Source organism: Pseudomonas marginalis, assembly GCF_008692035.1.
Lineage (GTDB): Bacteria > Pseudomonadota > Gammaproteobacteria > Pseudomonadales > Pseudomonadaceae > Aquipseudomonas > Aquipseudomonas marginalis.
In genome coordinates, this window is the sequence record NZ_VTFG01000004.1 from 56,676 (window position 1) to 97,468 (window position 40,793).

Below are 40,793 nucleotides of genomic sequence, written 5' to 3' on the forward strand. Positions count from 1 at the left end.
ACTCCTTGCACAGAAGCCTCCCATGACGCAACGCGCCCTCTCCCCGTGGTTCTGGCTGATACTGCTGACCGTGCTGATCGGCCTGCCACGTATCACCCTGGACATGCACCTGCCTGCCCTGCCCGCCATGGCCGACTACTTCCAGACCAGCGACAGCCAGTTGCAACTGACCCTCACGCTGTACACCTTCGGTTCGGCAATCTCCCTGCTGATCAGCGGCCCGTTGACCGACCGTTTCGGCCGCCGTCCAGTATTGCTGGCGGGGCTGTTTCTGTACGTGCTGGCTACCGTGGCCTGCGCCCTCGCCGACAGCATCACCGTGCTGATCATCGCGCGCCTGTTCCAGGCCCTGGGCGGATGCTGCACCACGGTGATCGGCCGGGTGATCGTGCGCGATTATTTCGACCGCGATGAACAGGCACGCCTGCTCGGCCTGATTTCCATGGCCATGGCCGTGCCCCCGATGGCCGCGCCGGTGCTGGGCAGCCTGATGTTGCCCTTCATCGACTGGCGCGGCCTGTTTGTACTGCTCGGCGTGATCGGTGCAGTGCTCTACCTGGTGGTGTACCGCCGCCTGCCCGAAACCCGCCCGGCCGATGTCGCTGCCGCGCCGCCGGGCAACCTGCTGCGCCTCTACGGCCAGTTACTGCGCGACCGCTATTTCCTGCGCTATTCCCTGGCGATCGGCTGTGTGTACAGCACCTATTTCCCGTTTATCAGTGAGTCGTCGGCGCTGCTGCAGCGGGGTTTTCACCTGTCGGCCACGGCCTATGCACTGGTGTTCGCGGCCACCATCAGCGGCTACATGCTCGGCGCAAACCTGTTCCGCAGGCTGGTGCGGCGTTTCGAGCCGGACCGTTTGATCCATGCCGCTATCGGCTTGAACGTGCTGGGCAGTGTGATACTTGCGGCGGCCACCACCGCCATGCCGGGGCAATGGCTGGCGATCGTGCTGCCGATGGTGGTGATCATGGTGTCGGTGGGGATGGTGATTCCGGCGTGCCAACTGTCGGTGTTGCAGCCGTACGGTGCGATTGCGGGAACCGCATCGGGGTTGTTCTTCTTTACCCAGATGTTCCTCACTGCCGTGAGCAGTTGGGCCACCGGGCTGCTGTCCGACGGTACGTCGCAGCCGCTGGTGATCATGACCGCCGTTGCCAGCGCACTGTTGGCAGCAACCTGGCTGACACTCCACAAACCCAAATGTGGGAAGGAACTTGTCCCCTCCCACATCAGGCCGAGCTGAGCTCGGGATCAGTGCATGAAAATTGCGATCAGGATGATCACCGGGATCGGCACGCCGAGGAACCACAGAAGTAATGAGCGCATGGTGTTCTCCTTGAATTAACGAACGTAGGTTTCGGTTTCGACGTACACCACGGCATCGCGGCGACGGCCACCAAAGGTTGCAGCGAAACTGGCAAAGAAAGCGCCGATCAACAGGGCGACAAAGGTCCACAGCGAGGTATAGGCGGCGACTTTCGCGGCCGTTTCTGCAGCTTGCTTGGCCTTGAGCTTGGCGTCTTCCACCGCTTTACGCGCATCGCCGTAGACTTTGTCGATACGCGCTTCGGCATCGGCCTGGCTGAGGTTGGTGCGCTGGCTGATCAACTGGGCCAGGTAGGCACGGTCTTCAGCGGCGAGTTGGCCGTCATTGCTCAGGGTGCGGGTGAAAATGCGCGCAACCACGCCATGGGCAGCGTCATCACTGACGGCAACCGGGCGATCATCACGAAACAGGCTGTCGACGTAGTAGTCAAAATCGCCACCGTTGGCGCCTTTGGCTGCGCCGCCTGCGGCCTGGGTGATACCGCTGGCCGCACCGGCTGCCACGCTGGCACCGGCTTTCACGCCGCCGGTGACGACACTGCTGACCGAACCGACCACCAGCACGGCAGTGATCAGCGTGGCGACGGCCCAGGCCAGGAAACCATGGGCGGTGTCGCGAAAGTACACCTCATCGCCATGCATATTGGCCCACTTCACCCGCAACCGGCCGGCGATATAACCACCCAATCCGGACGCGACGATCTGGGTAAAGGCCAGCCAGACAATCGTGGAAATGCCAAGCCCCTTGGCGCTGATGCCGCTGTCGGCCCACGGCGACACCGCCGAGAAACCCAGGCCGAAGCCCAGCAATACCAGAATCAGGGATAACGCAGCCGCCGCAGCGGCCCCGGCAAAGATAGCCCCCCAGGAAACCCCGGAGCGCGCGCTCGACTCTTGCAGCGTGGATGACGATGTGATCATTGTTATGGTGCTCCCGGCAGGAAAAATAGTGTTACAAGTCTCAAAAGGGACAGTGCAGGCAGCATGCCAGTCGCGCTAAAAATTAAATCCTTTGAATTTCAACAGGTTAAGTAAATTGAACTTGCCTGAACCATGCAACTTGCAAGAAATGGCTGGTGCAGGCGGGCGTAATGCATTCCCTGGGGGAGGAGATTGCTCCCCGGCCGGTACTCGCCATGAAAGTTGTGTCAGTTTTGCCAACATGAAGTTTTATTTAGGAAGCGTTCAGCCATTTCTTGGCAAAATGCCCTCACTTCTAGTGTGAATCGCTCACCAGGTAATCCTATGACCCGCATTTTGACCATCGAGGATGACGCCGTAACGGCCCGCGAGATCGTCGCCGAGCTGAGTAGCCATGGACTGGACGTAGATTGGGTGGACAACGGCCGCGAAGGCCTGGTCCGTGCCGTGAGTGGTGATTACGATCTGATCACCCTCGACCGCATGCTGCCGGAACTCGATGGCCTGGCCATCGTCACCACCCTGCGCACCATCGGCGTATCGACGCCGATCCTGATGATCAGTGCCCTCTCCGACGTCGACGAGCGCGTGCGTGGCCTGCGCGCCGGCGGTGATGACTACCTGACCAAGCCTTTCGCCTCGGACGAAATGGCCGCTCGTGTCGAAGTGCTGCTGCGCCGCAAAAGCACGGTCAAGGAGTTCGAAACCGCCCTGCGCGTGGCCGACCTGGAACTGAACCTGATCAGCCGCGAAGCCAGCCGCGCCGACCAGCCCCTGAGCCTGCTGCCCACCGAATACAAACTGCTGGAATTCCTGATGCGCAACACCGGCCAGATCCTGTCGCGGATGATGATCTTCGAGGAAGTCTGGGGTTATCACTTCGACCCGGGCACCAACCTGATCGACGTGCACATCGGCCGCCTGCGCAAGAAAATCGATCCACCGGGCCTCCCGCCGCTGATCCGCACGGTACGAGGTTCCGGTTATGTCATTGCTGAACCCCTCTAAGGGCTGGCGTTCATCCAGCAGCCGCTTGCTGGCGCTCTACAGTTCGTTGTTCGTGGCCTGGAGCTGCATCCTCATGGGGGTGCTGTATTACGAGGTCTCGGGTTACCTGAGTGACCTGTCGCGCCATTCGCTGATGCAACGCCAGCACCTGTTCCAGCGCTTCGACGGCGAAGAACTGGTGGAAGCGTTGACCACCAGCATGACCTTCGACATGAAAGGCGTGGACGCCTACGGCCTGTTCGATGAGCAGTTCCGCCCCTTGAGCGGGCCGATCCGCGCGATTCCCTCCGACCTGCCGCTGGACGGCAAGATCCACACCCTGGCCAATTGCGTCGACTCCGACGACCCCAAACTGCCCAAGGACAGCTGCGACGCCGTCGCCAGCCATACCGACGACGGCCGCTGGCTGGTACTGGTGCGCGCCAATGGCTCGCTGTTCGGTGTGACACGGATCATCTGGCATGCCCTGCTGTGGGCGCTGTCCCTGACCATTATCCCCGGCGCCGCCGGCTGGCATCTGTTGCGCCGCCGCCCGCTGCGCCGGATCCGCGGGATCCAGGCCAGCGCCGAAGCCATCGTCGCCGGCGACCTCACCCACCGCTTGCCGCTGTCCAACCGGCGTGACGAACTGGACATGCTCGCGGCCATCGTCAACGCCATGCTCGACCGCATCGAGAAACTGATGAACGAGGTCAAGGGCGTGTGCGACAACATCGCCCACGACCTGCGCACCCCATTGACCCGCCTGCGCGCGCAGCTCTACCGCATCCGCCAGGAGGCCGAGCAGGACTCCGGCTACGCGGTGAAACTGGACGATGCCATCGCCGAGACCGACACCCTGATGGCGCGCTTTCGCGGGCTGCTGCGTATCTCTGAGCTGGAAGACCACCAGCGCCGTTCCGGTTTCCTGGTGATGGACCCGCTGCCGCTGCTGCGCGAGTTGCATGACTTCTACCTGCCCCTGGCCGAGGAAGGCGAATTGCAGTTGCGACTCGAAGTCCCCGAGTCCCTGCCATGGATCACCGGCGACCGCGCCCTGTTGTTTGAAGCCCTGGCCAACCTGCTGAGCAACTCCATCAAGTTCTCTCCAGCGGGCGGCGCAGTGATCCTGCGGGGACTCAACGATGCCGGCAGCACGCGCATCGAAGTACACGACTCCGGGCCCGGCATACCGGCGGCGGAACGCGATGCGGTGTTCCAGCGGTTTTATCGGGTGGATGAAGGCGACCAGCAAGGCGGGTTTGGGTTGGGCCTGTCGATCGTGGCGGCGATCATCAACCTGCATGGGTTCAAGCTGGAAGTGGGCACCAGCGAGCAAGGCGGCGCGCGCCTGGTGCTGGAGTGTCGCCAGCAACTGATGCCCGAAGCCTGAGTTCACCTCGGTCAATCTGGGAGGGGCTTGCCCCCTCCCACATGAGTCTTGCATTGCCGGGTAGATCGTCTCAGAAGTTGGCGCGCAACGCCTCGACCCCGCCTTTGTAAACCCCGGCAAACAGCTCTTCCACCGCCGCCTCCGTGGTACCCGCCGCCGGGGTAAACACACCGGACCACGTCACCTTCGCCGACGACTCCGTCAGCGCCTCAACCTGCAACGTCGCCAGGTAAGCACTCACCGGAAACGGCGACTCTTCAATGGTGTAGCTGTAAGTACGCCCGACGTTATCGAAGGTCTGCAAACGCTCGACGATCACACCGCCGTCGGCGGTCGTCAGATGGCGCACGCGGCCACCTTCACCAGGCTCGCTCTTGGCGATAAACGGAAGCCAGTCCGGCAGGCTGTTGAAGCCACCCACCAAGTGCCAGACCGTCTCGGCCGATACCGGGATTTCAATCACTGCAGATGCTGTTGGCACGCTAAATCTCCAAAAGTCGTAGGAAAACGTCGTGCACAGCCTGCCACGCCCCGGACTTCAATGCATCAATTCCCGCAAGCGATGCCACGCCATTCCCAACGCCAGCAGCGGCGAGCGCAACGCCTTGCCGCCGGGAAAGGTCATGTGCGGCACCTGGCTGAACACATCCAGGCCCTGGCTGTGGCCCGCGTGTATGCCTTCGGCCAGCAGCCGCGCGCACCAGTGGGTCACGTTGAGCCCATGCCCGGAATAGCCCTGGGCGTAGAACACATTCGGGTATTGCTTGAGCCGCCCGACCTGGGGGAAGCGATTGGCGGTGATGCCGATCCTGCCGCCCCACTGGAACGCGATGGCGGTGTCGGCCAATTGCGGGAACACCTTGAGCATCTTGGGCTGCATATAGGCCGCGATGTCTTTGGGATCGCGCCCCGAGTAATGGCAGGCGCCGCCGAACAACAGGCGACAGTCAGCGGACAACCGGTAGTAATCCAGGCCGACTTTCTGGTCGCACAGCGCCAGGTTCTGCGGGATCAACTGATTGGCCTGTGCAACCGACAGCGGCTCGGTGGCGATGATGTAGCTGCCAGCCGGCAGCACCTTGCCGCTCAGGCGCGGTTCCAGTTCTTCCAGATGGGCATTGCAGGCCAGTACCAGGCTGGCGGCCCGTACCGTGCCGCCAGCGCAACGCACCTGCACCGTGTCGCCGTGGATCAGTTCCAGCACTTCGGTGTGCTCAAAGATCCGCACCCCAAGGGACTCGGCCACCTGCGCCTCGCCGAGCACCAGGTTCAGCGGGTGCAGGTGCCCGGAGCCCATGTCCACCAAGGCGCCGGCATACTGCGTCGAATCCACCACGTCGCGGATGTCCTGCGGGCCCACCAGGCGGGTTTCATGCACATAACCCAGGCGCGCCAGGCTGTCCTGCTCGCCCTTGAACGCAGCGAACTGTGCAGGGGTGTTGGCCAGCTCGGCAAACCCCCAGCGCAAGTCGCAGTCGATCCCGTGCTCGCGAATGCGCTCGCCCACCAGGGCCACCGACTCGATCCCGGCCCGTTCCAGGTAACGCACGCCCTCCTCGCCCACGTACTTGGCGAACCCCGACACATCGTGGCCGATCCCGCGAATCAACTGCCCGCCGTTGCGCCCGCTGGCGCCCCAGCCGATACGCCGGGCCTCCAGCAGGATCACCGAGAGCCCGCGTTGGGCCAGTTCGATAGCGGTGTTGACCCCGGTAAAACCAGCGCCGATCACACACACATCGGCGCTCAGGTCGGCGCCCAGTGCCGGGCGCTCCGGCATGGCATTCGCCGAGGCAAGGTAGTAGGAACGGGCGTGGTCGCTGGATGGGGTCATTTGTTGGTCTTCACTTTGCTCCAGGCGCGCGTCATCAGGCGCATGGTCGCCGGGGTCGGCGTGGTGGAAATATAGAGTTTGTCGAGCACGGCCTGGGACGGGTACACCTCGGGGTTGTTCACCAGTTCAGGGGCCATGAACGCCTTCGCCGCCGGGTTGGCATTGGCGTAGCCGACCGAGGCGCTGACCTTGGCGATCACTTCAGGGTCGAGCAGGTAGTTAATGAAGGCATGGGCCTCTTTCGGGTGACTCGCATCGGCCGGGATGGCCAGCAGGTCGAACCACAGGTTGGAGCCTTCCTTGGGAATCGAGTAGGCGATATTCACGCCGTTCCTGGCTTCCTTGGCGCGGTTGGCCGCCTGGAATACATCGCCGGAATAGCCGAACGCCACGCAGATATCGCCGTTGGCCAGGTCCGAAATGTACTTGGAGGAATGGAAGTAGGTGATGTACGGCCGCAGCGTCAACAGCTTGGCCTCGGCCTGCTGGTAGTCCTCGGGGTTCTCGCTGCGCGGGTCCTTGCCCATGTAGTTGAGGATCGCCGGGAACAGCTCATCCGCCGAGTCGAGGAAGGCCACGCCGCACTGGTTGAGCTTCTTGAGATTTTCCGGCTCGAACAGCACCGCCCATGAATCGATATGGTCGATGCCCAACACCTGCTTGACCTTGTCGACGTTGTAGCCGATGCCGTTGGTACCCCACAGGTACGGCACCGAGTGCGCATTGCCCGGGTCGTTTTTCTCCAGCAGCTTGAGCAGCTTGGGGTCGAGGTTCTTGAAGTTGGGTAACTGCGAACGGTCGAGCTTGAGGAACGCGCCGGCCTTTACCTGGCGCGCCAGGAAGTGGTTGGACGGCACCACCACGTCATAGCCGGTGCGACCGGCGAGCAACTTGCCCTCCAGGGTTTCGTTGGAATCGAACACGTCGTAGATCACCTTGATGCCGGTTTTGGCCTGGAAATCCGCCAGGGTGGTCTCGCCGATGTAGTCGGTCCAGTTGTAGACGCTCACCGTCGGCGCGGCTTGGCCGGCACCGCTGAACGCGGCCACCAGGGCCAGCGGAAGAAGCTTGTTCACAAGACGCATATCGACACCCCTTTTGTGTTTTTTAGACGCTCAACAGCAGGAACTCGCGCTCCCAGGAACTGATCACCCGCTTGAAATTCTCGTGCTCGGCGCGCTTGACCGCGACGTAGCCGCGCACGAACTTGTCGCCCAGGTACTGCTTGACCGTGTCGCAGTCCTCCATCCGCGCCAGGGCGTCTTCGAGGGTGAACGGCAGGCGCAGGTTGCGGCGCTCATAGGCGCGGCCTTCTACCGGGGCGCTGGGTTCGATCTGTTCGATCATCCCCAGGTAGCCACACAGCAGGCTGGCGGCAATGGCCAGGTAGGGATTGGCATCGGCGCCCGGCAGGCGGTTTTCCACGCGCATCGCATCCGGGCTCGAGGTGGGCACGCGCAGGCCAACCGTGCGGTTTTCTTCGCCCCACTCCACATTGACCGGCGCCGAGGTATCCGGCAGGAAGCGGCGGAACGAATTCACGTTGGGCGCGAACATCGGCAACAGCTTGGGGATGTACTTCTGCAGGCCGCCGATATGGTGCAGGAACAGCGGGCTCATGTTGCCGTCGGCGTCGACGAACACCGGCTTGCCTGTGGCGATCTCCACCACGCTCTGGTGCAGGTGCATGGCGCTGCCTGGCTCGTCGGCCACCGGCTTGGCCATGAAGGTGGCGGCCACATTGTGCTTGAGCGCGGCTTCGCGCAGGGTGCGCTTGAACACGGTGATCTGGTCGGCCAGGTCGAGGGCATCGCCGTGGCGGAAGTTGATTTCCATCTGCGCCGGGCCGTCTTCATGGATCAGCGTATCGAGGTCCAGGCCCTGGGCTTCGCACCAGTCGTAGACGTCTTCGAACAGCGGGTCGAACTCGTTGGCCGCATCGATGGAGAACGACTGGCGCCCGGTTTCCGCACGGCCGGAGCGGCCAATCGGGGTTTTCAGCGGCAGGTCCGGGTCTTCGCAGCGCTGGGTCAGGTAGAACTCCATTTCCGGCGCGACAATCGGCTGCCAGCCACGGTCGGTGTAAAGCTGCAGGACTTTTTTCAGCACGTTGCGCGGCGACAGTTCGATGGGGTTGCCATGCTTGTCGAAGGTGTCGTGGATCACAATCGCGGTAGGCTCGATGGCCCACGGCACCACGTAGGTCGCGTTGGCCACCGGGCGGCAGACCATATCGATATCGGCCGGGTCCAGCAGGTCGTAGTAGATCTCGTCGTCGACAAAATCCCCGGTTACCGTTTGCAGCAACACACTTTCCGGCAGGCGCATGCCTCGCTCATGCAGGAACTTGTTGGTGGGCGCAATCTTGCCGCGTGCGATGCCAGTCAAATCACTGATCACGCATTCGACTTCGGTAATCTTGTGTTCTTTCAGCCAGGTGTACAGCTGATCGAAGGGGGCGTTCATAAGGACCTCGTCATGGGGTGGGTGCTGCGCCGCCTTGTACTCGCGGCGCATTGAGGTCTATCTTGGGCCAGCCTTCACAGGCCATCTATCCACTTTGCACGCCCCACAGCGCACCAATAGAGTGCGCACGGATCCCCCATGACCCAGGCAACCGCTTTGCGCGTACAGGCCTTCACCACCGCTGATGTGGCCACCCAATGCCGTGCGACACCCGGCTGGGTGCAGCAATACCAGCAGATGTCCCCGGGGCATTTCGCCGGGCGCGTCCGCTACCTCGACCTGCACGGTGTGCAGGTGTACGAAGAGAGCATGAACACCCGTGTGGAGCAGCACTTCAACGCACCGCCGGGCGCGCTGGCGTTCTGTTTCGATGGCAGCGACAACGCGCTGTATCTGCTCAATGGCGAAAGCCGCAACACCTGGATCACCCCGGAAAACTACCGCGAAGTGGCGGTGGTGTTCGGCCCGCAGTTCGTGCAGCACCATGGCCTGGACGTGGCCACACTGGAAGGCCTGTTCATGGCGCCGCTGGCCTGCCAGCAGAACGCGCTGTTCAGCCGTTGGCTCAGTGGCACCCTGACGCGCTTGTCCACGGACATCGACCCGGTGTCCCTCACCCGGCAGTTGCTCGACGACTGCCTGTTCATCCTCGACAACGCCTGCGTGTGCCTGGACCGAAGCTCATTGCAAAAGCGCAGTGAAGAACGCCGCTTGATGGCGCGCATAGGCGAGTGGGCGGCGGATGCGCCGGACGAAACCGTCAACCTGTTGGAACTGGCGCGGATTGCCGGCGTACCGCTGCGCCAGTTGCAGCAAGGGTTCAAGACCTACACCGGGATGAGCCCGGCGCAGTGGTTGCGCCTGCGCCGGTTGAACGGGGCACGGCGGGAATTGTTGAGCGGTGCCGGAACGACCGTGGCCGAGGTGGCGATGAACTGGTCGTTCTGGCATTTGGGGCGGTTCTCCAACAGCTATCGAGCGTTGTTCAAGGAACTGCCCAGCGAAACCCTGAAGCGCTCAATCTGAAATGCATCTGAAAATGTGGGAGGGGCTTGCCCCCGATGGCGATGGCTCAGTCAACATCTCTGTATCTGAACTACCGCAATCGGGGGCAAGCCCCCTCCCACATTGAATTGCATTTCAAGACTGGGATTTCAGGAAGGTTGAGATTAGTTGGTTAACCCGTTCCGCCGCCTCCAACTGCACCATATGCCCCTGCCCCGGCAGAATCTCCACCTGGGCCTCCAACCCTTGGGCATGGTCGGCCGGGATGATTGCATCGTCACTGCCCCAGATCACCAGGCTCGGTTGCTCCCCCACTACGTTGCGCAAATCCAGGCGCTGGCGCCCACCCTCGAACAACTGGGCATTGAGCTGACGAAGCGCCTGGTCCACCCCTTCCAACCGCTTGAACTTGAGCATGTCCTCCAGCATCTGCCGCGTCACCAGCGCCGGGTCGCTGAACAGTTGCACCAGTTGCGGCTTGAGCGCGTTGCGGTTGTTGGCTTCGGTGAAACCTTGCAGATAATCACCGTTGATATCCGCCCCCAGCCCGGCGCTGGCGATCAGGGTCAGCGAGGCAACGCGCGCCGGAGCCTGACGGGCGACCGTCAGGCTGACCAAGCCGCCCATGGAGTGCCCGGCCAGGTGCACGCGGTCGAGCTTGAGGTGATCGAGCAAGGCCAGCACGGCCTGGCTCAGCTCTTCGGCGTCACCGGTTTGCAGATGCTTGCCCGACTCGCCATGCCCCGGCAGGTCCAGGGCGATCACCCGGCGCTCGGCGGCCAGGGCCGGTTGGTTGAACAGCCAGTTGTTCAAGTCGCCGCCAAAGCCATGCACCAGCACCAGCGGCGTGCCGCCCTCGCCCAGGTCGAGATAACGCAGCAAGCGCCCGCCCACCTCGACCTTCTGCGCACTCGGCCCGGTGGCTTCGGCTTCGGCGCTGCTTGAGACGAACCCGGCGTTGAAGCTTTCGATCACCGCATCGATCTCCGCCTCGCTGGCCTCACCTTCCACCACGACCCCCAGCAGCGCGCCCACCGGCAAGGTCTCGTCGCTCAGCGCCAGCACGCGGCGCAACACACCGCTGAACGGCGCCTCGACGCTGCTGGAGATCTTGTCGGTCTCGACGTCCAGCACTTCCTCGCCCTTCTCCACCCGGTCGCCGGGCTGCTTGAGCCAGACGTCGATGCGGCCTTCGGTCATCGACAGCCCCCACTTGGGCATGGTCAAGGTATGGATCATGCGGCGTTCCTCTTGTCGGCGATCTTCAGCACGGCGGCCTCGATCTTCGCGGCGTTGGGGATGTACAGGTCTTCCAGCGCATCGGAAAACGGCACCGGCGTGTGCGGCGCGGTGACCATCTCGATCGGCGCACGCAGAAACGAGAAGCCCTGCTGGGCCACCAACGCACTGATGTCGGTGGCGATGGAACAGCGCGGGTTGGACTCATCGATCACCACCAGGCGCCCGGTTTTCTCCACGCTCTCGAGGATGCTGTCTTCGTCCAGCGGGCTGGTGGTGCGCAGGTCCAGCACTTCGCAGTCGATGCCCTGGCGTGCCAGGTTGGCCGCGGCTTCCAGGGCGATATGCACCATGCGGCCGTAGGTCACCAGGGTCACGTCGCGGCCTTCGCGCACAAAGTTGGCTTCGCCGAAGGGCACGGTGTACAGCTCTTCCGGCACCTCACCTTGGAGGCTGTAGAGCATCTTGTGTTCGAGGAAGATCACCGGGTCGTTGTCGCGGATCGCCTGGATCAGCATGCCCTTGGCGTCATAGGGCGTGGCCGGGCACACCACCTTGAGCCCGGGAATGTGCGTCCACATCGAGGTGAGCATCTGCGAATGCTGGGCGGCGGCGCGCAGGCCGGCACCGTACATGGCGCGCACCACCAGCGGCGTGGTGGTCTTGCCGCCGAACATATAGCGAAACTTGGCGGCCTGGTTGAGCAACTGGTCGAGGCAGCAGCCGATAAAGTCGACGAACATCAATTCGCACACCGGGCGCATGCCACGGGTGGCGGCGCCGACGGCCATGCCGACGTAGCCGACTTCGGACAACGGCGCATCGAGTACCCGGTCCGGAAACTCCGGGTACAGGCCCTTGGTCACCCCCAGCACACCGCCCCAGGCGTCCTGCTCGCCGGGGGAACCGGTGCCGCCGGAGACATCCTGGCCGATAATGAACACGCTCTGGTCCCGGCGCATTTCCTGGGCCAGGGCTTCGTTGATTGCCTGCTGATAGCTGATTTTGCGAGCCATGAAATTCTCTCCGAGTCTTGTAGTTATTAGCGGTAGGCGACGTAGACATCACTGAGCAGGTCGGCGGCCTGGGGCTTGGGATCGGACTTGGCCAGGCGCACGGCGTCGTCGATCAACTGCGCGACCTCACCGTCGATACGTTCGAACTGCGCGGCATCGAGCCAGCCTTCGGCATTGCAGCGCTGGCGGAACAGTGCGAGGCAGTCGTGGGATTCGCGCAGGTTCTTCACCTCGTCCGGGCCACGATAGGTTTGTGCATCGCCTTCGAAGTGGCCGTAGAAGCGGCTCAGCTTGACTTCCACCAAGGTCGGCCCGTCGCCCTGGCGCGCACGCTCCACCGCCACGCCCAACGCCGCGTGTACGGCAAAGAAGTCATTGCCATCGACAATCACCCCCGGCATGCCGAAGCCCACCGCCCGCTCGGCAATGTCCTTGCACGCCACCGACCAGCCGGAACCGGTGGCCTCGGCATAGCCGTTGTTCTCGGCGACGAACAGGCACGGCAGTTTCATGATCGACGCCAGGTTCATCGCCTCGAACACCGCGCCCTCGTTGGAGCCGCCGTCGCCGAAAAATGCGACCGCCACGCCCTGGCTGCCCTTGAGCTTGGAGGCCAGCGCGGCGCCCGCCGCCAACGGCGCACCGGCCCCGACAATGCCGTTGGCACCGAGCATGCCCTTCTCCTGGTCGGCGATGTGCATGGAGCCGCCCTTGCCGCCGCACACCCCGGTTTTCTTGCCGTAGATCTCGGCCATCATGCCGAACACATCCACGCCCTTGGCGATGCAATGGCCATGGCCACGGTGGTTGGAGGCGATGCAATCTTCATCGTTGAGGTGGGCCATGACCCCGGCTGCGCTGGCTTCCTGGCCGGCATACAGGTGCACGAAACCGGGGATCTCGCCGGTGGCGAATTCCACATGCAGGCGTTCTTCGAAATCACGGATGGTGCGCATCACGGTGTAGGCATGCAGCAATTGATCGGTGGACAGGTGGGTGGACATCTTGTTGTTCTCCAGGTTGTCTCGACACACAAAAGGCTGGCTGCGGCCAGCTGCAAGTGGTTCAGCACAGCCTGTGCCAAGGTGCGATGAAACCTGGCAAAGCCTTGATCCAGAGCAGTGCCGTGCGGTTGTGCCGGGACGGTATGCCTGTGCAGAATGAGACGGTGCATTGCACTGTGCAGGCGGCGTCTCGGCCGGAATGAGACGCTGCGTCTCACGCGGGGCTGTTGGTCAGGTCGCCCTTGTCCCCTCGCGCCCACGGGCGCTTAATGGCGGGCATAACAACAAAGATCGAGAACCGGAGGCCTTATGCTCGCCGCGAACTCCAGGGAACACGTCGACTGCGTCAGTCGCGTGGTCCGCAATGCCGATCGCCTGCCCCAGGCGCCGGTGCCGTCGCTGATTTTCGATTCATGGCGGCGCTCCATGGAACAACACCACCTCGACCCCGGCTCGCTGCAGGGGCCCCGTATCCTTACCGAACCCTTGCTCAAGGAATGCCGCGAACGCGCCGAGCTGTTCATGCGCATCGCCGGCGAAGAAGTCGGGCAACTGCACCACCGGGTGCGCCACGCCGACTACTGCGTGATGCTCACCGACGCCCAGGGCCAGACCATCGACCACCGCGTCGACAGCACCATTCGCAGCGACTGCCGCAAAGCCGGCCTGTACCTCGGCACCTGCTGGTCGGAAGCCGAGGAAGGCACCTGCGGCGTGGCCACGGTGCTGACCAGCAAAGCCGCAGTGACCGTGCACAAGCGCGACCACTTCCGCGCCGCCTTCATCAGTTTGACCTGCTCCGCCGCACCGATCTTCGACCCCCAGGGCAACCTGCTGGGGGTGATGGATGCCTCGGCGCTCAAATCCCCGGATGACCGGCGCAGCCAGCACCTGGTGCGGCAGATGGTGGCCCAGAGTGCCCAGGCCATCGAAAACGCCTTCTTCATGCACAGCGCCCGCGAGCACTGGGTACTCCAGGCCCACAGCACACCGGGCTATGTGGACAGCCAGCCCGACCTGCTGCTGGCCTGGGACCAGGATGGGCGCCTGCACGCGCTGAACAGCAAGGCGCGCCAGGCACTGCGCCGGCGTTTCGGCCAGGTGCCGGCGCATATCGGCGAGGTGTTCGACCTGGATGCATTGCGCGCGGCCACCGATCAATCGACCCAACATCTGCAATGGCTGGGCGAGCCTGGCGTGCTGCACGTGCGGGTCAACGCCCCGCGCCGCAAACCGGCACGGCCCGTTGCGCACACCCAGGTCGACCCACGGGTGGAAGAACACCTGCGCCTGGCCGTGCGCGTCAAGGACCGCAACCTGCCGGTGCTGGTGCAGGGTGAAACCGGCGCCGGCAAGGAAGTTTTCGCCCGCCAACTGCACGAACGCAGCGCCCGGCGAACAGGCCCCTTTGTCGCGGTGAACTGCGCGGCGATCCCCGAAAACCTGATTGAAAGCGAGCTGTTCGGCTACGTGGCCGGAGCCTTTACCGGTGCCTCCAGCAAAGGCATGCCGGGGCTGTTGGTGCAGGCCGATGGCGGCACCCTGTTCCTCGATGAAATCGGCGATATGCCGCTGGCGTTGCAGACGCGCCTGCTGCGGGTGATGGCCGAGGGTGAAGTCGCGCCCCTGGGCGGGGCCAAGACCCGCACGGTGGACATTCAGGTGATCTGCGCCAGCCACCGCGACCTGGCCGTGCTGGTCAGCGACGGGCGCTTTCGCGAAGACCTGTACTTCCGCCTCGGCTGTGCACGCTTCTGCCTGCCGCCGCTGCGCGAGCGCAGTGACAAACTGGCATTGATCAACCGGCTGGTGGAGCAGCAAGCGCGCGGCAGCGGCATCTCGGTAGGCATCGGCCAGGCCGCGCTGGAACGCCTGCTGGGCTATGCCTGGCCGGGCAATGTGCGCCAGCTGCACCATGTGCTGGCGTATGCCTGTGCAGTGTGTGAAGGCGGCACGATTCAGCTGGCGGACTTGCCGGTGGAAGTGCGTGGGGAGCAGGTCGAGACGCTGGCCGAACACAGCGTCAGCCCGGAACGCCAAGTGGTACTGGATGCCTTGATCCGGCATCGCTGGAAGCCGTTGCCGACGGCGCAGGCGCTGGGGATTTCCCGGGCCACCCTGTACCGCCGAGTCAACCGGTTGGGCATCGACATGCCCGGCAAGCACTGACACAACAGGGTCACCCATGTGGGAGGGGCTTGCCCCCTCCCACATTTAACACCGTCGGCCTTGGGAGATCAGCGATAAACCAGCCCACCGTCGATCAAGGGCGCCTGTCCGGTCATGTAATCCGCATCCGGCCCGGCCAGGTAGGCCACCAACCCCGCCACATCCTCCGGCGTTTCCGCACGGCCCAGGGCAATCCCATCCACATACTGCTTGTAGGTCGCACCCACTTCGGCGCCGGTAATCTCGGCCATGCGCTTGTCGATCTCCACCCACATGTCGGTGCCCACTACGCCCGGGCAATAAGCGTTGACCGTGATCCCGGCGCTCGCCAGTTCCTTGGCCGCCGCCTGGGTCAAGGCGCGCACGGCGAACTTGGTGGCCGAGTACACGCCCAGCAGCGCGAAGCCTTCGTGGCCGGCGATGGAACAGGCATTGATGATCTTGCCCTTCTGCTTGAGCGCCTTGAATTTCCTGCCTGCAGCCTGGATACCCCACAACACGCCCTGCACGTTGATGCCCAGGGTGCGCTCGACCTGTTCCGGGCTGACGTCCAGCAGCGCGTCGATCTGCGCGACCCCGGCGTTGTTGACGATAATGTCGAAGCCGCCGAGGGCCTGGTGTGCGTGTTCGACCGCCGCCACTACCTGGTCGCGCTTGGACACGTCGGCGATAAACACCGAGGCCTTGCGCCCCAGGGCCACGACTTCGGCGGCCACGGCTTCGAGCTTGGCGCCATTGATGTCGACCAGGGCGATGTCGGCACCGTCCTGTGCCAGGCGCAGGGCGATGGCCCGACCAATGCCCTGCCCGGCGCCGGTCACCAGTGCAACTTTTCCAGCGATACCCATGATGATCTCCTGCAAGGGTTAGAGAAGTCCTGTCTATCGCAGGTGGGCACGCAGGCTGTCGAGAGGCACGTCATTCAGTGGGCGGGCTGAGACGGGACGTCTCACTTGTAAAACCGGGCGGTTATGCCTAGCTTATGCGCCCCCCGCCCTGCGCTTTAAGGCCCTCCCCCATGGTTTTGCGTTTTCGTCCTGTCGTCAGTACACGTTTCGCCCTCGGCCTGCTGCTCAGCGGCGGGATCGGCAACAGTTGGGCGGCACAACTCGAGCTGCCGGCGGTGCAGGTCCAGGGCGAGGACACGTCAGGCTATCGCGCAGACACCGCCTCGGTCGGCGGCTTCAACGAGGCGCCGCTGCTGGACACTCCTGCCTCGATCACGGTGATCAATGCGGCGCTGATCAAGGACCAGCAAGCGCGCCTGCTCAGTGAAGTGCTGCGCAACGACGCTTCGGTGGGCGATAGCTACGCCCCCATCGGCTACTACGAAAATTTCGTGGTGCGCGGTTTCTCGCTGAATGCGGCGAGCAGCTACAAGATCAACGGGCGCACCATCACCGGCGAGCAGAACGTCGCCCTGGAAAACAAGCAGCAGGTGGAAGTGCTCAAGGGCCTGGCCGGTTTGCAGAGCGGGATTTCCGAGCCCAGCGGCGTGATCAACTACGTGACCAAGCGTCCGGAAGACGTGCGCCAGGTGACGGTGTCCACCGATGACCGCGGCAGTGGCTATATCGCCACCGATGTGGGTGGCTGGTTTGGCAGCGAGCAGCAATTCGGCCTGCGGGCCAACGTCGCCCATGAAGACCTCAATGCCTATGTGGAGCACGCCAACGGCCAGCGCGACTTCGTGTCCCTGGCCTTCGACTGGAACATCAGCCCCGACGCGGTGCTGCAACTGGACGCGGAATACCAGAACAAACAACAGCGCTCGGTACCGGGCTACCAGTTGCTGGGCGGCACCGAGGTGCCCCACGACGCCTCGCCGAAAAAACTGTTGGGCCACCAGAGCGGTTCCAGGCAGGTCGGCATCGATTCGCTGAACCTCAACGGCACGTTCGAATACCGCTTCAGCGACCAGTGGAAAGGCAGCGTCAGCGCCGCGCGCAGCAAGGTGGTGATCGATGACTACAGTTCGTTTGCCTGGGGCGGCGACACCAACGGTGTCGGCAACCACTTCACGCCCGAAGGCAACTACGACGTCTACGACTACCGCAGCCCCGATGACACCCGCCGTGACGATGAAGTCCAGGCGGCGATGACCGGCCTGTTCGACACCGCAGGCATCGGCCATGAACTGACCTTCGGCACCAGCGCGTTTCGCCGGGTGATCGACAAGCGCAAGTCCGTCAACGAGTACATCGGCACGGCCAATATCGACGCTGACGCGCCGACGTTCACGCCCACCGACAAGCCGTTGAACGACAGCCATCGCACCCTCGACAGCCGTCAGTATGGCCTGTTCGTCACCGACCGCATCCGCCTCAACGAGCACTGGCAAACCCTCCTCGGTGGCCGCGAAGTGCGCCTGGATGAAAAAGCCTTCGACGGCGTCACTGGCAACCAGGCCCGCCATACCCAGCAATACGTGTTCCTGCCCCAGGCATCGTTGATCTACAAACCGGTGGAAAACATCTCGCTGTATACCAGCTACAGCAAAGGCCTGTCCCTGGGCGGCACCGCCCCCTGGTTTGCCAGCAACGCCGATGAAACCCTGGCCCCGACCACCTCGCGGCAAATCGAGGCCGGGGTAAAATACGACTGGCGTCGCATCAGCTTCGCCGCCGCTGTGTTCCAGACACGCCAGGCCTACCAGTACGCCAGGCCGGATGGCGCCGGCCAGTTCACCTACGTGCAGCAGGGCGAACAGAAAAACACCGGCGTGGAACTGTCGGCCAACGGCTGGGCCACCGAGCGCCTGCAGATTTCCACCAGCGTGGCGGCGATTCGTGCACGGGTCAGCGGCAGCGGCACACCGGCATACGAAGACCACCAGGCGATCAACGTGCCCAAGCTGCGCGCCAGTGTGTACGCCGATTATGCGTTGCCGTGGGTCAATGGCCTGGCGGTGCTCGGCGGCGTGCAATACAGCGCCAAGAAGTACGCCAATCGCAGCGGCAATGTGGAGGTGGGGGATTACGCGGTGGTCAACGTCGGCAGCCGCTACACCACCCGGGTCGACGGCTACGAGACGGTGTTCCGCCTGAGCGTCGACAACCTGTTCGACAAGCGCTACTGGCGCGACGCGGGCGAGTACATGGGCGATGACTATCTGTTCCAGGGCGCGCCGCTGACGGCGCGCCTGAGTGCTTCGGTGAACTTCTGACACTTACTGCTGTGGCGAGCGGGCTTGCGAATCGTCGCACCGCCCGCGTTGGGGTGCGAAGCGCCCCTGATGAAGACGAATGGGGTATATCAGGCACTCCTCTGCGCCTGGTTTTGGGGCTGCTGCGCAGCCCAGCGCGGGACAAGCCCGCTCACCACAAAAGAGCCGTCTTCAACCGCCTTATTCAGGCATCTTGCGGAAACCTACCGCGAGGCGGTTCCAGCTGTTGATGGTGGCGATGGCCACGCTCAGGTCGACTTGCTCCCGGGGGCTGAACTCGGCGGCGAGCGCGGTGAAGTCTGCGTCCGGGGCGTGGGTCTGGCTCAGCAGCGTCAGGCTCTCGGCCCAGGCCAATGCCGCGCGTTCACGCGGGGTGAAGAATGGCGTTTCGCGCCAGGCCGACAAGGTGTACAGGCGACGCTCGGTCTCGCCACCCTTGCGGGCATCGGCGGTGTGCATGTCCAGGCAAAAGGCACAGCCGTTGATCTGTGAGACCCGCAGGCGGATCAGCTCCAGCAATGGCAGTTCGATGGACAGTTTGCCGACGGCGGCTTCCAGGGCGAGCATGGCTTTCATGGCGTCTGGGGAAGCGGTGTAGAAATCGGTACGGGCTTGCATGGGGAACTCCGGAACGGTGGGAAGTGGTGGCTAGGTTAGCCACCGGGCCGTAGGGGAGAAATAGCCAATTACGGGGAAGAACAGGTGACCAATGGCGCGATCAACCTGGTAATGGAATTACCCGCAACGGTCGCACCGACTTATAGGAAAAACTCGAATAGATCTCCTTGACGCACGGCAGCGTCTGCAACACCTCCCGCGCAAACTCGCCGAACGACTCCAGGTCCCTGGCCACCACCTCGAGCAAAAAGTCATAGCGTCCCGACACGTTATGACAGGCCACGATTTCCGGAATATCCAACAGGCGTTGCTCGAACGCCCGGGCGATTTCCTGGGTGTGGCTCTCCATCATGATGCTGACAAACGCCGTCACCCCATACCCCAGCGCCTTGGGCGAGAGGATCGCCTGGTAGCCGCTGATCACCCCGCTTTCCTCCAGGTTCCTGACCCGTCGCCAGCACGGTGAAGTGGTCAGGGACACGCGGTCGGCCAGCTCGGCCACGGTTAAACGGGCATTACCCTGCAGGGCGTTTAATAACGCTTTGTCGGTGCGATCCAGCGTGATGGGCATGACGTGCCTCTGTTTATTGTTTTTAGCGAGTTTTCATCCCAGGACAAGGGATTTGTCGGCAAAGTTTGGAAAATACGGCCGTGGTTATAAGCATAGCATTGTAGGAAATAAGGAGCGCCCGACATGAATACTAAACACAATGCATTCGGCTTTTCCACCCGTGCCATCCACCACGGCTACGACCCCAAGGACCACCACGGCGCACTCGTGCCGCCGATCTACCTGTCGGCCACGTTTGCCTTTCCCACCGCCGAATACGGCGCCGCCTGTTTCGCCGGCGAGGCCGGCGGCCATTTCTATACGCGCATTTCCAACCCGACCCTGGCGCTGCTGGAGTCCCGCATGGCCAGCCTGGAAAACGGCGAGGCGGCGGTGGCGTTCAGTTCGGGCATGGGCGCGATTGCCGCGACGTTCTGGACCCTGCTGCGCCCAGGCGATGAGGTGATCGTCAGCCAGACGCTCTACGGCTGCACCTTCGCCCTGCTGCATCACGGTATCGGCGAATTCGGCATCAAGGTGCGCCACGTGGACCTCACCGACCTGGCGGCCCTGCAAGCGGCACTCAGCCCCGCCACGCGCATGATCTACTGCGAAACCCCGGCCAACCCCACCCTGCAACTGGTGGACATCGCCGCCGTGGCCGCCCTCGCCCATCAACAGCCGAACGTGACCGTGGTGGTGGATAACACCTACTGCACGCCGTACCTGCAACGCCCCCTGGAACTGGGCGCCGATGTGGTGGTGCACTCGGCCACCAAGTACCTCAGCGGCCATGGCGACATCACCGCCGGCATCGCCGTGAGCAACCAGGCCCTGGCCCAGCGCATTCGCCTGCAAGGCCTCAAGGACTTGACCGGCGCGGTGATGTCGCCCCAGGACGCTTCGCTGTTAATGCGCGGCCTCAAGACGTTGGCCCTGCGCATGGACCGCCATTGCAGCAACGCCCAGGCCGTGGCCGAAGCCTTGCAGGCGCATCCCGCCGTGGAGTGGGTGACGTATCCGGGGCTGCGCGGCTTCGCGCAACACGCATTGGCGGCGCGGCAGATGAGCCAGGCCGGCGGCATGATCGCCTTCGAACTCAAGGGCGGGATCGACAGCGGACGACGCTTCATGAATGCCCTCAAGCTGTTCACCCGCGCGGTCAGCCTGGGCGACGCCGAGTCACTGGCCCAGCACCCGGCGAGCATGACCCATAGCACCTACACCCCTGAAGAACGCGCGCACCACGGCATCAGCGAAGGCCTGGTGCGTTTATCGGTGGGGCTTGAGGACGTCGCCGACCTGTTGGCGGACGTGCAGCAGGCGCTGGCCAAGTGCACCCGCGCCGTGCCACGCCAAGCGCTCAAGCCTCTCGCATCTTCACCTTCAAATGCCGCGCATACCAAGGCCGCTTCGGCACGCGCTTGAACAGGCCCTGCAACAGGTGCTCGTCCTCGCCAAAGGTAATGCGCAAGGCGAGCTTCATGGTCTCCGGGTCCATCTCCATCGACTTGCCCATCTGCAACCCCGGGGTGGTGCTGCAGCCATGGGTGTCCGGGCCCAGCCACGGGTCGTCGACTTCGACCCAACGCCCCGGGGCGAACCAGGCCACGCCGTTGACGTCCAGGCGCCTGACTTCGCCGGGGTTGAAGCGTTCGTGGGCGCGGTACCAGTCCTCGATACGGTCGTCGATCCAGCCGTGGAAGTGCCAGAACACCGGGTTCACATGGGATGAAAACGGGTCGCCGAGGAAGTCGTTTTCTGCCGCGTACCAGCGCGGGGCAAAGTCTGCCGGGTCGCGGGCCAGGGGTACCGGCGCGCCGTTGGACGGGTCGCGGGGCACCGAGGCCCAGCGCATGTGCAGCCAGTCGTGCAGGCCCAGTTCCATCTCGGAGCCGAGTTGGCCCAAGGTCAGTCTGGCCAGGTAGCGCGGGTCGCGGTACTGCGATTCCCAGACCTGGAAGTTGCTGTGGTAGGTCTCGGCGGCCTTGATGTCGCTGACCCACTGGGTGTATTCGCTGTCGTCCGGGGCTGACCAGGTGGGCGGCAGCGCGAAGCCGTCGTGGTTGTCGAAGTAACGCAGGAAGCCTAGGCGGTCGCGCTCCAGCGCCGGTTGCGGTTCGGGGAATACGGGCCACGAGGGCAGATCCTGCATGGAACGCGCGGTGCCGAGCATATGCCGGTGCATGAAGAAAAAATCGATGCCCGAGCCGTTGCGGTCTTTGTGTTTGCCACGGGCGTCACGCTCCTTGCCGCGCGGGCCGGGTTGCCAGCCGATGCCGCGCAGGGCGTCGCGTTTTTCTTCGGAGAGTTTGTGCCACTGGTCACGGGTGGCGTGCCACAGCTGGTGAAACAGGCGGTGCTCCGGGGCAATCAGCCAGGCCAGCAGGGTCGGGTTGAGGCCGATGCGTTGGCGGGCTTCGGGAAACAGCTGTTTGTGGGCGATAAAGCGGTTGTCACGTTCGGTCAAGGCCAGGGGGCGATCCAGGTCGAGGATGTGCCCGCTGAGGGTGCTGCTGCCGGCGTTGGCGAAGTCGGCCCAGACTTCATCGAGGGTCATCTTGAACTCATAGGCGGGCCTGCCGTCGAGGGCATCGCGGTCGATCAGGCGCCAGTAGAGCAAGGCGCCCTCGCCCGTCAGCAGGTCACCGAGCACGCGGTAGCGCGGTTCGCCGTCGGCGCGCAGGTTGGCGGCGGTGTCCAGGTAGCCGCGCAGGCCACGGCCACGGGGGGCGATGTCGAGCAGCAGTTCCAGGCCTTGCAGCGGCAGGCCCTTGAGGCCGGCGTCGCGGCCTTCCAGGCGCAGGCGCCACACCCCGCGCAAGGTGTTGGCCAGGTGCTGCCCGGCGGTGTCGGCCAGGTCCACGGTGGCTTCGCCGGGGGTGATGGGGAATTCTTCTTCGCGCGTCAACTCGCGATGGGCATAGAAAGCGGCCGGCACAGCCGCGCCGGTCAGCGCCAGGCCTGCGATGAACCCACGTCGAGAGATGGTCATTGTCTACCTTAGGAAACGGCTTTATCAGAGCTAGAACGTTTGCAGGCCGGGGAAATTTACCGCCCTGCCCGTGCCGCCTAAATTTCCCCGCGCACCACTCGTTCTTCCCTGATAGCGAAGGCCTCAACTGACTGAGATGGCAATGACAAAACCACGTTCGAAAAAGGCGCTGTACATCGGCGTGCCGCTGGCACTGGCCATCGGTGCCGGCGCAGGCTTCCTGGCCTGGGATCACTGGTTCAAGGGCAATGCCGGCTACCCGCTCGCCGTGATCAAGCAGGCCAATGAACTGCAGGACCGCCTGCTGTCGTTCGACAGCCACATCACCGTGCCCATGGACTTCGGCACCGCCGGCAACGAGGCGGACAAGGACGGCAGCGGCCAGTTCGACCTGGCCAAGGCGGCACGCGGTCGCTTGTCCGGCGCAGCCCTGACGATCTTCGGCTGGCCGGAAATCTGGAATGGCCCCAATGCCCCGCACAGGCCTACTGACGGCTTTGTCGAGGAAGCCCGCCACGAGCAGGAGGTGCGCTACAAGATCATCTCCGGCATGGTGCGTGACTTCCCCAATCAGGTCGGCATCGCCTATACCCCGGATGACTTTCGACGCCTGCATGGCGAAGGCAAGTTCGCGATTTTTATCAGCATGCTCAACGCCTACCCGCTGGGCAATGACCTGAACCAGCTGGACCTGTGGGCCGCCCGTGGCATGCGCATGTTCGGCTTCAGTTATATCGGCAATAACGCCTGGTCCGACTCATCGCGCCCACTGCCGTTTTTCAATGATTCCGTCGATGCCCTCGAAGGCCTGTCGGACATCGGCAAGCAAGCAGTGCAGCGCCTCAATGACCTGGGGGTGATCATTGACGTGTCGCAGATGTCGACCAAGGCCCTGGAGCAAGTCGCGCACCTGAGTCGCACGCCGATGGTGGCGTCCCACTCGGCACCGCGCGCGTCGGTGGACATCCCGCGCAACCTCAGCGACAAGGAACTGCAACTGATCAAGAACAGTGGCGGCGTGGTGCAGGTGGTGGGCTTCCCGGCCTACATACGCCCCCTGAGCCAGCCGACCCAGGACAAACTCAACACCCTGCGCGCGCGTTTCGACCTGCCGCCGCTGCCCAACCTGGCCATGGCCCTGATGCCGGGGGACGCGATCATCGCGGCATGGCCGGAGCAGAAGTTCGGCCAGTACGCCCAAGGGCTGTACGGGATTCTTGAGGAAGAACCCAAGGCCACGCTCAAGGACTGGGGCGACGCCGTCGACTACACCGTGCGCAAGATCGGGATCGATCACGTCGGCATCGCTTCGGACTTCAACGACGGCGGCGGTATCGACGGCTGGAACAACGTCGGCGAAATCCGCAACGTCACCGCCGAACTGATCCAGCGCGGCTACTCCGAAGCCGACATCGCCAAGCTGTGGGGAGGCAACTTCCTGCGGGTGTGGGACCAGGTACAAAAAGCCGCCAGACCCTTGGCCAACCGCTAATCACCTAGAAGCAAGTCCATGACTGACCGCCGTACGTTTCTCAAGCAGGCCGGGGTATTCGCCGCCAGCCTGCCATTGGGCGCTGCACTCATCCCGCAGGCACTGGCTGCCACCACCACGGATGACCCATGGACGGGGTTCAAGCAGCTGTTCAACCAGGACCCGGATTACCTGCACTTCTCCAACTTCCTGGTGGCCTCGCACCCCAGGCCGGTACGCGAGGCCATCGAGCGTTACCGCGCACAGATCGACCGCAACCCAGGGCTCGCCATGGACTGGGACCTGGAGGAAACCTGGAAACGCGAAGGTCAGGTACGCGAATGGGCCGGCCGCTACCTCAAGGCCACCCCGGCGCAGATCGCCCTGACCGGCAGCACCTCCGAAGGCCTGGCGATGATCTATGGCGGCATCAAGGTGCGCCCGGACCAGGAAATCCTCACCACCGTGCATGAGCATTACGCGACCCAGAACGTGCTGGATTTTCGCGTACTCAAGGAAGGCACCCAGGTGCGCCGGATCAAGCTGTTCGAGCGGGCCAGCCAGGTCTCTGCCGATGAGGTGCTGGGGAATATCCAGCGCAATATCCGACCCAACACCCGCGTGCTGGGCATGACCTGGGTACAGTCCGGCAGCGGCGTAAAACTGCCCATCGGCGAGATCGGCAAGCTGGTGGCGGCGCACAACCGCAACCGCGACGACAAGGACCGCCTCCTCTATGTGGTGGATGGTGTGCATGGTTTCGGCGTGGAAAACCTCGACTTCCCCGACATGCATTGCGACTTCTTTATCGCCGGTACCCATAAATGGATGTTCGGTCCGCGGGGTACCGGGCTGGTGTGCGCGCGCAACCCTGAAAACACCTACGTCACGCCCATGGTGCCGACCTTCTCCGAAGACAAGGACTTCGCCACCATCATGACCCCCGGCGGCTATCACGCCTTCGAGCATCGCTGGGCCGCGGATGAGGCCTTCAAGCTGCACCTGCAACTGGGCAAGGCGCCGGTCCAGGCGCGCATCCATGGGCTGAACGCCGAACTCAAGGAGCAATTGCTGGCACACCCGCAGATCGAACTGGTCACGCCGCGCAGCCCCGAACTGTCTGCCGGCTTTACCTTCTTCCGGGTCAAGGGCCAGGACAGTGATCGGGTGGCGGCCTACATGCAGAAGAACCGCGTGGTGATCGACGCGGTGGACCGCGACGTCGGCCCGGTGATCCGCACGGCGCCAGGCCTGCTCAACAACTCCGACGAAATCCAGCGCTTCATGACCCTGCTCAGCCAGCGGTTGTGACGCGCCTTTTTCCCTTTGCACGAGAGACCCCTATGACGCCACTGCGACTCAACCCCCTGACGACCCTGGCACTGACCGCCCTGTGCGGCGCGCTGCTGCCGGGCCTGGCCCAGGCTGCCACGCCGCAACCGGGCAAAGTGTTCAAGGACTGCAAGGACTGCCCGGAAATGGTGGTACTGCCCGCCGGCACCTTCACCATGGGGACGCCGGAAGACGAAGTCGGCCGCGAGCCGGACGAAGGCCCGATGCATGAAGTGACCTTCGCCAAGCCGTTCGCCATGAGCCGCTTCCACATCACCGCCGGCGAATGGGACAGCTATATCCGCCAGACCGGGGTGAAGATCGCAGACGGCGACACCCGCCCCGGCCGCGAATGCATCGCCAGCAAGCCACGCTACCCCCAGGGCCCGCGCCAGCCGGCGGTGTGCATGGACATGGACGACATCAAGCACTATGTGGCCTGGCTGTCGAAAAAGACCGGCCAGCAGTACCACATGGTCAGCGAAGCCCAGCGCGAATACGCCGCACGCGCCGGCTCCACCGGGCCATTCCCGTTCCCGTTCGACGAGGGCAAGGGCTACAGCATCGCCAAGCATGCCAACACCTACGGCCCGGCGGACGGCTACAGCTATTCCTCGCCCGTGGGCAGCTACCCGCCGAATGCGTTTGGCATGTACGACATGCATGGCAATGTCTATGAGCGGGTGGCCGACTGCGAGCACTCCAGCTACATCGGCGCGCCCACCGACGGCAGCGCATGGATGGAGCCAAACTGCGAGGGCTACATGATTCGCGGCAATGACTGGGGCGAGGCGCCGGTGTTTTCGCGCTCGGGCAACCGCAACAACATCTATCCGCAGACACGGGGGGATTGGATTGGCTTCAGGGTCGTGCGCGATCTCTGAAGCTGACGGGATTTAATCTGGGAGGGGGCTTGCTCCCGATGGGGTGCGGCAGTCGACATCGCCATTGACTGATACTCCGCCATCGGGAGCAAGCTCCCTCCCACAGTCAAATCGTGCGCGGCTTAGACCCCCTTCTGCGCCAGCAACTCCAGGCCTTCATGCAACGCCGGGAACAGGCTGTTATTGAAGTTGTTCCAGCGCAGTTCGAGGATGGTGTCGTCCGGCGAGATTTCGGTCTTGAGCACGTCGTGGAACACTTCGCCGGAGTCGATGCCGTTGTCCACGTAGTGGAACGAGGCGCCGGTGAGGTACAGCGGTTCACACGGCTGCGTCTGCTTGGTCGCCCAATCCACCACGGCTTGTCCGCGGGCACCGTACAAGGCATTCCAGGTGGCGTAGGCACCCCGGCGCTCATAGGGCGATTCGATACGGGTGATACCGGGGTGGATGTTCATGATGCGACGGGCAAACGGCGCACCGGGGCGCACCAGCTCGTCCAGGATCACCAGCAGGCCGTCGAGCACCACGATATCGGCCTTCAACTCCACCAGGGTGTCATGCAGGCGGCGTTCGAAATCCTGCTTGCCGGCAACGTGTTCCGCGCTGCCCCGAGGCAGGCGCCGATAGGTGGACGGCACGCTCAGCAGCAGATCGTTGACCAGGCGCCCCTGCACCCGCAGGTCGGCCGGGTACAGCCACTGGCGGCCGGGCTTATAGGCAAAGCCGTAGTCGGCCACCAACTGCTGGTCCCGCGGGTTCTGCTCATCGTCGTCATATATCACGCCCACCAGGTTGTAGGCCTCGCCCAGTGACGTGTCGTTGAGCGACCCCACCAGAAACTCCAGCACCGACTTCATGTAGCGCTCGTGGTCCTTGTAGGCCACCGGCTGGCCGGCCTTGTCGGCAGCGGCATTGCGCAGGGACCACACGTACACCAGGTTCTTTTTCGTCATTGTTTCGCTCTCGCTGGAAAGATCAGGCACGCGCCGATACGCGTGCGCCTACACCACAAGAACGAACCAGCCCACGCGCAATTTATCCGCCACCACCACCGCCGGGCACGCCGAGCTAAATAGTCGCGCCAATCCTTCGTTTGTCATGGGTAAGGGTCTGTGTGCCCAGCCCCCTCTTTTTCACTTTCCGGGAAGTACTTATGACCGACCCCAAGCGCGGCGCCTTCAAAGGTTTGCTTGCATTGCTCAGGCCGTTTCGCACCATCGTGACGGTCTCCGTCGCCCTGGGCATGGCCGGCGGCCTGGCCATCACGCTGTTGCTGGCGACCATCAACAACGCGCTGCATTCTTCCACGGGTATGACCCAGGGGGTGATCCTGACGTTTGCGGCGTTGTGTGTACTGGCGCTGGTCAGTTCGATCGTGTCGGATATCGGCACCAACTTTGTCGGCCAACGCATCATTGCAGCACTGCGCAAAGAACTGGGCGAGAAGGTTCTGTCAGCGCCCATCGAGCAGATCGAGCGCTACCGCACTCACAAGTTGATCCCCGTGCTGACTCATGATGTCGATACCATCAGCGATTTTTCCTTCTCCTTCACACCACTGGCCATTGCAACCACGGTGACGCTGGGCTGCCTGGGCTACCTGGCGTACCTGTCGGTGCCGATGTTCCTGATGATGGTGGTGGCGATCGTCATCGGTACCGCCGTGCAGTACGCGGCACGCTCGGCGGGCATCAAGGGGTTCGAAGCCGCTCGCGACCAGGAAGACGAGCTGCAGCGCTACTATACCGCCATCGCCTCGGGTGCCAAGGAGCTGCGCATTCATCGGCCACGCCGCTATCGCATGAATACACATCGCATCCAGGCGACTGCTGATCGTATCGGCGATATCCAGATCCGCTCGGTCAACATCTTCATTGTCGCCAAGACATTCGGCTCCATGCTGTTTTTCGTGGTGATCGGCCTGGCGCTGGCCTTCCAGGCCTATAACCCCAACCCGGACCCAGCGGTGATCACCGGTTTTGTGCTGGTGCTGTTGTATATGAAAGGCCCACTGGAACACGTGGTGACCGCACTGCCGATCGTCAGTCGGGCACAGATCGCGTTCTCGCGCATCGCCGAGCTGTCCGAGCGGTTCTCATCCCCCGAACCGCACCTGCTGCTGGAAGACAGTGAAGCGCCAAAACCCCAAGTGCACAGCCTTGAGCTGCGCGGCGTGACCTACAGCCCGCCGCCGGTGGAAGGCAGCGAGCCATTCCACCTGGGCCCGATCAACCTGAGCATCAAGCAAGGCGATATCGTGTTTATCGTCGGTGAAAACGGCTGCGGCAAAACCACCCTGATCAAGCTGTTGCTGGGGCTTTATCAGCCACAATCAGGTGAAATACACCTCAATGGCGAAGCTGTGATTGCCCCTACCCGCGACGACTACCGCCAACTGTTCACCACCGTATTCGCCGACTATTACCTATTCGACGATCTCGTCCAAGGGGGTGGGCAGAAGTCTCTGGACAGTGCGGCCCAGTATCTGGACCGCCTGGAGATCGCCCACAAGGTCACGATCAAGGACGGCGCGTTCAGCACCACCGACCTGTCCACCGGCCAGCGCAAGCGCCTCGCGCTGGTCAATGCCTGGCTGGAGGAACGCCCGGTACTGGTGTTCGACGAATGGGCCGCCGACCAGGATCCGGCCTTCCGCCGCATCTTCTACACGGAGCTGCTGCCAGACCTCAAGCGCCTGGGCAAAACCATCATCGTGATCAGCCACGACGACCGCTATTTCGACATCGCCGACCAGTTGGTGCGCTTGCGCGCTGGCAAGGTGGTGCACGAAATGGAGCCAGCATGAATTTTCTTTTCCGGTTTTCCCAGGTGGGAACGTCTCACTAGTGGTAATGAGAACCAACCTCATAAATACCTATAAACTGCCCAACTAAAATATAGAAGAGAAAGCACCCATGTCAGTACGACTCGGTCTCAGCCCCCTGAGCAAAGCGCTCTCCATGCGCAGGGCCTTGAACATCCACCTCAAGCCTTGCGCCTTGGCCCTGGCGGTGTCGTTACCGCTATCGAGTTACGTGCAGGCACAAGAGATTGAGATCGACATTCCTGCACAGCCGTTGGGGACAGCGCTCCAGGAATTTGGCCGTCAGACCAACTTGCAGGTGCTATACAGCCCGACGGATGTACAGGCCAAAAACAGCACGACGGTGAAGGGCAAGCTGGAGCCAGCCCACGCCATCGCCGCCCTGCTCAAGGACACCGGCATCAGCTACGGCCTGCAAGGCAGCGCAGTGACCATCACGGCGGGCGCGACCTCCGGGCTGGAGCTGGGGGCCACCCAGGTGACCGCCAACCAGTTGGGTACGGTCACCGAAGGCACGGGCTCCTACACACCAGGCACTATCGCTACCGCCACGCGACTGGTGCTGACCCCGCGTGAAACACCGCAGTCGATCAGCGTGATTACGCGCCAGCATATGGATGATTTCGCACTCAACTCCATTGATGATGTGATGCGTCATACACCGGGCATTACCTTGTCGGCCCTGGACAGCGAACGCACTAACTATTTCTCCCGTGGGTTCTCGATCGAGAACTTCCAGTACGACGGCATCCCTACCCTGCGAAACTCGGCCTATTCGTCCGGGCAAACCCTGAGCGACATGGCGATCTACGACCGCGTGGAAGTTCTCAAGGGCGCAAGCGGCCTGCTGACGGGTGCCGGGGCACCGGGCGCTACCATCAACCTGATCCGCAAAAAGCCTACCCGTGATTTCAAAGGCAGCGTGGAGCTGGGTGCCGGCAGCTGGGACAACTATCGCTCCCAGGTCGACGTAAGTGGCCCTCTCACCGAGAGCGGCAACATCCGCGCCCGTGCCGTAGCCGCGTATCAGGACAAACATTCGTTCATGGACCGCTACGAGCGCAAGACCAACGTTTACTTCGGCACCGTGGAAGCGGACCTGGACGAGGACACCCTGCTCACCATCGGCTTCGACTACCAGAACAGCGATCCTCAAGGTTCTGGCTGGTCGGGCAGCCGCCCGCTGTTTGACCGTAGCGGCAACCGCATCGATGTAAAGCGCTCATACAACAACGGCGCGAAGTGGAGCAGCTGGGAACAGTTCACTCAGAGTTTCTTCACGACCCTGGAGCACAATTTCGACAACGGCTGGGTGGTCAAAGGCCAGTACACACACCAGTTCTCCGGTTATGACGCGCCGATGGGTGCGATCCAGCTGGGCCCATTCACGGCAACCGGTCTGTCGACGCTCTACGCGAACAAATTCACCGGCGATACCCGATCCGACTCCGGCGATATCTACGCCAGCGGCCCGTTCAGTCTGGGCGGCCGCGAGCATCAGTTGGTGGTGGGCGCCTCTGCGTCCAATTCCCAGTGGAAAGGCAAGGATTACGGTGCGCCGATTCACGCCAATGGGCGCATTGTCGATTTCTGGAACTTCGACGGTAACTTCCCGGAGCCGAACTGGGGCACACCGACTCGAATCATTGATGAAACCACCCGGCAAACCGCTGGTTATATGACCGCCCGGTTCAACCTCGCGGATGACCTGAACGTCTTCATGGGCACCCGCGTGGCCAACTACTGGCTGACTGGCGACAACAAGTCCACCGAAACCGGTAAGCTCGTACCCTATGCCGGCGTAACTTATGACCTGAACGACAACTTCACCGCGTACGCCAGCTACAGCGAGATCTTCATGCCGCAGGTGTATAACCGCGACAGAGAGAACAAACTGCTCGAACCGGATGAAGGCAAGAATTACGAACTGGGTTTGAAAGGCGAGTTTTTCAACGGTGGCCTGAACACCAGTTTGGCCTACTTCGAAGTGCATGAAACCAACAGGGCTGACCCGGATTCTGACTACAACGCCAACCCGACCAACCCGTCGATCTTGTATGCCTATAAAGGCATCGCCGCCAAAACCAAAGGCTTCGAGGCCGAAATGTCCGGTGAGCTAGCCCCAGGCTGGCAGGCCCAGGCTGGTTACACCCATAAAGTCATCCGGGATGAGCATGGTGTAAAAGTATCTACTTGGGAGCCTCAGGATCAGGTCAGCTTCTTCACCTCGTACAAGCTCAGCGGGCCGCTGGACCGTTTGACCATCGGCGGTGGCGCTCGCTGGCAGGGCAAGTCCTGGCAGGAAGTGACCAACAGTGGCAAGGGACGGCAGGAGGACTTCACCCAGGAAGCGTATTGGGTCGTGGACGCAATGGCCAAGTACCAGATCACCGACAACGTCTCCGCGACACTGAACGTGAACAACATCTTCGACAAGTACTACTACACCAACATTGGCTTCTATAACACGGCCTATTATGGTGACCCACGCAACGTCATGCTGAGCACACGCTGGGACTTCTAACCCCCGGCAGTTGCGTGCAAGCAGCACTTAGACCCCCGCCATCAGGCGGGGGTTTTCTTTGTTGCGCGCCAGGCATGGCGCGTAGCGCCGTGACTGGAACACCACGCAAAAAACACCGGCGCAAGGCCGGTGTCCAGTGTAAGCGTGCTCGCCCGGGCTAGTGCCTGGCAGCCGTCAGGGCCGCTACGAACGAGGCAATGAACTCAGGGTTGTCGACGATTCGATCATGGGTCGTATCGATGACCACCGAAGTGTCCAGTCCATGGCCGATCCCCTCTTCAAGTGCCGTGCAGATGACTTGCCGATCACTGGCAGATTTGCTTTGTGCAGCCCACCAGCAACTCACAGGAGCAGCGAGGCGCACATAGGCGGCATCCTTCAAGCGCTCATCGAGTGTGCGTTTCAACGCCCACGAAACCTCCAGCTCGCCGCCTTGTTGCAGCTCGTTGCGCAAGCTGACAAATACCTCGCCCAAAGCCGACTTTCCCCACTCGCAAAGCGCCTCCCACCGTTGGTCCGCCGTGGCGCCCGAGTGCTCGATATCCTGCCAGGCCTGTGCAATATCCTGGGCCGCGTCAGGGAACATGACCGTCAGCAACTCCACGCGCTTATCGCCTGCTTCCAGTGATTCAAACGCCGGCCGCAGGGTTTTGTCCCTGTCCCAGAACGCAGTGACATGCATCGGCGGAGGCGCATCGATGCTCCCCAGGAACGCCACTTTGGCCCCCTGCGCCTCCAGTCTGCCAGCCACCTGCAACGCAAGGTTCCCACCCAGCGACCACCCCGCGAGGTAATACGGACCCTGCGGCTGGCTCGCAAGAACCTGATGGGTATAGTCCTGAACCATGGCATCCCACGTCGGCACCTGGCTTTGCGGATCAAGCAGAGCCCGACAAATAACGCCCTGTACCGGCATCTCCGAGCGCAAGGCCATGCCAAGCGCCTTGTAGCAGTGCACTGAACCGAAACTCGGGTGAAACAGAAACAATGACGGCCCGCCCTGCTGGCCATTCAAGTCAACGAGCAGCGAGCGCGCTCGTTCATCCGACGCGCTGCCCGCCAACGCCCTAACGGTTGGGCGCGTCATCAATTGGTTGACCGTGAGCATCAACCCGCATTGAGCCGCCAGGCGTTCTTTCACCACCAGCAACAGCAATGAATGACCGCCCAGTTCAAAAAAGTTATCGTCCAGGCCAACCCGCTCGGTACCCAGCACCTGTTGCCAGATCTGCGCGACCTGGTGTTCGAGCGCCGAATGCGGCGCCACATACTCGCGTCGCTGAACGGCGGTTTCGGGGCGCGGCAGTGCCTTGCGCTCAAGTTTGCCGTTGGGGCTCAATGGCATACTGTCCAGCAAGACCCACTGGGCCGGCACCATAAACGCCGGCAGATGAGTCGATAGATAGGCCGTGAGGGTTTCTCGCCAGTGCGGCATTGGCTGATCGAGCACCACGTAGCCGACCAATTTTGTGCCGTCCAGCGCCAGCACGGCGGTCTCGCGAACCCCGTCATGCTCAAGCAGGCGCGCTTCGATCTCACCCAACTCGATCCGCAGGCCGCGCAGCTTGACTTGATGGTCAATACGCCCGGCGTACTCGATCACCCCATCGGGACGATAACGCGCCAGGTCTCCAGTGCGGTACATGCGCTCGCCGCCCCCGAACGGGCTGGCGACAAATCGCTCGGCGGTCAACACTGGCCGACGATGATAACCACGTGCCAGCCCCTTGCCTGCCAGGTACAACTCTCCGAGCACACCGATCGGCACCGGTTCAAGGTTAGCGTCCATGATATGACACCTCAGGTTGGCAATGGGTTTGCCAATGGGCACCGCGTCCTTGCCTTCGTCAATGCAGGCCCAGCTGGTGACATCAATGGCTGCTTCCGTAGGCCCGTAGAGGTTATAAAGGTGGGCCTGAGGCAGCTTGGCGAAGACTTGTTGTTGCGCATCCACCGGTAAGGCTTCGCCGCTACAGATGATGCGCTGCACACTGCTGCAACGGCCCACTAGGCAGTCCTGCAGGAAGGCTTGCAGCATCGACGGCACAAAGTGCAGCGTGGTGACAGATTCGCGCGTGATCACCTCCACCAGCTTCGTCGGATCACGGTGATCGCCGGGTGCCGCCATCACCAATCGCGCGCCGCTGAGCAATGGCCAGAAGAACTCCCACACCGACACATCAAAACTGAACGGCGTCTTCTGCAGCACCGTATCACCGGCACACAATGCATACGCCTGTTGCATCCAGCACAAGCGGTTGGTCAAGGCTGCATGGCTGTTGCCCGCGCCCTTGGGCTTGCCGGTGGAACCGGAGGTGTAGATCACATAGGCAAGGTGTTCACCGCTCAGGGCTACGTCAGGGTTGGCCTCGCTGTACGCGTCCAGCCAACGCTCATCGCGGTCCAGGTCAATACGCAACACGCTGTCGGCGGCCGGCAGGCTCAAGTGCGACTGGCTGAGCAACAGGCTTACCGCACTGTCCTCCAGCGTATAGGCCTGGCGCTCCGCGGGGTAATCCGGGTCCACAGGCACGTAGGCACCTCCAGCCTTGAGGATCGCCAACAAGGCGACGACCATTTCCACGGAACGCTCCATTGCCACGCCCACCAACACGTCCGGACCGACACCACGTGCGATCAAGGCATGGGCCAGGCGGTTGGCGCGATGGTTCAGGACGGCATAGCTCAACTGCTGCGCGCCAAACACCAGGGCTGGCCGATGCGGGTCATGTTCGGCGTGGGCTTCAAACAGTTGGTGCACGGTCTTTTCAAGGGGGTAATCGACAGCAGTGGCATTCCAGCCATCGACGATCTGCCGGCGCTCTGCTGCGGCCAGGATTGCCAGAGAGTCGACCAGGGCCTCCGGCGTTGCAACCATTGCACTCAACAGTCGTTGCCAGTGCTGCGCCATGCGCTCGATGGTTGCTGCGTCGAACAGGTCGGTCGCGTAGACAAAGGAAGCCCGAATGCTCGATGCCTCCTGCACAACATTCAAGCTAAGGTCGAACTGAGCGGTTCGGCTCTCCCAGTCCAGGCCCTCCAACACCAGGCCGGAGCTTCCCGGCTCGCTTGTACTGCCAGCGCCACGGTTCTGATGGTTGAACATGACCTGGAACAATGGGCTGTAACTCAAGCTGCGTTCGGGACGAAGCGCTTCCACCAGTTGTTCGAACGGCAAGTCTTGATGCGCCTGGGCTTCCAGCACCCGTTGGCGGGCTTGGCGCAACAGCGCCAGCACGCTGGTGTGCTCGTCCACCTCGGCCTTCAGCACCTGGGTATTGACGAAGAAGCCGACCAGGCGCTGCGTCTCGACCCGGTTACGGTTGGCGGTCGGCACACCGATACGGATGTCCTGTTGCCCGCTGTAGCGATGCAACAACACCTGAAAGGAGGCCAGCAGCACCATGAAACCGGTGGCGCCTTCACGCTGAGCCAAGGCGTTGACACCCGCTACCACGCGCTCATCCAGCACCAGGTCCAGGGAAGCACCGCGAAAACTCTGCACCGCCGGGCGTGGCCGGTCCAACGGCAGTTCCAGCACCGGCTGGTCGCCGCCGAGCAGGCTGCGCCAATATTCCAGTTGGCGGTCCTTTTCCCCCGCTTCCATCCAACTGCGCTGCCACAGGGCGTAGTCGGTGTACTGGATTGGCAGTTCAGGCAACTCAAACTCACGCCCATGGGTGTAGGCGCCATAGGCCTGTATCACTTCCTCCACCATCACTTGCATCGACCCACCGTCGGAAATGATGTGGTGCTGCACCAGGACCAGCACATGGTCCTGCTCTGCCAGACGCAGGAGCGTCATGCGCAGCAACGGGCCGCTCTCCAGGTCAAAGGGTTGCGCAATTTCCTGTTCGACGCGCGCTTTCAACTGGCTTTCATCAATGGTTTCAGGCACCAGTGTCACGAGGTATGCAGGCTGGACTTCCTGCTGCATGTCCTCACCGACCTGGCGAAACCGCGTGCGCAAACTCTCGTGTCGGGCTATCAGGTGTTCAAAGCTCTTTTGCAGCGCCGTAACATCCAGATGCCCCCTGAGCCGCAAAGCGCTGGGGATATGGTATGCAGCGCTCTGCGGATCCAATTGCCAGAGAAACCATTGCCGCTCCTGAGCATACGAGAGCGTCAGGGAGGGCGCCTCTCGCCGTACCTTCGGGATCGGCAGGTTGCCCGGCGAAACGCCTTCCTGCAGCATCCTCTGCAGGTACACCTTGCGCTGTTCCAGCGGCAGCCCGATAAAGCGCTGCATGATTTTGTACGCCATCTGGCCGTCCATTACAGCTGCTCCATTTCGTCGAGGAGTGAATCTAGGAACGACAGTTTCTCAGTGCTTATGCCGCCGCCCTGACCCTGTAAATGCGCTGCCAGTTCCCTGAGCTGGGCATGCTGGAACAGCTCGTGCACGCTGATCTTCACGCCCAGGTCCAGCTGAATGCGCGACATCACATTGATCACCAGCAACGAGTGCCCGCCCAGCTCGAAGAAGTTGTCATTCAACCCCACTTGCTCAACATCCAGCACGTCTTGCCAGATTGCCGCCAGGTGCTGTTCAAGGTCGCTGCAAGGCGCCACATATTCACCTTGCAAAACATGGCTGTCGGGCTCCGGCAGGGCCTTACGGTCCAGTTTGCCGCTGGGGCTCAACGGCATGTGCGACAGGCGCACGAACTGTTTGGGCACCATGTAGTCCGGCAGTAGCGCCTGCAGGGCATGACGCAACGCCTGAGCGTGATCGATCTCATCGAGTACCGTTGGGAGGGCCACGTAGTAGCCTATCAATTGGCCGCCAACACCGTCCTGGCGCAGGACGACCTCGGCCTGGGCCACTCCGGCCTGGAGCAGCACCAGCGCACGAACTTCCTCCAGCTCCACGCGGAAGCCGCGAATCTTGATCTGATGGTCCAGGCGCCCCAGGTACTCCAGCGCGCCATCCTCGGCCCAGCGCACACGGTCGCCGGTCCGATACAGGCGTGAACCGGCGCCGCCGAACGGGTCCGCGATAAAGCGCTCGGCCGACAACCCCGGACGTCCGAGATAGCCGCGCGCCAAACCGGCTCCCCCCACGCACAACTCGCCGGCAACACCGATCGGGACCGGGTTCAGATCACCGTCCAGTACCCGGCAAATCACACCGTCCAATGGCCGGCCAATCGGCGAACGGGTGCCGTCCTCAAGGGAGCACGCCCACCAGGTCGCGTTGATCGTCGTTTCGGTCGGCCCGTAACGGTTGTGCAATGTTACGCCGGGCAGGGTCCGCAGGATCTGATCGCGCAAATCGGCGGTCAACGCTTCACCGCCTGAGAACACCCTACGCACGCGGGTGCACTGGGCGACGCCCGGCGTATCCATGAACAATTGCAACAGCGAGGGCACAAAGTGCAGCGTGGTCACGCCAAATGCCTGGATCAACTCCACCAGGCGAACCGGATCCCGATGTTCGCCCGGGGCCGCTATCACTAGCCGGCTGCCGCTGATCAGCGGCCAGAAACACTCCCATACCGATACGTCAAAACTCATCGGGGCTTTCTGCAACAGCACATCGTCGGCCTGCAATGCGTAGGTGTCCTGCATCCATTGCAAGCGTTGCGCCAATGCTTCGTGTGTCACACCCACACCTTTCGGGTTGCCGGTGGTGCCGGAGGTGTAGATCACGTACATCAGGTTATAACCGTTGACGGGCACCTGCGGATCGGTTTCACCGCACCCGCTCAACCAGCATTGATCACCTTCAAGGCTCAGGCACTGCACGTCATCGGCCAACGGCAGGTTCAGGTGCGACTGAGTCAGTAGCCACTTCACGCCGCTGTCCTTAAGCATGTAGGCCAGGCGCTCTTCGGGGTAGTCGGCGTCAAGCGGTACATACGCACCACCGGCCTTGAGGATCGCCAGCAGCCCGACCAGCATGTCGAAAGAACGCTCCAGCGCGATACCTACCAGCGAATCCGGGCCTACACCTTGCTTGATCAGCCCATTCGCCAGGCGATTGGCACGTCGGTTCATCGCATCGTAGGTCAACTGCTGCTCGCCGAAGATCACAGCGGTTGCCTGTGGCGTGCGGCGCACCTGCTGTTCGAATTGCTGCTGGACAGACTGCCAAGAGGTCTCGCTCGGCAACCCGTTGCCTTGCTCCAGCAGGGCCAGGTGCTCCGACTCTGTCAACAACGTCAACTGTGCCAGAGCCGCATGGGGCTTGGCGACCAGCTCTGCCAACAGGTGCAGCAGATGCCGGTTGAGACGTTCAACCGTGGGGCCGTCGACCTCACTGCGGTCATAGCTGTAGTGCAACGTCAGGGTTTCGCCGACACCGACGGCGATCGACAGCGGATAGTGCGTCTGTTCCCGGCTGCTGACACTGCCAAACCGCACCCCTTGCGGGGCACCCTGCTCCAGCACCTCCGATACAGGGTAGTTCTCGAACACCAGAATGGTGTCGAACAACGCCTCGCCCCCCAGCCCGGCCAGGCGTTGCAGCTCGAACAACGGCGTGTGTTCATGCTCGCGCAACGCAAGGTTCTGTTGCTGGATCTGTTGCATCCATTGCGACGCGGGCATATCCGGGCGAGGAGTTGCTACCACTGGCAAGGTATTGATGAACAACCCAACTTGCTGCTCAACACCGCGCAGGTCCGCGGGGCGTCCCGATACTGTGGCGCCGAAGGCCACGGTGTCCTGCCCGGTGTAGCGTTGCAGCAACAGCAACCAGGCGGACTGCACCAGGGTGTTGAGGGTGATCTTCTGGCCTTGGGCAAAGGCCTTGAGGCGGGCCATGCCCACGGCATCCAGCTCATGGGCGTATTCACCCAGCCCGGACGCCCTCACATCCTTGTTGCGAGGCAGCGCCTGGAACAGACGTGTCGGCTCATCCAAGCTGGCCAGCTGGGTCTTCCAGAAGGCTTCGCGCAGGGTTTTATCCTGGGATTGCAGCCAGGCGATAAAGTCCCGGTAACGCGCGACCTGAGCCTGCGGCACATGGCCAGCGTAACGCCCCAGAACTTCGCCGAGCAGTTGGGAGCTGCTCCAGCCATCCATCAGGATATGGTGGCTGGTGTAGATCAGATGGCAACGTTGCGGGCCGGTGTGCGCCAGGGCAATGCGCACCAACGGCGGGCTCTCCAGCGCGAAGCCTTGCAAGCGCTGCGCATCGGCCAACTGATCCAGTTGCTGCTGCTGATCGGCACCTTCCGGGCACTCTGTTTCGATAAACGGCATTTGTACCTGGCGATGCACCACTTGCAGAGGCTGCGCAAGATCCCCGTCCCAGATGAAGCCGGTACGCAGAATGTCATGGTTATCCAGCGCTGCCTGCCAGGCTTCACGGAAACGAGCGATGTCCAGGCCCTCAACATTCACGCGCATCTGGTTGACATAGTCGCCCGCCTGGGGCTCGTACAAGGCGTGGAACAACATGCCCTGCTGCATCGGCGACAGCGGGTACACATCATCGACGGTAGCTAACGCAAACTGGTCCAGCTGTGCCTGGCTGAGTCGGGCCAGCGGGAAGTCCGACGGCGTCACGCCTTGATGTGCGGCCAGGCAGCAATGCTCGATCAAATGCTTGAGTTCCTGCGCATAGCCATCGGCCAGGCGTTGTACGGTGACCTCGCTGAACATCTCGCGGCTGAAGCTCCAGCTCAGGTTCAGTTCACCGCCGTACACCTGCCCGTTGATTTCCAACCAGTTACCCAGCAAGGCGTGCTCGCTCTGGTCAGCGCCAGCACTTTCGCCCGTAGGGGTGAAGAAGGCCTGTGCCGCAGCATCATTGAAACTGCCGTCGAACTGCCCCAGGTAATTGAAGGTGATCCGTGGCTGCGCCAGCCCGCCCAATACCTGCCGGGCCTGGTCATCGCCCAAGTAGCGCAGTGCGCCGAAGCCAATCCCTTTATCCGGGACAGCGCGCAATTGCTCCTTGATACCCTTGATCGAGTCGGCCAGGGACGTGGCCGGGGTCAGCGCCAGCGGGTACATGCTGGTGAACCAACCGACTGTGCGGGTCAGGTCGACGTCCTCGAACAGATCCTCACGACCGTGCCCTTCAAGTTTGACCAACAGCGATTCGCCGCCCGTCCACCGTGTGATGACCCGGGATAACGCGGTCAGTAGCAGGTCATTGATCTGCGTACGGTATGCCGCCGGAGCCTCTTGCAGCAGGCGTCGGGTATAGGATTGATCGAGGTGCGTGCCCACGCTCAGAGCCAGTGAATTGTGCAAACCACCTTGCGGGTTATCGCAAGGCAGATCGGCATCGACGCCTTGCAGCTGCGCCTTCCAGAACCGCAGTTCTTCCTGCAGTGCCGGGCTATGCGCATGAGCCTGTAATCGCTTGCCCCATGCCTGGATCGAACTGCTCTTAGCCGGCAGCACAGCCGCCTGCCCAGCCTGCAGTTGGGTGTAGGCGGTCTGCAGGTCTTCGAGCAGGATCCGCCATGACACGCCGTCCACCACCAGGTGGTGAATCACCAGCAACAGCCGTTGCGATGCATCCGGCAACTCGACCAGCACCGCACGCATCAGCGGCCCTTCTGACAGATCCAGGCTGCGTTGTGCCTGCAGGCCCAAGGGCTCAAGCGCCTCAATGGTATCGAGGGCGGTTTGCCAGAGCAGCTCGTCTTGGGTTTCAACCCCTCGGTAGTGAGCCTGCCAGCCGGCCGCTTGCGGGCTGAAACTCAGGCGCAATGCGTCGTGATGCGCCAGCAGCGCTGCCAGGGCGGTGCGCAATGTCGCGCCATCCAGTCGTTCGCCCGGGCGCAGGACCACGGATTGGTTCCAGTGGTGACGCTCGGCAATGTCTGCCTGGAAAAAGTACTGGTGTATCGGCAACAGCAACGCTTCGCCGGTGACCGGCCCTTGCTCGATCACAAGGCCCTCCCCGCCCGCCTGGGCAACTGCTGCCAGGCTCAGTACGGTCTGATGCTGAAACAGGTCCTTGGGCGTAAATCGAACACCGGCCTGCCGTGCACGGCTAACTACCTGGATCGAAATGATCGAGTCGCCACCCAGCTCAAAGAAGTTGTCATTCAAGCCCACACGCGGCAGGCGCAGTACATCGGCCCAGATGGCAGCGATCTT

At 62.6% G+C, this 40,793-nt stretch carries 27 protein-coding genes; 12 read left to right on the forward strand and 15 right to left on the reverse strand.

Annotated features, from left to right (window positions below; translation table 11 throughout):
• Positions 1 to 22 precede the first annotated feature (22 nt).
• Positions 23 to 1,246 (forward strand): multidrug effflux MFS transporter, encoded by a 1,224-nt coding sequence (locus tag FX984_RS31455; RefSeq protein WP_146477872.1) that lies wholly within the window; start codon positions 23 to 25, stop codon positions 1,244 to 1,246.
• Between the two features lie 98 nt (positions 1,247 to 1,344).
• On the opposite strand, the gene FX984_RS31460 is transcribed toward FX984_RS31455, so the two are convergent.
• A complete protein-coding gene (locus FX984_RS31460) occupies positions 1,345 to 2,250 on the reverse strand; it encodes a hypothetical protein (protein ID WP_027606535.1) in 906 nt (301 codons plus the stop codon).
• Between the two features lie 324 nt (positions 2,251 to 2,574).
• On the opposite strand from FX984_RS31460, the gene FX984_RS31465 reads away from it, so the two are divergent.
• Together FX984_RS31465 and FX984_RS31470 are read left to right on the forward strand one after the other, a co-directional pair.
• Positions 2,575 to 3,258: a response regulator transcription factor gene (locus FX984_RS31465; RefSeq protein ID WP_027606536.1), complete on the forward strand. Its 684-nt coding sequence runs from the start codon at positions 2,575 to 2,577 to the stop codon at positions 3,256 to 3,258.
• A complete protein-coding gene (locus tag FX984_RS31470) occupies positions 3,236 to 4,630 on the forward strand; it encodes a sensor histidine kinase (protein ID WP_027606537.1) in 1,395 nt (464 codons plus the stop codon). Before FX984_RS31465 ends, FX984_RS31470 begins: the two co-directional genes overlap by 23 nt.
• 70 nt (positions 4,631 to 4,700) lie before the next feature.
• Here the strand turns inward: FX984_RS31470 and FX984_RS31475 are convergent, their stop codons facing one another.
• From FX984_RS31475 to FX984_RS31490, 4 genes are read right to left on the reverse strand one after another with little or no spacing between them, the layout of a single operon-like run.
• Positions 4,701 to 5,111 carry an SRPBCC family protein gene (locus FX984_RS31475; RefSeq protein ID WP_027606538.1) on the reverse strand — a complete coding sequence of 137 codons (411 nt, stop codon included), beginning with the start codon at positions 5,109 to 5,111 and terminating at the stop codon, positions 4,701 to 4,703.
• A gap of 57 nt (positions 5,112 to 5,168) precedes the next feature.
• Entirely contained in the window at positions 5,169 to 6,464 is a 1,296-nt protein-coding gene (locus FX984_RS31480) for an NAD(P)/FAD-dependent oxidoreductase (RefSeq protein WP_027606539.1), read from the reverse strand.
• Positions 6,461 to 7,549, reverse strand: a complete 1,089-nt coding sequence (locus FX984_RS31485) for a polyamine ABC transporter substrate-binding protein (RefSeq protein WP_027606540.1) — start codon at positions 7,547 to 7,549, stop codon at positions 6,461 to 6,463. The genes FX984_RS31480 and FX984_RS31485 overlap by 4 nt, the downstream gene beginning before the upstream one ends.
• Positions 7,550 to 7,571: 22 nt before the next feature.
• Positions 7,572 to 8,930, reverse strand: coding sequence for a glutamine synthetase family protein (locus FX984_RS31490; RefSeq protein WP_098480003.1), 1,359 nt, complete (start codon positions 8,928 to 8,930; stop codon positions 7,572 to 7,574).
• 138 nt (positions 8,931 to 9,068) lie between these two features.
• Here FX984_RS31490 and FX984_RS31495 point away from each other — a divergent pair, with 138 nt between their 5' ends.
• A complete protein-coding gene (locus FX984_RS31495) occupies positions 9,069 to 9,956 on the forward strand; it encodes a helix-turn-helix domain-containing protein (RefSeq protein ID WP_027606542.1) in 888 nt (295 codons plus the stop codon).
• Positions 9,957 to 10,070: 114 nt separating this feature from the next.
• Here the strand turns inward: FX984_RS31495 and FX984_RS31500 are convergent, their stop codons facing one another.
• The 3 genes from FX984_RS31500 to FX984_RS31510 are packed head-to-tail and all read right to left on the reverse strand — an operon-like array spanning position 10,071 to position 13,194.
• On the reverse strand, positions 10,071 to 11,174 hold the full coding sequence (locus FX984_RS31500) for an acetoin dehydrogenase dihydrolipoyllysine-residue acetyltransferase subunit (protein WP_146477870.1): 1,104 nt from the start codon (positions 11,172 to 11,174) through the stop codon (positions 10,071 to 10,073).
• Complete coding sequence (locus FX984_RS31505) at positions 11,171 to 12,190, reverse strand: alpha-ketoacid dehydrogenase subunit beta (RefSeq protein WP_027606544.1); 1,020 nt, start codon at positions 12,188 to 12,190, stop codon at positions 11,171 to 11,173. Before FX984_RS31505 ends, FX984_RS31500 begins: the two co-directional genes overlap by 4 nt.
• A 26-nt stretch (positions 12,191 to 12,216) precedes the next feature.
• Positions 12,217 to 13,194 (reverse strand): thiamine pyrophosphate-dependent dehydrogenase E1 component subunit alpha, encoded by a 978-nt coding sequence (locus FX984_RS31510; RefSeq protein ID WP_027606545.1) that lies wholly within the window; start codon positions 13,192 to 13,194, stop codon positions 12,217 to 12,219.
• 309 nt (positions 13,195 to 13,503) lie between these two features.
• Between FX984_RS31510 and FX984_RS31515 the strand changes: the two genes are divergently transcribed.
• The gene (locus FX984_RS31515) at positions 13,504 to 15,363 is read left to right on the forward strand and encodes a sigma-54-dependent Fis family transcriptional regulator (RefSeq protein WP_092357766.1); all 1,860 of its coding nucleotides are present in this window, start codon (positions 13,504 to 13,506) and stop codon (positions 15,361 to 15,363) included.
• 68 nt (positions 15,364 to 15,431) lie between these two features.
• On the opposite strand, the gene FX984_RS31520 is transcribed toward FX984_RS31515, so the two are convergent.
• Positions 15,432 to 16,211 (reverse strand): acetoin reductase, encoded by a 780-nt coding sequence (locus FX984_RS31520; protein WP_027606547.1) that lies wholly within the window; start codon positions 16,209 to 16,211, stop codon positions 15,432 to 15,434.
• 170 nt (positions 16,212 to 16,381) lie between these two features.
• Here FX984_RS31520 and FX984_RS31525 point away from each other — a divergent pair, with 170 nt between their 5' ends.
• Entirely contained in the window at positions 16,382 to 18,529 is a 2,148-nt protein-coding gene (locus FX984_RS31525; protein ID WP_146477868.1) for a TonB-dependent siderophore receptor, read from the forward strand.
• Positions 18,530 to 18,709: 180 nt separating this feature from the next.
• On the opposite strand, the gene FX984_RS31530 is transcribed toward FX984_RS31525, so the two are convergent.
• Positions 18,710 to 19,147 carry a carboxymuconolactone decarboxylase family protein gene (locus FX984_RS31530; protein WP_065941158.1) on the reverse strand — a complete coding sequence of 146 codons (438 nt, stop codon included), beginning with the start codon at positions 19,145 to 19,147 and terminating at the stop codon, positions 18,710 to 18,712.
• Between the two features lie 100 nt (positions 19,148 to 19,247).
• Positions 19,248 to 19,718, reverse strand: a complete 471-nt coding sequence (locus FX984_RS31535; protein WP_027606550.1) for an Lrp/AsnC family transcriptional regulator — start codon at positions 19,716 to 19,718, stop codon at positions 19,248 to 19,250.
• A 123-nt stretch (positions 19,719 to 19,841) separates the two neighbouring features.
• Here FX984_RS31535 and FX984_RS31540 point away from each other — a divergent pair, with 123 nt between their 5' ends.
• A complete protein-coding gene (locus FX984_RS31540) occupies positions 19,842 to 21,125 on the forward strand; it encodes a methionine gamma-lyase (protein WP_223841682.1) in 1,284 nt (427 codons plus the stop codon).
• Here the strand turns inward: FX984_RS31540 and pvdP are convergent.
• Positions 21,061 to 22,692: a pyoverdine maturation tyrosinase PvdP gene (pvdP, locus tag FX984_RS31545; protein ID WP_146477866.1), complete on the reverse strand. Its 1,632-nt coding sequence runs from the start codon at positions 22,690 to 22,692 to the stop codon at positions 21,061 to 21,063. The genes FX984_RS31540 and pvdP overlap by 65 nt on opposite strands.
• Positions 22,693 to 22,834: 142 nt before the next feature.
• Here pvdP and pvdM point away from each other — a divergent pair, with 142 nt between their 5' ends.
• The 3 genes from pvdM to pvdO are packed head-to-tail and all read left to right on the forward strand — an operon-like array spanning position 22,835 to position 26,379.
• Positions 22,835 to 24,184, forward strand: coding sequence for a pyoverdine-tailoring dipeptidase-like protein PvdM (pvdM, locus tag FX984_RS31550; protein ID WP_092357760.1), 1,350 nt, complete (start codon positions 22,835 to 22,837; stop codon positions 24,182 to 24,184).
• Positions 24,185 to 24,202: 18 nt separating this feature from the next.
• Positions 24,203 to 25,474, forward strand: coding sequence for a pyoverdine-tailoring periplasmic protein PvdN (gene pvdN / locus FX984_RS31555; protein WP_027606553.1), 1,272 nt, complete (start codon positions 24,203 to 24,205; stop codon positions 25,472 to 25,474).
• A gap of 32 nt (positions 25,475 to 25,506) precedes the next feature.
• Positions 25,507 to 26,379, forward strand: coding sequence for a dihydropyoverdine dehydrogenase (gene pvdO / locus FX984_RS31560; RefSeq protein WP_092357756.1), 873 nt, complete (start codon positions 25,507 to 25,509; stop codon positions 26,377 to 26,379).
• Positions 26,380 to 26,501: 122 nt separating this feature from the next.
• Here pvdO and FX984_RS31565 read toward each other — a convergent pair whose 3' ends face one another.
• Positions 26,502 to 27,332, reverse strand: coding sequence for a formyl transferase (locus FX984_RS31565; protein WP_027606555.1), 831 nt, complete (start codon positions 27,330 to 27,332; stop codon positions 26,502 to 26,504).
• 200 nt (positions 27,333 to 27,532) lie between these two features.
• On the opposite strand from FX984_RS31565, the gene FX984_RS31570 reads away from it, so the two are divergent.
• Positions 27,533 to 29,185, forward strand: coding sequence for a cyclic peptide export ABC transporter (locus FX984_RS31570; RefSeq protein ID WP_098479742.1), 1,653 nt, complete (start codon positions 27,533 to 27,535; stop codon positions 29,183 to 29,185).
• A 154-nt stretch (positions 29,186 to 29,339) separates the two neighbouring features.
• Positions 29,340 to 31,727, forward strand: coding sequence for a TonB-dependent siderophore receptor (locus FX984_RS31575; protein ID WP_108574365.1), 2,388 nt, complete (start codon positions 29,340 to 29,342; stop codon positions 31,725 to 31,727).
• Between the two features lie 157 nt (positions 31,728 to 31,884).
• On the opposite strand, the gene FX984_RS31580 is transcribed toward FX984_RS31575, so the two are convergent.
• Positions 31,885 to 36,003 (reverse strand): amino acid adenylation domain-containing protein, encoded by a 4,119-nt coding sequence (locus FX984_RS31580; protein ID WP_146477864.1) that lies wholly within the window; start codon positions 36,001 to 36,003, stop codon positions 31,885 to 31,887.
• The coding region (locus tag FX984_RS31585) for a non-ribosomal peptide synthetase (protein ID WP_154905413.1) at positions 36,003 to 40,793 on the reverse strand (4,791 nt) is incomplete at its 5' end. The genes FX984_RS31580 and FX984_RS31585, both read right to left, overlap by 1 nt.

Coding starts and splice junctions, on each gene's coding strand:
- FX984_RS31455 (WP_146477872.1), top strand. CDS start 23: ATGACGCAACGCGCCCTCTCCCCGTGGTTCTGGCTGATACTGCTGACC.
- FX984_RS31460 (WP_027606535.1), bottom strand. CDS start 2,250: ATGATCACATCGTCATCCACGCTGCAAGAGTCGAGCGCGCGCTCCGGG.
- FX984_RS31465 (WP_027606536.1), top strand. CDS start 2,575: ATGACCCGCATTTTGACCATCGAGGATGACGCCGTAACGGCCCGCGAG.
- FX984_RS31470 (WP_027606537.1), top strand. CDS start 3,236: ATGTCATTGCTGAACCCCTCTAAGGGCTGGCGTTCATCCAGCAGCCGC.
- FX984_RS31480 (WP_027606539.1), bottom strand. CDS start 6,464: ATGACCCCATCCAGCGACCACGCCCGTTCCTACTACCTTGCCTCGGCG.
- FX984_RS31485 (WP_027606540.1), bottom strand. CDS start 7,549: ATGCGTCTTGTGAACAAGCTTCTTCCGCTGGCCCTGGTGGCCGCGTTC.
- FX984_RS31490 (WP_098480003.1), bottom strand. CDS start 8,930: ATGAACGCCCCCTTCGATCAGCTGTACACCTGGCTGAAAGAACACAAG.
- FX984_RS31495 (WP_027606542.1), top strand. CDS start 9,069: ATGACCCAGGCAACCGCTTTGCGCGTACAGGCCTTCACCACCGCTGAT.
- FX984_RS31500 (WP_146477870.1), bottom strand. CDS start 11,174: ATGATCCATACCTTGACCATGCCCAAGTGGGGGCTGTCGATGACCGAA.
- FX984_RS31505 (WP_027606544.1), bottom strand. CDS start 12,190: ATGGCTCGCAAAATCAGCTATCAGCAGGCAATCAACGAAGCCCTGGCC.
- FX984_RS31510 (WP_027606545.1), bottom strand. CDS start 13,194: ATGTCCACCCACCTGTCCACCGATCAATTGCTGCATGCCTACACCGTG.
- FX984_RS31515 (WP_092357766.1), top strand. CDS start 13,504: ATGCTCGCCGCGAACTCCAGGGAACACGTCGACTGCGTCAGTCGCGTG.
- FX984_RS31520 (WP_027606547.1), bottom strand. CDS start 16,211: ATGGGTATCGCTGGAAAAGTTGCACTGGTGACCGGCGCCGGGCAGGGC.
- FX984_RS31525 (WP_146477868.1), top strand. CDS start 16,382: ATGGTTTTGCGTTTTCGTCCTGTCGTCAGTACACGTTTCGCCCTCGGC.
- FX984_RS31530 (WP_065941158.1), bottom strand. CDS start 19,147: ATGCAAGCCCGTACCGATTTCTACACCGCTTCCCCAGACGCCATGAAA.
- FX984_RS31535 (WP_027606550.1), bottom strand. CDS start 19,718: ATGCCCATCACGCTGGATCGCACCGACAAAGCGTTATTAAACGCCCTG.
- FX984_RS31540 (WP_223841682.1), top strand. CDS start 19,842: ATGAATACTAAACACAATGCATTCGGCTTTTCCACCCGTGCCATCCAC.
- pvdP (WP_146477866.1), bottom strand. CDS start 22,692: ATGACCATCTCTCGACGTGGGTTCATCGCAGGCCTGGCGCTGACCGGC.
- pvdM (WP_092357760.1), top strand. CDS start 22,835: ATGACAAAACCACGTTCGAAAAAGGCGCTGTACATCGGCGTGCCGCTG.
- pvdN (WP_027606553.1), top strand. CDS start 24,203: ATGACTGACCGCCGTACGTTTCTCAAGCAGGCCGGGGTATTCGCCGCC.
- pvdO (WP_092357756.1), top strand. CDS start 25,507: ATGACGCCACTGCGACTCAACCCCCTGACGACCCTGGCACTGACCGCC.
- FX984_RS31565 (WP_027606555.1), bottom strand. CDS start 27,332: ATGACGAAAAAGAACCTGGTGTACGTGTGGTCCCTGCGCAATGCCGCT.
- FX984_RS31570 (WP_098479742.1), top strand. CDS start 27,533: ATGACCGACCCCAAGCGCGGCGCCTTCAAAGGTTTGCTTGCATTGCTC.
- FX984_RS31575 (WP_108574365.1), top strand. CDS start 29,340: ATGCGCAGGGCCTTGAACATCCACCTCAAGCCTTGCGCCTTGGCCCTG.
- FX984_RS31580 (WP_146477864.1), bottom strand. CDS start 36,003: ATGGACGGCCAGATGGCGTACAAAATCATGCAGCGCTTTATCGGGCTG.